Raw genomic sequence first — 57,671 nt, forward strand, 5'->3', positions numbered from 1 at the left:
CAATATGTCACGAAAGTAGGGCACTACTTAGAACCTGAACTGATCCAGTTCATGACGTACGATACCTACCAAGAGAAAGTCAATGCAGCATGGCGTCAAGGTGTCAATTATGAAACCGGCGAAAAATTAGACCCACTCTTAGGCAGTCTCGTCTCTACCTCGCAATACGTTAAAGACGGCTACACATGGATCAACGAATCTGAACTCGGTCAAGCCCTGATGATCTTAGGCTTTACTTATGCGTCTTACAAAGTATTGACGACCACTGGTGTGAAGCATGTAGAGAATGGTAAGATTGAGGAGGTGAGTGTTAGTAACATAACAAATCCTGATATAGAAAATAAGCTTGATTACGTTTTTGGAAAAGCCAAGGGTAATAAACATAATATTCAGAGATCACAAACTATGAAAAATGAACTAAGTAAGATTGGTATTCTTGATACACCTACAAATAGAGATTTTTTAAGTAGCCATCTAAAAGATGTATTAAAAGACTCATCTAATATTTCAAAGACGGAAAGTAGAAGCTATGTAGCAAAAGAGCTGTATGGTAAACCAACGGTAAACTATACAGCTACTGTAAGAGAAAGTTTTTTAAAAGGCCCAAACGGAGGTGTTAAAATTGAGTCGGTTTGGGATGGAGATAGGTTATTAACAATAATTATTAAAGGTGGGAGATAAGTGAGCTCATTTGAAAAAAAAATTTATGAATCAGCAATAGAATTAAAAGATAGTTTAAGAAAAAGATCATTCTTACTTGGTGAAGATATAGCCGAAAGTAACCAATTTATAAAATTTAGTAATAATTTAATTGACGTAGGATTTATATACGATGATTTGGGATTAGAACCTCAGATGAACATATCAACTCGTTCAAATAAAGTGTTTTTAGGAATAAATAGTCTTTCCGCATGTTTAGATTCTGCAAATATGTCGGTGTCTTTTGAAAAGAAATTACCTTCTCTGTTGTATGAAATAATGATAGATCCGAGCTCTAAATACATTATGTTTATTTGTGAGCTGGATATACTCGTTTACGAAAGTAGTGGGTCATTATTATGGCATATGGGATTCAGAAATATTGTTGAAGACTATTACTTAAAAAGGGATGACTCGATCGTTATTGAGTGTGGAGATGGTGATATAACCATGTTTTCTTTAGAGTCAGGGAAAATAAAATGAATAGATCACATCGTCACCCATTTTGTCTTATCTTTTCTGGAGTATGATAAGTATAAATATAGAATTTGACTCTATTCAAAATCTAAAAAGGAAAATTATAGTGAAAGAAAAACGACTAGCAAATATCCTACAATTGTACGACAAACAACAAACATTTAAAATTGCAGACTTCTTAACTTCAGAAATAGATAAAGATAACCTGCAAGATACAATAGATTTCGTAGTTTCTAATAATAGTAACAATAGTAATTTTAAAGATGAGCTGTATGAAGAAGACGAATACGAAGGAATATTTTTAGAAGGCAATCAATATTTATTAGCTAGTTCTGAAGGAGAAGTAACGATAATAGATATGATAAGTGAGGATCATGGTGTTAGTGTAAAAGACACCCGTGTAAAATTTACGGAAGAAAGTTTTATTATTCTAATAACAAATAAAGAAGAAACTCTTGACTGGATAAAAAAATATAGGGCGGATAAATAAAAATAGAAGAACTTTGAAATCAATGTTTTAATTAATGAAATTGTATCTTTTAAAACCACAGGAGATAATACAAGATGAGTAATATAAAAAAGTAAACTGGATAGATGAAGACTCAGGAGAAGCTGATATTTTACTTTCAGATGGCTTATATTCCATTGAATGTTTTTGTAGTGATTGTGATGTATCAGAAGGTGATATGTTCACAGATATAATTTATGGATTTAACATCAAACACATTGTTAAAAGTTTAAATGAAGAATATATAGTAGATAAAAAAACTGATTACTATCATGTTCAGGGAGAGCTTGTAGATTTGAAAAACAAAATTCTTCAAATAGGAGAATTTAAAATAGATTTGTCAGATGGGAATATACCTAAGGATATTAAACAAAATGAGTACGTAGAAGCTGACATTTCAAGGATTGATATTTATTAAATAAGATGAAATGATTGCAAAATAAGAGCTTATCCATTCATCTCCTACATAGATTTTCAGTACCAGCTATGCTAAACTAGCTAGGACAAAAAAAGTGGAGGAATGAATAGATGTTTACAAATGAAATGAAAATCATGTTATATGTAGATGACGTTGAAAAAAATGCAGATTTCTGGCAGCAGATCGGTTTTGTGGAGTTGGATCGTCAAGAAATGGATGGTACATTGATTATTGAGATTGCCCAATCAAAAGATGCGGGTACTGCGTTTGTTTTATATGATCGTGAATTTATCGAACAGCATTCACCAGGCACAGCTAGTGGGGCACCTTCTTTGATGTTCTATAGTGCGGATATTTTTGATCTATATAAAAAGATGCAACAATTAGAAGTGACATTAGGTGATTTAGTCCATTTAGGTGAAGAATATGTATTCAATTTTGCAGATCCCGATGGCAATTACTTTGCTGTGACAGGAAAATAATTTACTTAGTAAGATTAAGGCAAGAACTCCGACTGATATTTTAGTCGGTTTTTTTGTGTCTATGAATACATAAAATTACAATATTTATATTATGTAAACTACACTTGCGCAAAAATACACAAGCAGAAATATCGTCATTTCATTTATACTTCTTTATACTGTTATGGAATGAATTGAAGGAAGGAAGTAACTAAATGGATTACCAAGTACTACTATATTATAAATATACAACAATTTCTGACCCTGAACTTTTTGCGAAAGAGCATCTGGCTTTTTGTCGATCACTAAATTTAAAAGGTCGTATCCTTGTCGCAGAAGAGGGGATCAATGGAACAGTTTCTGGAACGATTGCGGAGACTGAGGCATACATGGAAGCGATGTTGGCAGATGAGCGTTTTGCCGACACATTTTTCAAAATTGATCCTAGCGAGGGTCATGCGTTTAAAAAAATGTTTGTTCGTGCGCGTCCTGAACTAGTTTCACTAAAACTAGAAGATGACATTGATCCAAAAGAAATGACTGGTGCTTATTTATCGCCTAAAGAATTTAAAGAAGCGATTCTTGATGAAGATACTGTTGTAATCGATGCACGAAATGACTATGAATATGATCTTGGGCATTTTAGAGGAGCAGTTCGCCCCGATATTCGTAGCTTTAGAGAACTGCCACAATGGATTCGTGATCACAAAGAAGAGTTTATGGAAAAGCGAGTCGTGACTTACTGTACTGGTGGGATTCGCTGTGAGAAGTTTTCAGGTTGGTTAGTGAGAGAAGGATTTAAAGACGTCGGTCAATTACATGGTGGTATTGCGACCTATGGCAAAGACCCAGAAGTCCAAGGGGAACTATGGGATGGCAAAATGTACGTTTTTGATGAGCGTATCGCTGTCGACATCAATCATGTAGATAAGCAGATCGTTGGGAAAGACTGGTTTGATGGTACTCCTTGCGAACGTTATATCAACTGTGCAAATCCAGAGTGTAATCGTCAAATGTTAGCATCAGTGGAAAACGAAGAAAAACATTTAGGCTCATGTTCAGTAGCATGTGCCAAACATCCGCATAATCGCTATGTCAAAGAAAGAAATCTATCTACGGAAGACATCGATGCGCATCTAGCAGCATTTGTATAATTTTTCTAACAATCAAAGTAGACGTAGTTAGTGTTTATCAAATAAAATGAGAGTCATGAAAGTTGTTCTACAAATTTTCGTGGCTCTCATTTTAATTTGAAATCAGGAGATTTTTCCTTTAAAGATTCGGAAATTGTTGCTACCTATGATAGTGAAATTACGTTATAATCAAATGAAAAGGTGGTGGTATCATGAATAAACCATTTGTCTACGCAATCGGTGATGTCCATGGAAGTTATGATCTTTTTCAACAGTTATTGACACATTATGATCCCCGTATTCATCAATTAGTCTTGATCGGTGACCTGAATGATCGCGGTCCTAAAACAAAAGATTGTTTTTTACTAGGAATGAAGCTAGTAAAAGAAACTGGTGCGGTCTACTTGCGAGGTAATCATGAAGAGTACTTCTTACAGTTTCTCCAAGAGCCGGAAGACTGGTATCCTTCTTATCTACGAAATGGTGGAAAAGAAACAATGGAAAGTCTCTTGCATCCAGGCGCAGCAGAGGAGTATTCACCCACTGAGATCGCCATGATGATCCGTTCAAGATATCGTGAGTTAGTGGATTTTTTATGCGATTTACCTTTGTATTATGAATGGGAAGACTATCTTTTTGTTCATGCGGGTGTCGATCTAACTAAAAAAGATTGGCATGAAACTAGCTCTAGCGATTTTTTATGGATCAGAGAGCCTTTTCATGTGCGAAAGAATCGGACGGGTAAGACGATCGTATTTGGTCATACGATCACGCCACTACTCCATGGAGATATGCAAACGACTGATTTATGGATAAACGATCAGAAAATCGGGATCGATGGCGGAGCTGTTTTTGGTGGATCGATGCACGGTGTACTTTTTGATCCAACTAGAATCATTCAAGATATCGAGTATCAAAACAATCAAGGACCATGGCAACCGCGTGATTGACCAGCAAAAGCTTTTGATAAACTTATCTAGTTCCGATAAATAAGCCGAGAAACCCGAAATTTGTTGTTCAAATTTTTGGGCTTTTTAGCTTAGTGCTGAAAGTCAGTTTTTTGGAACACCGTTGATTCGGTTAAGGTTAGAAACAAACATGGATTTTATTTTTGGCTCGGACACCGTTTAGTTACATTTAGAAATACCAGAATCTATGCTAAAATAAATCAGTATGATTTTTTTGATTCTTGCTTTTTTAAAGTAGTAATACATAGCAAGTATCGATTTCGACTTAGAAAAGAGGCTATTTAATGACAGACAAAGTGAATCCCACGATCCTAGACCTTGTAAAAAAAGAATTGGCAGATTATCAAGCAAAGCAGCTAACGACTGTATTGAATTTATTAGCAGAAGGTAACACGGTGCCTTTTATTGCTCGTTACCGTAAAGAAATGACCGGAAGCTTGGACGAAGTGCAAATTCGTGAAATCGAAGAGCGCTATGCTTATTTAGAAAATTTGGAAAAACGTAAAACTGAAGTCTTACGTTTGATTGATGAACAAGGAAAATTGACGCCAGAATTACAACAAAGTATTACGCAATCGGTGAAGATGCAACAAGTGGAAGACTTGTATCGTCCGTATAAACAAAAACGGAGAACGAAAGCGACGATCGCAAAAGAAAAAGGGTTAGAACCTTTAGCGACTTGGTTATTGACCTTTACGTCTGAGGATGTTTTGAGCGAAGCAGCTAAATACGTCACTGAAGAAGTTCCAACGCCTGAAGAAGCCTTACAAGGTGCCCATGAGATCATTGCGGAGCAAGTAAGTGACAACGCAAAATTCAGAACCTGGGTCCGTTCCTATACGTACAACAAGGGCCTGTATGAAAGTACGGTCAAGAACAAAGAGAATGATGAAAAAGGCGTATATGAAATGTATTATGAGTTCTCTGAACCGATTCATAAAATCGTTTCTCATCGAATCTTAGCGACCAATCGTGGAGAAAAAGAAGAAGTATTGAAAGTCAATTTAACGGTTGATGAAGCAGCGATTTTGACTTACTTGGAAAGACAACTGATTTCTGATACGAATTCGCCTTCTGCTACTTATGTTCGTTTAGCGATCCACGATAGTTACAAACGATTCATTCAACCTGCGATCGAACGGGAAGTCCGTAATGAGTTGACCGAAAAAGCGGATGAGCAAGCAATCGCTATATTTGGCGAGAATCTGCGTAACTTGTTATTGCAACCACCTTTGAAAGGGAAAGTCGTTTTAGGCTTTGACCCGGCTTATCGTACCGGCTGTAAATTAGCAGTGGTTGATGCGACAGGTAAGGTTTTAGCGATTGAAGTGATCTACCCGCACAAACCGGCGAATCAAGCAAAAAGAGCCGAAGCAGGTCCTGCATTTGTGAAATTGATTGATCAGTATCAAGTGGACATGGTTGCAATCGGTAATGGGACGGCGAGCCGTGAATCGGAGTTATTTGTGGCAGAACAGTTGAAGTTAGCCAAACATCAAGCGTTTTATGCCATCGTCAATGAAGCCGGAGCTTCTGTCTATTCTGCAAGTGATATTGCCCGTAAAGAATTTCCTGAGTTACAAGTGGAAGAACGGAGTGCAGTTTCGATTGCTAGAAGACTACAAGATCCGTTGGCTGAATTAGTGAAGATCGATCCGAAGGCTGTTGGCGTGGGTCAGTATCAACATGATGTTTCACAAAAACGATTAGCAGAACAGTTGGATTTTGTTGTTGAAACGGCAGTGAACCAAGTAGGGGTCGATGTCAATACAGCGAGTCCTCAGTTGTTGCAACATATTTCAGGTCTGAACAAGACGACTGCTCAAAACATCGTGACTTATCGTGAGGAGAATGGGGCATTTGCTTCTCGTACACAGTTGAAGAAGGTCCCACGCTTAGGACCAAAAGCCTATGAACAAGCGATCGGTTTCCTACGCGTGCCTGGTGGGAAACATGTACTTGATAATACTGCGATCCATCCAGAGAGTTATGCAGTAGCAAAAGAGATTTTACAGGCAAACCAATTATCTGAAAAAGACTTAGGAACAAAAGACGCAATCGAAAAATTAAGTCAACTTTCTCCGCAACATTTGGCGCAACAGGTGCCAGTAGGTGAAGAAACATTGAAAGATATTCTTGAAGGGTTGACCCAACCAGGACGAGACATGCGAGATGAAATGCCTGCACCACTTTTGCGTTCAGATGTACTAAGTATGGAAGACTTGAAACATGGCATGGAATTAAAAGGAACAGTCCGAAACGTGATCGATTTTGGGGCATTCGTCGATATTGGTGTGAAACAAGATGGTTTAGTCCATATCTCAAAATTAAGCAATAAATTCGTCAAACATCCAACTGACGTTGTTTCCGTTGGGGATGTCGTCACTGTTTGGATTGAACAAGTGGATACGAACAAAGGGCGCATCAGTCTAACGATGCTTTCGCCTTACGAGGAAAAAGCGTGACACAAGAAGAATTGCAACAGTTAGTCGAAGAGGTTTCTTTGATAAGCTTCCAGCGTCCGTTCAGCCACCAAGCAATGTTCAATAAGCGTTTGAAAACAACAGGTGGTAGGTATCATTTGAATGATCACCACTTAGATTTTAATCCGACGATGTTTGCGGTTGCCGACCGAGAAACGATTATTGGGATCATCAAGCATGAGTTGTGTCATTACCATCTTCACTTGACCGGAAAAGGCTACCGTCACCGGGACAAGGACTTCAAAAATTTATTGACTAAGACAGGTGGATTACGGTATGCACCAGTTACTCCCTCAAATCGAAACCGAAAAATCGAAGGGTATCAATGCCAACAATGTGCTGGATGGATTTATCGTAAAAGAAAAATCAATACAGATCGCTATTTATGTGGGCGGTGTAGAGGACGATTGGTTTGGAAAGAAACTACGTACTTGGATGTTGAGTAATTGTATGAGGAGAGAAACAAAATGACAGATGAACGATCGAAAAATGCGGACTGGAATTGCTTATTGGATTTTTTAGCAGAAGCTGACCCACAGGAGTGTTCGGAACTAAAAGCACCAATATTGATTTTAGCTGGGAATTGTTTGCCTGTTTTAGTAGATGAGGCAGCAAAAGCTTACTTGAATCAACAGGTCGAGCAAATCGTTTTAGTCGGTGGGATCGGGCATGCGACGAAATATCTCTACAAAAACTTCGAAAAACAAGGATTTTTATTTGAAGAAGGATTAAGTGAAAGTGAGATTTGTGCCCGCTATTTGGTTGAAAAATATGGTTTACCTGAACAGGCGCTATTGTTAGAAACAGAGTCAACCAATTGTGGTGAGAATGCTTCATTTTCATACACCTTATTAAAAGAGGATGGACCATTACCTGAAAGGGTTCTTTTGATGAATGATCCGACGTTACAACGACGCACAAAGGCGACTTTTGAGAAGGAATGGGGCAATGAGTCTGTCCATTTTTATAATTATGTACCGATACTTCCACAAGTGACTGAAAGTACCAAGGGATTCAAGTTCTCTGATCAAAGACTAAATGACTTGTGGCCTTCTGATTATTTCCAGGCCTTAGTATTTGGAGAAATGGTTCGTTTGAAAGATGATGCCCAAGGTTACGGACCTAATGGAACGGGATTTATTGATCATGTCGACATCCCAGATGAAGTGTGGTCTGCTTATTTACGTCTCTTAGCGATGAATGAAAAAGTTTCGCTAAAAAGGTAGTCAGAACGCTAATATTTAAGGAACTGGAGATCATCCGAATAAATTTGGTTGAAATTTTTTATCGTTTATAAGATAATGGGTTTCGTGTTGAATGTATGAATAAAATAATGGATGATAGTTAAGAGAAGAGGATTCAAATGAAAAATCAAGAAAATTTGTACCACTTTGTTGGTATTAAAGGCTCAGGCATGAGCTCTTTGGCACTTGTATTACATGAAAAAGGATTAAACGTCCAAGGATCAGATATCGAAAAATATTTCTTTACCCAAAGAGATTTAGAAAAAGCCAATATCCCGATCTTGCCGTTTGATGCAGAAAACGTCAAACCAGGAATGATCGTGATCGCCGGTAATGCTTTTCCAGATTCACACGAAGAGATCCAACGTGCAAAAGAGCTTGGATTAGAAGTGATCCGTTACCATGATTTTATTGCAGATTTTATCCAAAATTATACGAGTATCGCTGTCACTGGTTCCCATGGGAAAACAAGTACGACAGGATTATTATCACATGTATTGACAGGGATTCGTCCGACAAGTTACTTGATTGGTGACGGCACTGGTCATGGTGATCCAGAGGCAGAATTCTTTGCTTTTGAAGCATGTGAATATCGTCGTCACTTTTTAGCTTACTCTCCTGATTATGTGATCATGACGAATATCGATTTTGATCATCCTGATTATTATACAAGTATCGATGATGTTTTCTCTGCTTTTCAAACGATGGCAAAACAAGTCAAAAAAGCAATCTTTGCTTACGGAGATGACGATTATTTAAGAAAATTAGAAGCAGATGTGCCAATCTATTATTACGGTATGAATGAGGATGACGATATCCAAGCACGTAATATTGAACGTACCACAACTGGCTCAGCTTTTGATGTCTTCCATGGAGATGAATTTGTTGGACACTTTACAGTTCCGGCATTTGGCAAACACAATATTCTGAATGCACTTGGTGTTATCGCAGTTGCTTACTTCGAGAAGCTAGATGTCAAAGAAGTTGCTGACGAAATGTTGACATTCCCTGGTGTGAAACGCCGTTTTAGCGAGAAAATCGTGGCTGATATGACAGTCGTTGATGACTATGCTCACCATCCAGCTGAAATCAAAGCTACTATTGATGGCGCGCGTCAGAAATATCCAGATAAAGAAATCATTGCGGTCTTCCAACCTCATACATTTACTCGTACGATTGCCTTGATGGATGAATTTGCCGAAGCCTTAGATTTAGCTGACCGCGTGTATCTATGTGATATTTTTGGTTCTGCCCGTGAAGAACAAGGGGACGTTAAAATCGAAGACCTAGGGGCAAAAATCAAAAAAGGTGGTCAAGTAATCAAAGAAGATAATGTTTCGCCGTTATTAGACTACCACGAAGCAGTGATTATTTTCATGGGTGCTGGTGATGTTCAAAAATTTGAACAAGCGTATGAAAAATTATTGAGTAGTACAACGAAAAACGTTCTTTGATCAGTTAAGTGAATAAAAGAAGTTAGCGTCAAAAGGGGTTGTCATGTGATAGCCCCTTTTGGCTTTTTTTGTGTTTATTTTTTTCTCTACCAATGTCTATTGCCTTAATGATCCTATGTGTTCGATCGAATTAAGAAATTTTAAAGTATCCAGACAAAATACGCTCGGTTTTTATTCAAATATGCTATAGTCTTCAATAAATAACGCAGAATCAAAAAAAGACCGAACTTACATAAGCGAAAGATGAATGCATGTTCTGTAACTTGCGTTTTTTGTATGATTTGGTACAATTGGTACGAATGAATAAATAAACTGGAGGGTTTAAACTTGAACATAAGTAAACCGCGTAAATTAGGAAAAACAATCAATGAAATCGAGGAAGGTGACTCGTTATCTTTAACAGAATCAATTGAAGATAATCAGTTATTATTGTATTTAGGATTAACAAACGATGCCAACCCTTTATATATCCAACATGATTTTGCACAGAAAACGGAATATCATCAACCAATTGTTCCAACTGTGATGCTGATGGGAATCATTACAAGTGCAGTGTCCAAACACTTGCCTGGTCCAGGTTCTCATGTGGTGAATTTTTCAGCTAATTTTGTCGAGCCGGTTTTTCATTATGAAACATTGACGTTTCAGTTTGAAGTCATTCGAGTGGATAAGATGAAAAATGTTGTGACTATTTCAGTGGAGGCCACGAATACACAAGACAATCGTGTGTTAGACGCAGTAGTCATGGTACAGCCACCAGAATTAGAACAAGAATTAACTCTTGAAAGTGAAGGTGAATAAGATGAACAATCAAATCATATCAAATAGTATCAACCGCTTTTATGCGAAAGTCTACGGATTCTTAGGGATCGGTTTAGCGCTAAGTGCGATCACTTCCTATTTAGCGATCCAAGTCTTTCCTTATCAAGTAGCAAGTTTTATCAATAATTTTCCATTAGGTTTTATGGGATTGTGGATCGTCCAAATCATTTTGGTTTTAGTTTTAGGAGCGAAAGCACAAAAAAATCCAAGCTTAGCAATCGGTGGATTTATCGCATATTCCTTGTTGAACGGCGTAGTTTTAGCTGTTACATTAGCTTTTTATGATATCGGAACGATCACAACTGCTTTTATTTCAGCAACTGGAATGTTCATCGGGATGTCAGCAATCGGGATGTTCACTAAAAAAGATCTAACAGGTGTGGGTCGTGCCGGAATGGCAGCTTTGATCGGCGTGATCATTGCGATGGTCTTGAATGTATTTATCTTAAGAAGTAGTGCAGTTGAACTGTTCATCTCATTATTACTTGTCGTGATTTTTGCAGGGATCACCGCTTATGATAACCAAAAGATCGGAAATGTTTATGTCCAATCAAATGGGCAAGCAAATAGTGGGGTCGCCGTATTCTTAGCACTTCAACTATATCTTGATTTCATCAACTTGTTCTTAGCATTCTTGCGAATCTTTGGACGTAATAACTAAGCAATAAACGAAGAGCAAGATAAAAATATCTCTCACATGAAAAGATAGAATCCACAGAATTTGATCGTCAAATTCTAGTGGGTTCTTTTTTTGGTGTCATCGATATCATTTGAAACTGTTTTTGAATTTTATCCTACTGCTCAAGCTAGATTACTTTGTTCGCAATCTAGGATAAACGATGTTCAAGAAGTAATATTTCTGCCTTACGTCTTAGTACGGACCGCTTTTCCCACAACCTTTTACTTATCCGTTTTTTCTTTTCGCATTCTTTGTCATTCTTTGTTAGAATGAGAAAGAACTTTATAGTGAGGAGTTAAGCGGATGACTAAAAATAAATTATTGCTCGTTGACGGAAATAGTGTGGCCTTTCGTGCATTCTTTGCGTTGCACAATTCGTTGGAACGTTTTAAAAATCGTAATGGGTTGCATACAAACGCGATCTATGCGTTTCATAATATGTTTGAGAATGTCATGCAAAAAGAACAACCAACGCATGTTTTGGTTGCTTTTGATGCGGGAAAAACAACATTCCGAACAGAAATGTACGCAGAATACAAAGGTGGCCGTTCAAAGACACCGGGAGAATTCAAAGAACAAATGCCTTATATCCGTGAGCTTCTAACCGGTCTAGGTGTGAAGTATTACGAGTTACCAAACTACGAGGCAGACGATATCATCGGTACTTTAGCAGAAAAAGTGGATAAAGAAACATTCGATGTAGTTGTCTTGTCCGGTGACCGAGATTTAACACAGTTGGCATCAAAAGAAATCAAAGTCGATATCACTGTGAAAGGTGTAAGCGATATTGAAAGTTATACGCCAGAACATGTGGCGGAAAAATATGATGGCCTTACACCGAAACAAATCATCGATATGAAGGGATTAGCAGGGGATGCTTCAGATAACATTCCTGGCGTAACTAAGATCGGTGAGAAAACAGCGATCAAACTGTTGAATCAATATGGCTCTGTCGAAGGGATCTATGAACATATCGACGAAATGAAACAAAGTAAAATGAAAGAAAATCTGATCAATGACAAAGAGCAAGCTTTCTTGTCTAAAAAATTAGCAACGATCGATACAGATGCGCCAGTAGAAGTTGATATTGATTCTCTTGAATATCAAGGGAAAGACTTAGATAAATTGGTACCTTTCTTCAAGGAAATGGATTTCAAACAATTCCTTGCTAATTTAGATGTGGTCGAAGAACAAGTGGAAATGAAAGATATTTTGTTTGAAGTGGTCCATGAATATGATGAAAGCATGTTCCAGACAAATATGGCGTTATATGTCGAGATGATGGGAGACAACTATCATACAGAAGACATCGTTGGTGTGGCTTGGGGAACATCAGAAAAAATCTATGTGACAGACGATTTAGCGATTTTTGAAAATGAAGCCTTTCTTTCATGGATCAGGGACAAGACTCGGCTGAAAAATGTATATGATGCTAAGCGTACGTATGTGGCATTGAACCGCTATGCAACGAAATTACAAGGGATCGACTTTGATGTCTTACTAGGTGCCTATTTATTGGATACAAACGAGAAAAGTGAGGACATCGAAGGGATAGCTACACATTATGGGTATCACGATATCCAATCGGATGAATCCATCTACGGAAAAGGCGCGAAGAAAGGTCTACCAGAAGATGAGGAGGTTTTCTTTGCCCACCTAGCACGAAAAGTTTCAGCAATCAATGGCTTGACGCCTAAACTAAGTCAAGAATTAGCAGAAAAAAATCAAGAAGACCTTTTCCGAAAAATGGAATTACCTTTGTCGATCATCTTGGCTGAAATGGAAATCAGTGGGATCAAAGTGGATGCGACTCGTCTTCAAGAAATGAAAATCGAATTTTCGGATCGTTTGAGAGAGATCGAACGAAAAATCTATGAAGAGGCTGGAGAAGAATTCAATCTAAACTCACCCAAACAATTAGGTGTGATCCTTTTTGAAAAGATGGGTCTTCCAGTGATCAAAAAAACCAAAACAGGGTATTCGACTGCTGTTGATGTCTTAGAACAATTGCGTGAGCAAGCACCGATCGTTGATGATATTTTGATTTATCGCCAAATCGCTAAAATCCAATCGACCTATGTCGAAGGCTTATTGAAAGTGATCCAATCGGATGGAAAAGTCCATACTCGCTATGTTCAGACATTGACACAGACAGGTCGTTTAAGCTCGGTTGATCCGAACTTACAAAATATTCCGATCCGCTTAGATGAAGGTCGTAAGATCCGTCAAGCATTCGTTCCTAGAAATAAAGATTGGTTGATCTATTCTTCTGACTATTCTCAAATCGAATTGCGTGTATTGGCGCATATCTCAGATGATGAGCATTTGAAAGCTGCCTTTTTAGAAGGACAAGATATCCATTCAAGTACAGCAATGCGTGTATTCGGCATTGAAAAAGCCGAAGATGTCACACCTAATATGCGTCGTCAAGCGAAAGCAGTCAATTTCGGGATCGTCTATGGGATTTCTGATTATGGGTTATCACAAAACTTAGGGATTACTCGTAAAGCGGCACAACAATATATCGATACGTACTTTGAAAAATATCCAGGTGTCAAAGAATACATGGAGCGTATTGTTCGTGAAGCGAAAGATCAAGGCTTTGTAGAAACGCTCTATCATCGTCGTCGCTATTTACCAGATATCAATTCAAGAAACTACAACATTCGTTCATTTGCCGAACGAACAGCGATCAATACACCGATCCAAGGAAGCGCGGCGGATATTTTGAAAATCGCCATGATCGAATTAGACAAACGCTTGAAAGAATCAGACTTGCAAGCGACGATGTTGCTTCAAGTGCACGATGAATTAGTGTTTGAAGTGCCAGAAAGTGAATTAGAGATGTTAGATAAATTAGTCAGTGAAGTAATGGAACAAGCGGTTTCCTTGCACGTCCCATTGATCACAGATAGCAGCTGGGGCAAAACTTGGTATGAAGCTAAATAATTTTTTACTTTTATACCGATAGATAGACATCGAGGGAAGCTCTTGGATCGAGTTCGTTCGATCCAGGAGGAGGTTGTGACAGCAGTGTCCAACTCCGAGAAATAAGAAGAGAAACCCGAAAATTGTTTTTCAAATTTTTGGGTTTCTTGGCTTATTTCTGAAGGATTGCTTAGGGAACACCGTTTATTCAGTTTTTAAGTAAGAAATAAAAATGAATTTTATTTTTCCCCAGCTAAGTTCGATTCAAATCAAATAAGTTAAAATTGTAGGTGAAAAAAGGATGCCCGAATTACCAGAAGTTGAAACTGTCCGCAAAGGATTAGAAAAATTAGTGAAAAACAAAAAAATCAAAAACGTCCAAGTATTGTGGCCAAGAATCATTGAACAACCGGAGGTCCCGATATTTGAAGCAACGTTAATTGGTGAAACCATCGAATCGATTGGTCGTAGAGGGAAGTTTTTGATTTTTCACTTGAGTCATTATGAAATGATCTCCCATTTACGGATGGAAGGAAAATATCGATATTTTGAAAAAGAAGAACCAATCGATAAGCACACACATGTGATTTTTTCTTTTGAAGATGGCAGCCAATTACGGTACCACGATGTACGAAAATTCGGTCGTATGACGATCGTTGAAAAAGGAGCGAGCAATACCTATAAAGGAATCTTGAAATTAGGTCCAGAGCCGTTACCAGATCTATTCTTATTAAAAGACTTTACCTTAGGACTACAAAAGTCACACAAAGCCATCAAACCTTTGCTGCTTGATCAAAAGTTAGTCACAGGACTAGGGAATATCTACGTAGATGAAGCGTTATGGGAAGCGAAGATCCATCCAGAGCAACCAGCTGATTCTTTACGCCCGAAAGAAATCAAGTTACTCCGTCAAGCAATCATCGATGTGTTATCACGAGCAATTGAAGCAGGGGGAACAACGATCCGAAGTTATCTCAATGCGTTAGGCGAGTCAGGGAGTTTCCAAGTGGCTTTACATGTCTACGGACAGACAGGGCAAGCATGTGTTCGTTGTCAAACACCAATCGTGAAAACGAAAGTTGCGCAAAGGGGGACGCACTATTGTCCAACATGTCAGAAATTAAGAATACCCAAGTAGGATTTGTTTTAGGTTTGACAGGGGGGATTGCGACAGGTAAGAGTACGGCTGCTGCTGTTTTCCAACAATGTGGCTTTCCAGTGATCGATGCCGATATAGTGGCAAGAGAGGTCGTTGAACCTGATACGCCAGGACTTCAAGCGTTGGTTCAAGCATTCGGCAAAGAGATCATCCAACAGGATGGTCAGTTGGATCGGGCAAAGCTTGGACAATTGATTTTCGGTTCTGAAACTGCACGTGAGCAATTGAATCTAGTGTTAGATCCATTTATCCGCGGGAAAATCACTGAAGAAATCATAGAGAAGAAAGCAAAATATCCGCTGATCGTCGTCGATATTCCTTTATTATTTGAAGGGCATTATGATACACAAATGGATGCCGTCGCAGTGGTCTATATCCCAGAATCCCAACAAATCGAACGTTTGATGGTACGCAATCAATTATCGAAACAAGAAGCAGAACAACGGGTCAAAAGCCAATTGTCGATTGAGGAAAAGAAACGACGGGCGGATATCGTATTCGATAATCGTCAAAGCAAAGAATATTTATCCGCTGAAATCAAAAAATGGTTGTCATTTAATCGCTTTCTTTGAGTAAATTGCAACATTTTGCTATGCTATTTATATAAAGAAAGAGGGGGAGATGATACGATGGGTACATTCAAAAACCAAAAAGACAAAGTTGTAGGTTCTGCGAAAGAAAAAATTGGTGAGATTTTCCATAAAGAAGATTTACAGGAAAAGGGCCAGATCCAAGCAGAAGAAGGTAAGATCCGTGAAGATGAATACCGTGCGAGAATCGCTGAGTTAGAAGATCAACATGTCGAAAAAGAATCTAAGCGACAAGACTTGACAAAAGAACGTAAAGATCCCGAAACAAGTCCTGATGAAAACCAAGACCCCCAATTTGATCATCGTTCAACAGAACAAAAAATCGAAGAAGAACGTATGAAACGCTACACAGGAATCGAAGATAAGTTATAGGGATTTTCCCAACGTTTAGTAAAGCAGAATATCAAAAATGAAACAGACTGGTGGTTGACGCCAGTCTGTTTTCGTTCGTTGACATCAAAACACTACAAATCTTTCATTCTAAGCGATTTTTTAACTGGGACAGTCGCATTGCTTAATTGTTTCATGTTATACTAAAGTTAGTAATAAGAAAACGTTTATTACGATCCACTTGAACGAGTCCTATAGAAATCAGTGGAGAAAAAATTCATAAACAATAAGCAGTGAAGTTGCGAAAAATACTGTGAACTGAGCAGTTAGATAAAAATTGAAAAAATCCTTTTCATATTTTATAATTTTTAAGCTTAGTGTTGAAAACCAGCTTTTTGGGCACCAAAATGCTATGTTTGGTGTAAGAGTCAACTGATGGAACAACTTCATTTGGTACATTCAAATAAGCGATCAAACTACACCAAGAGAGGTGAAAATTACGATGAGATGTCCTAGATGTCAACATAACAACTCAAGAGTGATCGATAGTCGTCAAGCTGACGATGGTCGAGCAATAAGAAGACGCCGGGAGTGCGAAAAATGTTCCTTCCGTTTTACGACCTTTGAACGAATCGAAGCAGCACCGTTATTAGTGATCAAGAAAAATGGCGAACGTGAAGAATTCAATCGTGACAAAATTTTACGAGGCTTGATCCGTTCTGCCGAAAAACGACCAGTAGCGATGGAACAAATGGAACAGATCGTCAACCATGTTGAAAATCGTGTGAGAAGTCTCGGCGAAAATGAAGTTTCAACTAATCTGATCGGCGAATACGTCATGGAAGATTTAGTGAACTTAGATGAAATCGCCTATATTCGTTTTGCAAGTGTCTATCGTCAATTCAAAGATATGTCTGTCTTTTTGAAAGAATTACAAGACATTGTTGATAAAGCCAAAGATACGAGTAAAAGTGAAAATGATGCGTAAATAATAAAGGAGGGAGCATTCCTTGGAAAATGCGTGGAAAGAATTACAACCGAAAAATATTTACCAAGGAAGAAAGAGCAGTCCTTTAAAAGAAGAAGGAAAATCTGCCTTGTTGTCCCTTTACCAACCATTGATCGGGGGAGAAGCGTTGAGTCTTTACTTGACGTTGTATTCGGAGATCTCGTTAGAAACTGGCGTAGGTCCTGAAGGATTACACGCCGATTTATTGAGTAGTTTAAGTTGTGGATTACCGCAATTTTATGAGGCACGAAAAAAATTAGAAGGAATCGGTCTTTTAGAAGTCTATTTCAAGAAGGATGAAAGTTTGGGCAATTGTTTTCTTTATGAGTTGTTGGAACCGATGGACGTTACTGCGTTTTTCAATGATACGTTACTTTCTTTTTTACTTCTAGAAAAAGTTGGCGAACGTCGATTCAATCAATTGACAGAGTTATTCAAGCCTAAAGATCTTTCGTATGATGGCTACCAAAAAGTCACTAAGAAGTTTCTCGATGTCTATCGGTTCAACGAAACAGTCTATGCTGCCAATCAGGAGCAAGTGGAAGCGATCCAACAAAAATTCACACCGGTTGAACCCAAATCACTGATGGAAGATTCTAGCTCCTTCGACTGGGTGTTTTTAACCGACTGGTTGAAGAAACAACACATCAACCAGCTGACAGAAGCAGTCCTTCAGCAAGTGAAAATATACCAACAGCTCTATGGCTTCGATGAACTGACTTTAGGAGAGTTGATTTTACAGTCGTTTGATTTTACGACGGAAGAAGTATCTTTAAAAGAGCTCCAGCGGATCGTCTTGATACGGCAGCAACAGCAGAATGTCTCGCGGCAATCAAGTAACACTCCAGATACCGATCAGCCTGCTGAAACTAGTGTGCCTGTCAATCAAACTTTACCAAGTGCTGCGCAACAATTGATCCAAGTCGCACGACAAACGCCACCGATGCGCTATCTCGAAGCGATAAAAAAAGAAAAAGGCGGATATGTCTCTAAACAAGAAAATTGGTTACTACAAGATTTGGTCACACAATCCGGTTTAGCTAGCAGTGTCATCAACATTTTGATCAACTATGTGTTAGTCATAAAAAATCATGCAAGCTTAAACGCTAGCTTTGTGAATACGATCGCCAATGAGTGGGCACAAAAAAAAATCAGTACACCAGAAGAAGCGATTGAGCATCTCCATACTTTGAGTACCAAAGCAAAACAACCGAAAGCAACGAAACAAAACAATTCGTCAAATTATCGACGCAATGTAAGACGAGAAAAATTGCCTGATTGGGTCAATCAACCAAAAGACGAAACACAAATCAGTACAGAGAAAAAAGCCGAGATCGATCGTCGCTTTAAAGAGTATCTGGCTAAAAAGGAAGGTGAGAGCTAATGGAAGATGTGGGAAAAGAACTGAAGAAAATCATCAGTAAACGCAACTACCAAGAAAAGTATTCTGAGATGATTGCTGAAGTTTTGAATGATGCGGATGTTCAAGCCTTTCTGTCAGCCCATCAAGACCGATTGACGCAAGCAGATATCGAAAAGAGTTATGCCAAACTCTATGAGTATGTCCAAGAAAAAAGAAAATATCAAACGAACGATCCAACCATGATCGCTCCAGGATATGAACCAAAATTGACATTGAATTTCCACTATGTCGATGTGACTTACGTGCCGACAGAAGCACTCTTAGCTCGTCAAAAACAAGAAGAGATCAAGAGTCGTGTGAAAGCAATGGATATGCCAAAAGATATCCAGTCTGCCTCTTTCGAAAATTTCGAACGAACAGATGGACGTGGTTATGCAAGTTTAGAAGCATTAGACTTCGTCGAACAATATTCGGCTGATCCTAAAAGCTTCCACAAAGGGTTATACTTGGTCGGAAGTTTTGGTATCGGCAAAACCTATCTGTTAGGAGCAACAGCAAAAGAACTGGCAATCAAAGGATTCACGACAACGTTGGTCCATTTCCCAACATTTGCTGTTGAAATGAAGCAAGCCATCGGCAAAGACCAAGTGGCTGAAAAGTTAGATGCGGTGAAGAAATCGCCGATCTTGATGATCGATGATATTGGAGCGGATGCGATGAGTAGTTGGATCCGTGACGAAGTATTTGGCGTCATCTTACAATATCGAATGCAAGAACAATTGCCGACGTTCTTTTCATCAAACTTCACGATGAACGAATTAGAACAGCATTTGACGGTAACACAACGCGGCGATGAGGAACCGTTGAAAGCCAAACGGATCATGGAGCGAATCCGCTACTTGACAAAAGAAATCGAGATGACAGGCCGAAATCGCCGAAATGGCTGATGCCATCAATTGATTTTTACAGAAACAGGTTGGAGTATCTACTCGACTGTCACTGTTTTTCACCTTTTCAATAAAGATTCATAAAAAATGAACAAAGTTAAGATGAAACGAATCCATGGACTTGAAGAAATAACCGGATGGAATCATCAAAGCAGTAACGCAAGAAATTACACGGAGGATGTATGATGAAAGCTATTTTAACTGGTCTAGTTGCTGCCGGTCTCTTGTTTGCATTGACAGGCTGTGGCAACGAAGAAGGAAGTACAGGTTCAATCGATTCGATCAATGCAGAATCGACAGTGGAAACAGATAGTTCTACCGAACAAAAACAAAGTGTGTTTACAGGTACGATCGAAAGCTTCGGTGAAGCGGAAGGTGACGTTTACCAAATCACCGTCAAGGATGTAGAAGAAATAGAAGATCCAGCAAATATCGGTACGTCATTCAGCAATGACGGAGTGATCTTGAATGCTTCAGTTGATCAAATCACTGGTGGTGTCGATTCCTTGAAAGAAGGAGAAAAGATCGAATTTAAATTGGTAGAAATGGCGGTCATGACAATGTCGATCCCTCCACAAGTTCCTGGGAATTCGATCATTGAGATCACTGTCCAATAAAAACAAAAGAAATTAATCGAACTTTTTTGATGACTTGTTGAAAAAAGACTGGGACATTTTCCCAGTTCTTTTTTCTATTGAACATAAACAAATGTTATGATAGGAACAAGAATAATAGTTATCAGAAAAGCGTAAATAAGTAGGATAACTTTTATAAGTAAGTGTTTGTCCAAAGTCATGACAAAATGGATGGCATCCAAACATTCAGTAGTTAAGGAGTGGAAAAATGAATCACACAGATTTATCGAAGCGTCTTGAAGCAGTTGGACGTTTTGTACCAGAAGCTGCTCGTTTAGCAGATATCGGTTCAGATCATGCGTACTTACCCGTCGCATTGATGCTAAAAGGAAAAATCGACTTTGCAGTAGCTGGGGAAGTGGTTAAAGGTCCTTTTGAATCAGCGAAGAGGCAAGTGAGTAAGAACGGGTTATCTGAGCGAATCGAGGTACGTTTGGCTAATGGATTAGATGCAATCGAAAAGCAAGACCAAATCAACGCGATCACGATTGCTGGTATGGGGGGCTCATTGATTCGCGATATCTTAGAATCTGGTCGGCAAAATCAACGTCTATCAGGAAAAGAACGCTTGATTTTACAACCCAACATCGGCGAGAAAACGCTAAGAACGTGGCTCAAGGAAAACAACTATCAGATCATTGCAGAAGAAATCCTCGAAGAAAATAAAAAAATCTATGAGATCATTGTAGGCGAAAAGAAAGAGCAGCCAATCAAATACTCTGAAAAAGAGCTGATGTTTGGCCCACACTTACTCGCAGAGAAAAATGCGATATTTTTGGCAAAATGGCAACGTGAGCTAAAACAACGTGAAGTGATCTTAGAGCAATTAAAAAATGCGAGTGAACAAAACAGACATGAGACAATCCAACAAGAGGTGGAATGGATCAAGGAGGTTTTATGACATGACGATAAAAGCGCAAGACTTCATCAAAAAATTTGAAAGCTATTGTCCCCAGTGGCTAGCAGAAGAAGGCGATCCTGTGGGTTTGCATATTGGCACCTTGGATAAACCGATCCAACGTGTGATGATGACTTTAGACGTCCGTCCAGAAGTGGTGGCAGAAGCCATTGAGAAAAAGATCGATCTATTGATTGCGAAACATCCGCCAATTTTTAGACCAGTCAAACGCCTGATCACTGATTCTCCACAGGAAAAAATGTACGCTGATTTGTTGAAACATGATATTGCGGTCTATGCCGCACATACGAACATGGATATCATTGAAGACGGCTTAAACGATTGGTTTTGTGAGCAATTAGGAATTGACGTCACAGGTTATCTCGTTAAAACGCATGAACGAGGTTACAAAAAATTGATTAGTTATCTTCCGGTGGCGGATGCCCCGCGTTTGAGAACTGCTTTGGCAAAAGCGGGAGCTGGAGAGCAAGGAGATTATGACAGTACAAGTTTCACCTCTGTTGGGCAAGGACGATTCCGTCCGAAAACAGGGGCACATCCAGCAATTGGAGAAATTGGGCGTGCTGAACAAGTCCAAGAAGCCAAAGTCGAAGTGATCTTCCCAGAAAATCTGGAAGAGAAAGTCTTACAAGCGATGTATGCCGCACATCCTTACGAAGAACCGGCATTTGATTTGTTTCCGATCGAGGCACCAGTCAAAACTTGGGGATTAGGTCGTATTGGAGAACTAGCGAAAGAACAGAGTTTGGATGATTTTGCCGCGCATGTGAAAGAAGTCTTTCAATTGGAAGGGTTACGTGTGGTTCGCCCCACGACAAATCCACAAAAAATAATCAAACGTGTCGCTATCTGTGGCGGGAGTGGTGAGAAGTTTTATCCTGCAGCCTTGGCGCAAGGAGCAGATGTCTATATCACTGGCGACATTTATTTCCATACAGCACAAGATATGCAAAGCGCAGGATTAGCTGCGATCGATCCGGGACACTATATCGAATCATTATGCAAAGAAAAATTTGTAGAGAAGTTCGAAATCTGGAAAGAGGAAGAGAATTGGTCGGTTGACTTTTTTGTTTCAGAAACATCAACCAATCCATTTGAATTTAAATAAAAGGAGAGTCATTTATGTACGAGAATCTATTACCACGTTTTTTAAGATACGTCAAAACGGAAACACAATCCGATCCAACAAGTCATACTACACCGTCTACGCAAACACAAGTAGAGTTTGCAAAAGTATTGAAAAAAGAGTTAGAAGATCTAGGATTATCTGATGTGACTTACAATACAGAAAATGGTTTTGTGATTGCGACATTGCCAAGCAATGTTGATCATGACGTACGTTCGATCGGTTTTATTGCACACATGGATACAGCGGATTTCAATGCAGTAGGCGTGAGTCCTCAAATCATTGAAAACTATGACGGGGAATCAACGATCGTTCTAGATAAAGAAGGACGCTTCACGTTGAATGTCAAAGATTTCCCTAATTTAAAAAATTATGGTGGCCATACGTTGATCACAACAGATGGTACCACATTACTAGGTGCAGATGACAAAGCGGGTATTGCAGAAATCATGACAGCTATGGAAATCTTGCTAAAAAATCCTTCGATCCCTCACGGTGAGATCAAAGTCGCTTTTGGTCCAGATGAAGAAATCGGTGTTGGTGCTGATAAGTTTGATGTAGAACAGTTCAACGTTGATTTTGCTTACACGATCGACGGCGGTCCTTTAGGAGAGTTGCAATACGAAACCTTTAGTGCAGCGCAAGCCAACATCACGATCCAAGGGAAAAATGTCCATCCTGGGACAGCGAAGGATACAATGATCAATGCCCTACAATTAGCGATCGACTTCCATAATGCATTACCAGCAGATGAAGTTCCTGAAAAAACTGAGGGTTACGAAGGGTTCTTCCATTTGATGGCATTGACCGGTAGTCCTGAAGAGGCGAAGATGAGTTATATCATTCGTGACCATAAACGTGATTCATTTGAAGCGAGAAAAGCAATGATCACAAGCATTCAAGAAAAAATGAACCAGCAATTTGACCAAGAACGTATCCAAGTGGAAATGTATGATCAATATTATAATATGCGTGAGATCATCGAAAAGGACATGAGTATTGTCGATCTAGCTGAAAAAGCAATGATCGAATTAGAGATCAAGCCAGTGATCGAACCGGTACGTGGTGGGACAGATGGTTCAAAAATCTCTTATCTAGGAATACCGACACCAAATTTATTTGCTGGTGGCGAAAACATGCACGGCCGTTTTGAATTTGTGTCACTACAAGTGATGGAAAAAGCGACGGATGTCATTGTTAAAATCGCGGAACTGAATACACAGGCATAATCGATCCGTTTCACTAGATCGTAAAAGATTAAAATTCAACCAATAATGTGGGATTGTTGGTTGATTGCTACACTGCGTTGGCATATGATTGATTCGAGGCTATTTTAGTCAGCGCTCGAATCAATGTTCATGGGGGAGGGTGAGCGTTTATTTCGCATCCATCCCCTTTGTTTTTTGCAGGAAAGTAGGAGGAATATGGTTTATGAAGAAGTTACTTGTATTTTATAACAAAAGTTCAGGAAAGGACGAAGGAGAACAGTTAGCAGAGTGGTTCAAAGAGTATGTCGCAAAACACCGACCAGAACTAGAAGTCTATTTGACTGAAACTGGTCCGTCGATCAAAGATGAAACGCTGAGAGAAAAAGCGAAAGAACATGAGGTAGATACATTAGTTATCATTGGTGGAGATGGGACCATCCATCACATCATCCAAGCGTTCCAAGATGAATTAGATCATTATCACGTTGGGTTATTACCAGGTGGAACAATCAATAATTTAGCGAAAGTGCTAGGGATTCCTTTTGAGAAAGAAGAAGCCGCAGCGATGATGTTAGAAGAATCGATCCGCAAAATCGACTACGGGAAAGTGAACAATAAAGTAGTTATTTCTACTTTGACTATTGGGATATTAGCAGACACAGCGGTCTGGATCAGTCAAAAAGAAAAACAAAAATATGGTTCATGGATCTTTATCAAGCGTTTCGTGAAATTATTGATGAAAAAGAAAAAATATCATTTGGATATCAAAACTGAAGATGTTCATTGGCAAGGAAAAGCACAGTTGTTGACGATCACGATGTCTAACTCAGTAGGTGGCTTTACTGGTTTCGATGATTCTGCTGCACCAGATGATGGTAAGTTCCATATCACTATCGTTCCTTCATTAGATTTTTTCCGGTTTGCTTTTTATCTCCCACGTATGATCAAAGGAAAAATCTATTCTGTTCCTGGCATCAAATATCTGACAGCTAGTCAAGTCAATATCCAGGCAAGAGAAAAGAAAGTGACGACTCGGACAGATGGTGACACTACCGATGACTTGCCGATCGAATTGAAAGTCATTCCAAAAGGTATAGCGATCTACGTACCAAAAGAAAAAGATCAATAAATGGAGGAAGTCGATGGAAGTATTGATGCATAATCCCTTGTGGTTTTACTTGTTCATTGTAAATGTTTATCTATTTGGCTTGATGGGTTATGATAAACGTCAGGCAAAAAAAGCCGCTTGGCGCGTACCAGAAAGTAATTTATTGTTTGTTAGCTTGTTAGGCGGTGGTTTGGGCGGGTTGCTCGCACAACGCGTATTCCGTCACAAAACCAAAAAAAAGAAGTTCACGATCGTTTTCATGTTAGGAATCATGATTGATCTCGTCTTGATCTATTTTTTCCATTAAGGAGTCGTACATGTCTACTAAAGGAACAAAATCAAAAATTATCATTAACCTATTATTGTTGACCATTATTCTCGCTATTATTTATTATTTGATCAATCAATCTTTTGCAGATATTTTCAAAGAGTTGCTTTCAACAAGTATCCAAGTACTTCTAGCGATGTTTTTTTTCGGTACACTTTATCAGGTTGTAGAAGGTCGCTCGATCAAAGAGATCGCCAAACCATTTTCAAAATCTTTCAGTACAAGTGATGGGTTTTGGACATCTTGTTACATTGCCTTTTATCGGATCGTCTCATTTGGAACTGGCACACTCATCTCAGAAATTTATTTTTACAATAAAAAAGGGTTGAAATTTTCTCAAGGAGCAGGAGTCACTGCCTTGCATATGATCATGTATAAATTAGCGGTGATCACTTATGCGGTCATTGGCTTGATCGTTCAATTTTCTTTGTTTTACGAAAATGCGCCAAATATGATCTGGTTCATCATTGCCGGTATCATCTTAACAGCTTTGATCATTTTATTTCTTGTGACAATATCTGTCAGTTTGAATCTACAAGTGTTTTTTGTCAAAGTCTCCAATCGTTTATTCAAAAGTGACCGTTTACGCAACTGGGTGGATACGTGTAACAGTCAGATCTATTCATTGAGAGAAACGGTGCAAACGATCATTCAAGACCGTACCGCCTTGATCAGGATCTATTGTTGGAACTTATTGAAATTACTGTGTTGGTATGTAATGCCTTATCTTTTTCTAGTGGAAAATCATCCAAATCTTGATTTTCTTTTGACATTCTCATTTATTAGTTTTGCTGTGGTTTTGTCAGGCGTGTTACCAACTCCCGCAGGTATTGGTTCGTTTGAGTTTGTTTATCTATTGCTCTTTCGACCTGTAGTTGGAACGGTGGATGCTGTTTCTTCCTTACTGCTTTACCGCTTTGGCTCGTTCATCTTGCCATTTATTTATGGCTTTTTCTATGTGATCGCAGAAAGACGGAATATCTTACGTCAAGAGATCCATGAAGTAAAGGCAGAGAAAAAACGCACGAAGGGGAAAATCTAATTGTTTTGAAAAGCTTCGTGGGTAAGTTCAACTATATACAACTTGATAGAGAATCAGTCTGAGCTGAAAATGGCTTAGATTGATTCTTTTTTTGTTTATAACAAGCTAGATTCAAATACCACGTATCCACCAAGACAGTCTCAATTACGTAGGGAAAGATAGATCAAACAAAGCCGATTCTTTTTAAAAGCCAAATAACCGTTTTTATTGATGAAAGTCTATACTTAATGGTATATACTTTATGTTGAATAAACATAAGACTCGGATTTCATTAAGCGGGTTTTTTTCTCATCATACGAATAGGGTGAAAAGCTTTAGAAGTAAAATTTTTATTTTTGACAGTTAAGCTTTTAGACGTTTGGCTTCTTAAGTCAGAAACGAATCGACCGTATGATGAATGATACGTAGTTAGAAAGTAGGTAATGAAGTGAAAAAACAAGCGGTTTTCCAAGATATAGCTGATAAAATTGCACAACGGGTCAATGATGGAATCTATGTAACTAGTCAAAAGTTGCCTTCTGATTATGATTTAGCTGAAGAATTTCAATGCAGTCGACTGACGGTGCGCAAAGCAATTGACCTTTTGATTACTCAAAACATCTTAGTGAAAGAAAGAGGAAAAGGGACTTATGTCATGAAGCAACCGAAGATCCAAAGCGGCTCTGGTGGTTTACAAAGTTTCACTGAAACTGCCAAGGCACAAGGGAAAAAGACCAGAACCGAAGTCTTGCAGGTTGAAATCGTAAAAGAAGTGCCGATGAAGATTCGTCAGATGTTCGCTGATTATGGAAATGAAGTAATGGTTTATCTGTCTCGTTTGCGTTACTTTGATAATGAACCGATGACGGTTGAAAACCTCTATATACTAAAACGTTATTTGCAAAATGAAAGTGGTGAGATTCCTCAAGATCAGCTGGCGTCTTCATTGTATGAAATAATTGAAACAAACATTGAGATTGGCTACGCGCATCAAGAAGTCGAAGCAGTCAAAAGTCCACCGGATATTGCCAAGTTATTGCATGTATCAGAAGATGATCCAATGCTTCTCGTCCATTCAATGACTTATTCTCCATCTGCTAAACCGATATTGTTCGACACGTCTTTTTATCGTGCAGATCAATATACGTTTAAGAATACATTGATACGTCAAAAATAAGAGGTGAAAAATGGATCAAATCAATACAGCAATCGAAGAGAATTGGCTGGATTTTCTGGATTTACTCAAACAAGTGATGCAAGTTCCTAGTGTCAAATCAGAGGCGAGACCAGGAGCTCCTTTTGGTAAAGAAGTACGCTCGGTTCTTTCTTTAGTTATGAAAAAAAGTGCAGGATATGGTTTCCAAACAAAAGTAATTGATGATGCGATCGGTTATGCCCAGTGGGGGGATGAAGGAAGTGATCATATCGGGGTCCTTGGACATCTCGATGTTGTCCCTGCTGGTCAAGGATGGGAGTTTCCGCCGTTTGATCTCAGTGAGAAAAAGGATCGTTTTTATGGTCGAGGAATATTAGACAATAAAGGGCCCATCATGTGTTGTCTGTATGGCATGAAACTATTAAAGGAACTAGGACATCAGCCAAAAAAGAATCTTCGGATCATCTTTGGTACGGATGAAGAAAGTGGCATGTCAGATATTCCTCACTACTTAGCTGAGGAAAGTCCTCCGTCATTTGGTTTCACACCCGATTGTAAATATCCCGTGGTCTATGGCGAACGTGGTATCGTAAATGTTGTCCTCCACTTTACTTTACCCGAAGAGGAACGTCAACAAATCAGTCGATTCGAAGGAGACCAGTTCCGTGATCATGTTCCAGATCAACTGCACGTGAGAATTGCCAAACAAGAAGTAAGCGCCAGTGGGAAACACGCTCCCAGTAACGCACCTGAGCTAGGAGAAAATGCCATCACGATCTTGGCGACAAAACTGGCGGAAGGACAAAGGATCCCACCAATCGCCCAGAACTATTTCCGCTGGATTAGTCAAAGTCTTCATCAAAAGCATTTCGGAGAAGGAGTTGATTTAGCACTTGAAGACGAAGATTCAGGCAAGTTGATTTTAACTCCTGTTGTGTTACAAAAGTCTCCAGAAGGCATGCTATTAGAAATTGCTTTTCGCTACCCGGTGACCGTCTCAGAAAAACAAGTAGTGTCACGGCTGAAAAGTCAATTGCCTCTAGGTGTTGATTTGGAAGTCATTCGCAGTATTCCTGGATTTTGTCGTACAGAAGAGTCAAAAAAAATCGCCACACTGTCAACGATCTATCATCAAGTAACCGGTAATGATCCTAAACCGGTAACGACGACAGGCGCCACCTATGCGCGTAAAATGCCGAATATCTTAGCATTTGGCCCTTCATTTCCAGGACAAAAAGGGATTGCCCACACCGCAAATGAATACATGGATGTCGCAGACTTACGAACAAATTTAGAAATCTACATGCGCAGCCTCCAAGCATTAACAGAATAAAACATGACGATAAAACCAATAATTGAAAAATAAATTTCATGTAAAACGAGTTTCTAATAAAACGATGAGTTTTAAAGAGAAACTCGTTTTTAGTATAGACATAATAGTATATACCATATAGAATATACTTGAAAGCGCTACAAATACGAAGCGATGGAGGGAAAAAAATGTGGGGAATGATTGCAACTTGGCGCATGGCACATGAAGGTGTCTTAGCGGCTAAACAACAATTAGAAGCACAGTTTTCATGTAAAGATGCTGTGGAAACGGCGATCAAAGCAGTAGAAGATTATCCATTTTATAAATCCGTCGGTTATGGTGGATTACCAAATGAAAAAGGAATCGTGGAAATGGATGCTGCTTTTATGGATGGGGAAACATTTAAGATTGGTGCAGTAGCCGGAATTACTGATGTGGCCAATCCGATTTCTGTTGCTCGGCAGTTGAGTGATGAAAAATTCAATAGTTTTCGGGTAGGACAAGGAGCAACAGAGTATGCGATGCTCTCTGGTTTTGAACGAAAGAATATGTTGACCCCACGTGCAAAGAAAATCTGGGAACAGCGAGTAAAAGAAATCGCAACGTTGAATTTAGATCCCTACGATGGCCATGATACGGTTGGGGTCGTCGCACTTGATACGCAACAACAGATGGCAGTAGGAACATCTAGTTCCGGTTTATTTATGAAAAAACATGGACGTGTAGGGGATTCGCCATTATCTGGTTCGGGGTTTTATGTGGATAGTACGATTGGCGGTGCAGCAGCTACAGGCTTAGGGGAGGATCTTATGAAAGGTTGCCTCTCATATGAAATCGTTCGATTGATGGGGAATGGATGTACGCCACAAGCAGCTTGTGATCGAGCTGTTTATGGATTTGATGAGCGATTGCGCAAACGTTATGGCAAAGCGGGCGCGTTCTCGTTAATAGCATTAGATAAATATGGTGAATGGGGGGTAGCGACGAACGTTGAATTTACATTTAGTGTGGCAACGATGACCCAAGAACCAGCAATTTTCATGGCAAACCCTGGTCCGGATCAGTCGACAGTGATCACACCAATCACGCAAGAATGGCTTGATGCCTATGAAGCACGTATAAAAGCACCCATCTAAAGGTGCAATCGAACAAACGGTTAACAAGAATAAACTGGAGGAATAGATATGGCAACTAAAAAAATTTATTTATTTTGTGAAGCAGGAATGTCAACCAGTATTATGGTCAATAAAATGATGGAAGTCGTCAGAAAACACAAGATGCCCTTAGAAATTGCAGCTTTTCCTGCGATCCATGCGGAAGAAAAAGTAGCACAAGAAAAACCTGTGGCTATTTTGCTAGGACCTCAAGTCCGTCATTTAGCGAGTAAAATGAAAGAAACATTTGAACCAATGGGCATTCCTGTTGGCACGATTGCTCCAGAAACATATGGCATGATGGACGGGGAAAAAGCGTTAAAAGAAGTCTTAGGTTTGATCAAAAAATCAAAAGCGACAAAGTAGAGTGACAAAATGAGATTTTCGATCGAAGAATTGTGTCCTCAAACAAAAATAAAACAGATGGATGGGAGGAAGAAACATGCAAAAATTTTTGGATTGGTTAGAACGCGTGTTAACACCAATGGCGAAAACAATCGGTGAAAATAAGTATTTGATTGCGATTCGTGATGGTTTTTTACTATCAACACCTTTACTAATCGTAGGATCGCTCTTTTTAGTTTTGACTAATTTTCCAATTCCAAATTGGAATGAAACGATGAGCAGTATTCTCGGAGATAACTGGGCAACGATGTTGAATATGCCTGCCACGGCAAGTTTTGATATTATGACGATTCTAGCAGTTGGAGGAATCGGATATAGTTTGGCAAAACAATTTAAAGTAGATGCCATGCAAGCGGCAATTATTTCATTAGTCGCTTTTTTTATCGTGACCCCTTTTACAACCTTATTTACACCAGAAGGTTCCACTGAAGTCTATGAAGTAGGAAGCTTGCCATTACGTTGGATGGGCTCTAGTGGCCTGTTCTTAGGGATGGTCGTGGCTTTGGTTGCGACCCGATTGTTTGTCGCTTTATTACGTAAAGGTTGGACGATCAAAATGCCTGAGGGTGTGCCACCAACCGTCGTGCAATCCTTTGAAGCGTTGATCCCAAGTTTTGTGATCGTCACACTTTTTATGATTGTCAATTGGTTAGCGAATCTAACCTCATATGGTAATTTACAAGAAATACTGTTTAAGTTCCTACAAACTCCTTTACTTAGCTTAGGAAATACTCTAGGCGCAATGATCATTGCCTACTTATTCTTACACTTTTTTTGGTTTTTTGGTATCAACGGTTCGAGTGTGGTTGGTGCAGTATTCAATCCGATTTTACGAGCACTGTCCGTTGAAAATTTAGATGCCTTCAAAAATGGCGCAGATATACCAAATATCATCACAGGTCAATTTCAAGATATGTTTGCTACTTTTGGTGGTGGGGGATCTACGCTTTCATTGATTCTAGTCATGATTCTAGTATGCAAAAGCCAACGAGTGAAAAAATTGTCGCAATTGTCATTAGTACCAGGGATTTTTGGAATCAATGAACCGATTATTTTTGGTTTACCAATTGTTTTAAATCCAGTCTTACTGATTCCATTTGCACTCGTACCTACGATCAATATCATCATTTCCTATTTTTGTATGGAATTAGGATTAGTAAACTATACAAATGGTATTCAATTGCCGTGGACAACACCACCGATCATCTCTGGCTTCTTAGTTAGTGGTTGGCAGGCATCTATTTTGCAAGCCCTCTTGATCGTACTAGGGATGGCTATTTATTATCCTTTTATCAAAGTGCTAGATAATCAGTACTTAAAAGAAGAAGCAGAGGCGGTACAGGAAGAAGAAGAAATCGATTTTGACGAATTCGACTTTGATGATTTATAGGAAAAGAGGCCGTAGAAATGAAAAAAATAGTCTTGATTCTCAATCATTTGACTGCTGGCATGGGCAGTGATGAAAATGCCCAGTTACCACCAAGTGGCAAAAAAACAGCTCTTGGACCAGGGCGTACCTTAAATCCACTTTTTCAAGAACATGATACGGAAATCGTTGCTACATTGTATTGTGGTGATCAGTATTATCTTGATCACCAAGAAGAGGTGAATAAAAAATTTGTAGGATTTGCTAAAAAATTTAGTGCAGATGCTGTTCTTTGTGGACCCGCGATGCATTATGCTAATTTTGGAATGATGGCAGCCCAATTAGCCTTGGCATTCAGCGAACAAGGAATTCCCAGTGTAGCAGCGATGTCTGAAGAAAATCCTGCCTTTGCCATTTACACTGAAAAGATCAACATAATCAAAATGCCTAAAAAAGGCGGAATCGGTTTAAATGATTCATATAAAAATATCAGCCACTTTATTTCAGCCCTCGCTCATCAAAATCAATCATCATGACCTGATTTCGATGAATCAACTAGTTTGTGCTAAGCAATAATCAAAAAAAATACCTCAAGGTCGAAATAGAAGCAGCCTCTATAATCAAGGGCAACAACCACGAAAATGTTCTGCAAATGTTTGTGGTTGTTACCCTTATTTTTGTAGAGTTTTCTTCTGTTTCTGTCGTTTATTTGGTTTTGAGTGACAGATAAAATTGAGTGTAACTTCTGTCTCAAATTTTTTTTGATGATTGTGAGTATTATCTTTGACCAAAACTGACCAAATGAGTATAATAATCATGTAAAGGTTAAAGAAACGAGACTTTAGACGGATGTTTCAGACGTCAGAGAAAGATATAGTTGTCTTTGACCAAACAACTTCTACCATAGGAGGGAAATACATGAATAGCGAAAAAATGACAACTACGCTCCAAGAAGCGATTGCAGAAGCACAACAAGTAGCGATGACAAGAACGCATCAAGAAATCGACATTGTCCATTTATGGAAGATCTTTTTACAACCGAATCATTTTGGGCGTAATCTCTATACAGATGCAGGAATCGACGCAGATGCGTTTGAACAAGAGATTGATCGAGTGTTAGATGAGTATCCAACAGTCTCAGGCAGCAATGTTCAATATGGACAAAATCTTAGTCAAAATCTTTTTCATTTATTGAATGAAGCGGATCAACTGAGAGAAAGTTTTGGCGATGAATTCTTATCTACTGAGATCGTGCTACTAGCATTAATGAAATTAAAAAATTATCCACTGACTGTTTATTTGACAAAACAGGGGCTGAATGAAAAAGAATTGCGTAAAAATATCGAAGACATGAGGGGAGGAGAGCGTGTGACCTCTAAAAATCAAGAAGAACAATATAAAGCGTTAGAAAAATATGGTGTCGATCTTGTCCAACAAGTCCGTAGTGGCAAAATGGACCCGATCATTGGACGTGACGAAGAGATTCGTGATGTGATCCGGATCTTATCGCGTAAAACTAAAAACAACCCTGTGTTGATCGGGGAACCTGGCGTTGGTAAAACAGCGATCGTTGAAGGATTAGCTCAACGTATCGTTCGCAAAGACGTACCAGAAAACTTAAAAGATAAAACCATTTTTTCTTTAGATATGGGTGCCTTGATTGCCGGAGCGAAATTCCGTGGAGAATTTGAAGAACGCTTGAAAGCAGTCTTGAAAGAAGTGAAGAAAAGCGATGGACGGATCATCTTGTTCATTGATGAGATCCATAACATCGTCGGTGCAGGAAAAACGGAAGGTAGTATGGATGCCGGTAACTTGCTTAAACCGATGTTAGCACGTGGTGAACTTCATTTGATCGGTGCAACTACTTTAGATGAATACCGCCAATACATGGAAAAGGACAAAGCGTTAGAGCGCCGTTTCCAAAAAGTATTAGTGAAGGAACCAACTGTTGAAGATACGATTAGTATTCTTCGAGGATTGAAAGAGCGTTTTGAGATCCACCATAGCGTCAATATCCATGACAATGCTTTGGTTGCGGCAGCTACATTATCAGATCGCTATATCACAGATCGCTTTTTACCTGATAAAGCCATTGATTTGATCGATGAAGCAAGTGCTACGATCCGAGTAGAAATGAATTCCATGCCAACGGAATTAGATCAAGTGACTCGTCGCTTGATGCAGTTGGAGATCGAAGAAGCAGCATTGAAGAAAGAATCTGATGATGCAAGTAAAAAACGTTTGAAGAACTTACAAGAAGAACTAGCCGATCTTCGAGAAGAAGCCAATGCGATGAAGATGCAGTGGGAAACTGAAAAAGAAGAAGTAAATACCGTTTCTTCTAAACGTGCAGAAATCGATAAGGCAAAACATGAATTAGAAGACGCAGAAAACAATTATGACCTTGAGCGTGCCGCTGTTTTACGTCATGGAACGATTCCACAATTAGAGAAAGAATTAGCAGAACTAGAAGCAAAAACAAAAGACAGTGATATCAAGATGGTACAAGAATCTGTCACTGAAAATGAGATTGCTCAAGTTGTTGGCCGTTTAACAGGGATTCCAGTAACGAAACTCGTGGAAGGTGAACGAGAAAAACTGATCAAGTTGAATGAAACTCTTCATAAACGTGTCATTGGGCAAGATGAAGCGGTAGACGCAGTGAGTGATGCGGTCATTCGTTCTCGTGCGGGATTACAAGATCCAAATCGACCATTGGGCTCATTCCTATTCTTAGGACCAACAGGTGTCGGTAAAACGGAACTGGCAAAAGCTTTAGCAGAAAACTTGTTTGATTCTGAAGAGCATATGGTGCGGATCGACATGAGTGAATACATGGAAAAACATGCTGTTTCTCGTTTAGTTGGTGCCCCTCCAGGTTACATTGGCTACGAAGAAGGTGGACAGCTAACAGAGGCTGTGCGACGAAACCCATATACGATCGTTTTGCTCGATGAAATTGAAAAGGCACATCCAGATGTCTTCAATATTTTATTACAAGTATTAGACGATGGCCGTTTGACGGATTCAAAAGGTCGTCTCGTTGACTTTAAAAATACGGTGATGATCATGACAAGCAATATCGGTTCTCAATTATTGTTGGAAGGTGTTACCGCGGAAGGTACGATACCAGAAGAAGTCGAAGAACAAGTGAGAACGATCCTTCGTGGCCATTTCAAACCAGAATTTTTGAATCGTATCGATGACACGATTCTATTTACACCATTAAGTCTAAACAATGTCAAAGGGATCGTTGACAAGATGATTTCTCATTTGGCACATCGTTTAGAACATCAAGAAATCATTTTGGAAATCAGTGACGAAGCAAAAACATGGATTGCAGAAAATGCGTATGAGCCTGCATATGGCGCACGCCCATTGAAACGATTCATTACAAAAGAAGTAGAAACGCCATTGGCTAAAGAAATCGTAGCAGGGAAGATCATGCCGAAATCGAAAGTAACGATTACTTTATTTGATCACCACTTGGCATTCGCCACAGAAAGCCTACCCGAAGATGAATAATAGGAAATGCGACGCCAACTCTGATGCATGATTGAGGAAGAAAACATTGCCTGTCAAAGTAAAAGACTATTACTAATAGTCTCTAGCTTTGACAGGTATTTTTTTTCGTCTATACTTAATAAACAATTACTTGGTTCATTGAAGGACCAGAAACCAAAAAATGAATGGTGGTCGTCAAGTTAGCGACTAAACCTATGATTTACTGTATTCAAAACGGTAAAAGTAAGTGTTTTCATAAATCGGTAGACAAGCTAAGATAGGAAATGTAGATGAGGTGATAGTGTGATGATCAAGGAACGGGAAAAAGCAATCATTCAATATATTTTGATGAACGAACATACGACGGTCACAAAAATAGCGAAACACATGAATTTATCGAATAAAACAGTTTCACAATCACTAAAATTGATCGATGAGCTATTTAGCGGAACGACCATCGAACTAATCAGAAAACCACGAGTCGGTGTCTCGATCAACGGTGATCCAAACGAAATATTAAATCAGATCGATACAACGAACATGGTAACAGTTCCGGCTTCTAAAAAAGAACGTATTCAATTCCTCTGTTTTGAACTCTTGAAAAAAAAGACCTATTTCACTCGCCAAGAACTACAAGATACACTATTTATAAGCAAATCGACATTAGAAGGTGATATGAACCAAGTCCATGAGATTTTCCGCCATTTCAACGTTAGCATCGATCGATTGCCTGGTAAAGGTTCGTTTTTAAACTTATCAGAGCAAGAAAAAAGACGCTTAGCCTTTGATCTGATTTACTATTTTTGGGGTAGTAATTGGAAAATCACCAAAAAGAATCAACTATATCTACACTCGATCCAAGGCATTCCTCCTTTTGTCAATGAGTTCATCGACATGAACAATATCACATTAGTTGATACATTGCTGCAAGAATATCTAAAGCATGCACAAATAAGGTTGAATGATACGACCTATCATTCATTATTGCTCCATCTGTTGATCATGATCGATCGCATAAGAGAGGATAATTATTTAGAAAGCGAAGAAGTCTACGGAAAAGTCAGAGAAAATAAACCATTTGATTTATTCATTCTAAAACTAGAAAAAACTTTCTCATTGACGCTACCGTCTTCTGAGGTTCGTTATATTCACTTACATTTAGAAGGTGACACATTACTTGAACAAACCAAGAAAATGAATGAAGTGACGGATAAACGCATTCGGCAATTGATTCACGAAAATGTAACCCTTTACAATGAAAGTATCATTTTAGGAATGGTTACCCACATCAAAGAAGCAGTCTTGCGCATCAAAAAAGGGCTGTTGATCCATAATCCTTTTTTACAAGATGTGAAGAAAAACTTTCCTGTGGCTTTTACAGAAGCAATCCAATTAGCGAACGCCTTAAGCCAAGATTTTGCCATCAACGTCCCAGAAGATGAAGTTGCTTTTCTTGCTGTCCACATCCAAGCAATGAAAGAACAAAAAGAAGAAAAACATCAAAAGAAGGTCAGCGTCTTACTTGTTTGTAGTAGTGGAAAAGGCACCTCGCAACTCTTGGCTGCCCGACTTCGTAGAAATTATGAGAAGATCGAGATTTCTAGGATACTTTCAATCCAAGAGTTGATGCAGACATCGATCGATGAAGATCTGGTGATATCGACTGTCAACTTGAACCTAGAGACGATACCAACGATCAATGTTTCACCGGTTCTCAACAAATTAGAACGTCAGAAAATCGAACAATTTTTAAAAAATGCCCAAAATAAACCAATCAAATCAACGAATCACTTTGGAAAGTTGATCAAAGATGACTTGATCTTTTTGGATCATTCATTCACAGCCTATCAAGAAGTGATCCAATTCGTTGGACAGCAATTGATTGATAATGGATATGCGGAAGAAGAAATCATTTCTTCTTCTTTAGAAAGAGAACAGCTTTCTTTTACCTCTTTTGGAAAATTTGCGACACCACACGGGGCCCCTAAATACGTCAAAAAATCAGCCATCGTCTTTTTGCGTTTAGCCAATGAATTGATGTGGGGAGAAACGAAAGTCAAATATTTATTTTTCATCTGTATCAAAGATGAAACAGCGCAAGAGCTGGAAGAAGTCTATGATATCATGCTAGAGATCATCGAATCTGGTGAAAAAAAATATTTGTTAAAAGGAACTAAAAATGAGATCAAAAACTATTTGAAAGAGGAATTTTAATATGAGCATTGCAACTTTACTACCTTCTAATCATATTTTTTTAGATATGGAAAGTACAACGAAAGAAGAAACGATCCGTCAATTAGCAGAAGTTTTAACGAATAACGGAATAGTCAACGACAAAGAAGCGTATATCCAGTCTGTGTTAGAAAGAGAAGAACATTCGACGACAGGCATTGGTAACAATATTGCCATTCCCCATGGGAAAAGTGAAGCAGTCAGTGAGCCAGCAATTGTTTTTGCAAGATTGAAACAACCAATCGATTGGCAATCATTAGATGAAGAGCCAGTTTTTGTGGTCATATTATTAGCGATCCCAGAGTCACAAAAAGGGGATACTCATCTAAGGATCTTATCTGAAATTGCGATGAAATTAATGGATGATGACATTACGGCACAACTAAAAACTGAGACAGATAAACAACAAATCGCGAAACTATTAAGCGAATAAACAAACGAAAAGAGGAAAAAGAAATGAAAAGAAAAATTATCGCAGTTACAGCCTGTGCTACAGGGGTCGCTCATACGTATATGGCAGCCCAAGCACTTAAGAAAGCAGCAGCAAAACGTGGAGATTTGATCAAAGTGGAAACACAAGGAGCAACAGGTATCGAAAATGAATTGACTGAAAAAGATTGCAACATTGGCGAAGTCGTTATTTTTGCAGTGGATACAAAAGTGAGAAATGAAGAACGTTTCAAAGGCAAAACAATCTTAAAAGTACCAGTCGCAGCACCAATCAAGAATGCAGAAAAAGTAATCGAAGAAGCTTTAGGAATGATCGACTAATCAATTAATCAGTGGGGGAGAAAGTAAATGAAAAAAATAGCAAGTGAAATCAAAAACCATGTTTTAACAGGAATTTCTTATATGATACCTTTGGTGATCGCTGGAGCGGTCATCATGGCCATCTCTCGTGTGGGTGGTTCATTTTACGGGATTGTTGATATTTGGGACGGTTCTCATGGAGAGAGTGGTAATGCAATCATTCGTTTATTGCATAGTTTAGATGGCTTCGGTGGCACAGCCCTTGGTTTGATGTTCCCAGTGATTTCCGCATTTATTGCCTATTCCATCTCAGACAAATTAGGGATTGCTCCTGGTTTAGTTGGTGGGATGTTAGTGAAAGATATCAATGCAGGCTTTTTAGGCGCAATCGTTTCTGGTTTGATTGCGGGTTATGCGTGCTTGTTGATCAAAAACAAAATCAAATTGCCAAAATCAATGGCATCCGTTGTACCAGTATTTCTAGTACCAGTATTAGGCACATTGATCACCGTTCTATTAGTCAATTATGTGATCGGTACACCATTTGCAGCATTGAACGTTGGTTTAGAATCATGGTTGAACGGTTTAAGTGGTGGAAATGCAATCGTTATGGCAGCAGTCGTTGGCGCAATGGTTGGATTTGACTTAGGTGGACCAGTCAATAAAGCGGCAGTGACAACAGCAATGGCACTATTGACTAGTAATGTTTATGCACCAAATACAGCGGCACAAGTGGCGATCATCATTCCACCAATCGGGTTAGGATTAGCCACGATCTTTGCGAAAAACAAATACAACAATGAATTAAAAGAAGCTGGAAAATCAGCTGTGATCATGGGACTTGTCGGTATTTCTGAAGGAGCGATCCCGTTTGCCGTTGAAAATCCATTGAAAGTGATCCCGATCAATATGATTGGTTCTGCATTAGGTTCAGCGATGGCAGTTGGTTTAGGGGCAGTGAACACTGCACCGATCTCAGGATTCTATGGCTGGTTCACCGTAGAAAAATGGCCGATCTATGTACTTTCGATCGCTACAGGTGCATTGTTCATCGCGATCTTAACTAGCGTGCTACGTTCAAAAGATGCTGGACAAGAAGTAGAATCAGCAGTTGAAGAATTTGATGAAGCTGCTTGGGAAGAACAATGGGAAGCGTAACTATGACAAATATACACATTGTAAATCACACACATTGGGATAGAGAATGGTACTTTACTTCAATGGATTGCATCGTTTTAAGTGATCAGTTGTTTACAGATGTTTTGGAAGAGTTGAAAAGACAACCTAATGCTACTTTTGTTTTAGATGGACAGCTTTCGATCTTAGATGATTACTTAGAACTATATCCAGAAAAATTATCAGAGATCAAAGAATTAGTTGCGAAGGGTCAATTATTTATTGGCCCTTGGTTTACACAAACTGATGCGTTTTTTGCCTCGGGTGAGTCTATTTTAAGAAATGCAATGGTGGGCGTCTTTGAAAGTAAAAAATATGGGGAGTATCTACCTATTGGTTATCTTCCAGATACATTTGGATTCAACGCACAAATGCCGACGATTTTAAACGAAGCTGGGTTTGACAATATCATTTTTTGGCGTGGGATCGACTTAGGTGAACATGTCCACTCGCCATATTTCAAATGGAAAAGTTTGAGTGGAGAGAATGAATTGTATGCGGTGAACTTTCCTCAAGGCTATGGTGCGCAACAACAACTAGAACCAACGAAGAGTTATGTGGAAGGACGATTAGACAAAGGTATTGATTTCATCAAGAGCTACGCAGATGAAACAGAAATTTTGATCCCAACAGGAAACGATCAATTAGGGATCATCTCGTCTTTAGAAGAGAAAATCGATAAAATCAATCAAATCGGTAAATATAACTATCAAACAAGCACGTATCAAGCGTTCATGGATTTGATCCGTCAAAAGGATCTGGAAGAGTATCAAGGAGAGTTTCGCGCACCTGTTTTTGCCCGTGTGCATAAGACGATCGGTTCTGTCCGTATGGATCTAAAACGTGAGATTTTCAGATTAGAGAATAAACTGACACTTGAAATCGAACCAATGGTCGTGATTGCGAAGGAGCTAGGCATCGTTTTGAGCAATCGCTTAGTCATGAAGGCATGGAAAAAATTATTTGAGTGCCAAGCACATGACAGTTTAGCCGGCTGTGTGTCAGATAGTGTCGCGCAAGACATCGCCCATCGTTTGAAAGAAGTATCAGAAATCTGTGACAGTATCGAAAACTTGGTATTGAAAAGAATTTCTGAAGGACTACAGCTGACAGATCAACAATTCTTGATTTTGAATACTTCAGTTACACCTTTCAAAGGAAAAAAAGTGGTAAAACTTATCTCAAAAGTCAATCAAATCGAAGTATTGGGCCATGATTCTGCCGTCATCTCGATGGATTATGTGCCTAGCCGCCAAAATATCATGGAAGAAACACCTGCTGGCAATCGTTTTATCGAAGAACCAGGGTACTATATTTTACAAGTAGCAGTTGATTGTTCCTTTGATGGACTAGGTTATCAAGTCTTCGATTTCGTTGAACACACTACAGCTGATCTACCTGATATGACGCCACGAACGATGATCTCAAAAGGTAACTATTCTTTGACTTTTGAAGAGGGACAACTTGTCTTTTCAGATGGTAATCAAACGATCAGAGACTTCTTGACGATCGTGGATGATAGCAATGCCGGCGATACTTACGATTATTCGCCTATACCTAATGATCACCCATTCTCTTTGACATTTGATTCATGTAAAGGCAACGAAGAAAACTTGATCTTGGAAGGAAAACTAGAGCTTCCTTATACATTGGCAGAACGTATCGCCGGTCAAACAACGAAAGTCTTCGCTTACCAGCTGACATTGAAGTTAACGAATCAGGGAGAGGTCCAAGGTTGTCTTTCTTTTAGAAATTCTGTGTTAAATCACCGTATCCGTATCAAAACAAAGTTGAATCAATCAATTGAAAAAGTTGTTTCTGCGATCCAATTTGGTTACTTAGAAAAAACAAACCAGTCAATGAACGATTGGGAACAAAAATACTCTGAGATGCCAGTAAATATCGAACCATTTGAAAAACAAGTGATCGCGTATAGCGCTGAAGAGGCATTAGTGTTTTACACCGAACAAAGTAAAGAATACGAATATATCAATGACTCCTTATATGTCACAGTATTAGCCACGACGGATTCGTTAGGGAAACCAGATTTGATGTATCGTCCAGGACGAGCTTCAGGAGATACGACGAAAAAAGGGCATATCATGATGGAGACACCACTTGCTCAAATGGAAAATCAACTGATCGAATTTGATTTTTCGGTGCGCATGGCGCCAACTGATATTTCAGAACACACATTAGTGACATGGAAATCAGAAAAAGAACAACCGTCGATTTCGTATCAATTGCAAGATTTGAATTACTTCGTTTATCGAATCGACAATAAGATCCAAAGTAGAATCCACCCACTTAGTTTGAGTGAAAATACGTATACGCAGATCTCGTTAGATTTGGAAGAAGGATTGGCTGTCAGTGCGATCCATAATGCTTATTACTCAGAAGGTGTAGTGATTCGATTAGTCAATGGAACCTCAGAAAAGCGTTACCTTGAGCCAGAGAAGCTTTTTGCAGGGTTTAAATACACACGTATCAATGCCTTGGAAGAAGAAGTGACAGAGACAAAAACGATCAGCGGCTATGGCTTAGCCACTTATTTATTAACAAAATAAAAAAACGTTGAGGCACAAGTTGATTCTCAAGGAGTTGCATCTGGAACACCGTTTAGCGGGTTTTAGGAACAGCAAGTTGACTACTTGTGCCTCCCTTTAGTTGTGAAATTGAAAGAGGAGAAATTATGTCGATACACCTTTTATTTTTAGCTTTGATCCCAGCATTAGGGTGGGGAATGATGCCGATATTATCTAAGATCATGGGAGGAAAGTCAGAAGAACAGTTGATCGGCACCACCATTGCTGCCTTACTATTTGGCTTGATATTTAGTTTGTCTCAGCAAGTAACGTACCAAACGGTTTCATTCATTATTTGTTTTTTATCTGGAGTATTCTGGGCGGTGGGACAATACTTTCAGTTCCGTGCGCTAGAAAAGGCCGAAGTGTCAAAAGCCATGCCCATATCTGTTGGGACACAATTAGCATTTGTCACGCTTGTTTCAGGTATTTTTCTTTTAGAATGGACAAGTGTTTTTGTAGCTATCATGTCGATCGTGGCTTTAACTGTTATCTTAGTTGGTATATTATTAGTGACAAAAACAAGCAACGGAAATGGCGCAGTTGCCAAACAAGTCATTGTCTTTTTGTGCATTTCATCTGGGTTTTTGATGCTATATGTAACGATCACTAGTTATTTTGATATTCATGGACCGCAAGTGTTTCTACCTCAATCCATCGGCATGTTTGTTGGAGGAATGATCATCTCAATGAAGAAGATCAGACAATTGAAACTCAATGCCATTGCTCGAAATATCGTCACCGGTTGTTCTTGGGTGATTGCTAATACGACGTTATTTGCTGTATCTGCGTCTTTAGGTGTGGGTATTACTTATTCCTTTTCGCAAATGAGTTTGCTTGTCGCGACCTATGGAAGTATCATTCTTTTGAGAGAGAAGAAGACGTCATTAGAAAAACGCTCAGTCTATTTGGGTACATTGGTGTATGTAGTCGGTGTGGTTGGAATGAGTCTTTTAAAATAAAGAATTGAAAAAAATTGGCAAGGGATTTTGTTTAATCCCTTGCCAATTTTTTTATTTATTTATCATACTTGCTACGATTGATCAGTGATCTAATTTTTGTAGTCGGTAGCTCTCAAAATGTGCTGGATCTTTTTTCACTTGCACCCACGCATAAATTCCCATGATAAAGGCGCCGACTGTATTAGTTAGTAAGTCACCCATTGTATCCATCAATGCTTCGCGTCCGACGAAAAGCGTACCATCAGAAGCAGCAAACCGTTGCAAATTCATTCCTAAGAATTGGTCGCATAAAAACTCCCAGAATTCCCAAAAAACACCGCACAATCCAGCAAAAGCAAATCCGAATAAGAGAAATAACCAAGGACTTGTTTTTTCGATTGGCGCATCTTTCAGCAAGAAACCGATCAAACCGTAACCTAAGGCAGTCAGAACCATCGGGCTAACGGCGTGTAAGATTTTATCCCAAAATGAAATAATACTGATCAAGTGCATACCTGTTCCTAAAAAGACAGAAATGAACAAGAAAAACCAATAAAATAAAACAATTGCATCAGGAACATGGATCTTGAATAATCGGCGAACGATCTGTGGCAAATAAATCAATAGGATACCTGCCAGTGATTCTACGATAAAGGTGATTCCTTGTGTAGTCGAATATTTGTTTGTTACAAATTCGAAAATGTTATAACCAACAACAAATAGACCGAAAATCGTTAATGCAATCTGAACTTTTTTTACTGTCTTACTCACTAATATTTCCCCCAGCTAGATATGATTTCAATGCTTCGAATAGTGCTTCTTCAGAAGACACGATCGTTCCGTTCAACTTGATCAAGCCGACCGTATAAAGATTTAAATAATGGAACTGATTTTCACCAGCCTGTTGCAAGGCAGCGACTTTTTTTGGATGAGTCGCTCCTTGTTGGCGGCTGTCTGTATATAAACCAATGATCGGGATGCCTTTAGCATAGGCGACACCGATCTCAGAAGCAACTCCGGCATCGATGGTCAAGCCGTCTAAAAGTGCGATCATCAAGTCACTTTCTAGCACTTTTTCCGTATCAGCCAAGGCAATCATTTTACTATCTGCATACGCAGTCTTGTCATTGATTGCTTCGTTTTCTTGTGGCAGATAGATCGACAAATCAGAAGAAATCTCTCTGATTTTTTTGACAAGAGATTCGTTATAAAGCAAATCTCCTTTTGCAAAGAGTGGCGCTGCAAAATAAATATTCATTCGTTTCAACATCCTTTGTATTAGAAATAGTCACTAAAGTAAGCTTCCATGTTTGGAATGATCCGCTCTAATGTCTTGACCATGTCCTCATCCGTCGTTAAGCGTTCGATCCGAGCAAGGTAAGAAGCACGACGATAATTCATCATTAGACATGTCAAGGTTTGGATATCTAAGCGAACCATTTTTCCAAGGGGCTCGTTGACGATCGACAAACGACCATCTCGCCACGTCAAGCCAAATACCCCATTGTTCCAAGGCGCCACGGAATCTTCCACGATGAAATGGAAATCCTCTGCTGTACCAGAAAAAGGGAAGCGCTGGATAAATTCTTTGACGTCAACGATCCTTGCCATAAAGTAAGGTTCGATCTGTTCTTTGATTTGGCTATCTTCTAATAAGAAAGCAAGGGGTTCATTTTTGTAGATATCACCATGTACCCAGTAAACCATTGAAAAGTGTGCAGAGATGAAATTCCACAATCCGTTACGCGCCTCTTGATTCAAATAAAACATCTCTTTGACATGGAAGACTTCTTCGGCGACCCAATAAAAAAGTACGCCTGTTGGTTCATTGTCGCTATTGTAATAAATCGCCGCAGTCCGTTCTTCTTCATTTTCAAAACGCCAGTATTCTTCCCAGTGAAAGGCACTACGAAACAGTGCACCATGATTCTTTCCCGCAAACTGTTGATAGACACGGAAAACATCTTCGTGATCGACAGGCAGTCGTTCCACGATACCAGAAACAGGTACTTGTTTAGGTAGTTGCGTATCACGTATTTTAAAGGATAACTTATCTGACATGATTTCCCAACCTTTACGCCTGTAATAAGGGATATTGTAAGGATAAAGATAAGAGATCCACTGTTTGTTTTTGCGCATGTTGTCTAATGCGACGATGATCAAGTCTTGCATCAATCCATGATTGGCATATTCGGGATAGGTTCCAACGCCAGTTACACCGCCCATTTGGTACCGTGTACCATGGATATTGACCTCACAAGGATAGATCGCGATTTGAGAAATCAATTTTTCTTTATGAAACCAGCCGAATACATTTGATAATTCTAGGATCGGTCGCTTGGAACGTACAAATTCCCGTTTGTTTTCGAATCCACTTTCTTCAATATCAGAGTCAGTGACTTGAAAAACATAGGAAAGTAACTCATTGAACTGGTCAACATGTTCCTCCGTGACAGGCTTCAACTCAAAATTTTCTCTAAAATCTGTTTGGTCCATTTTTTCAACTCCAATTTAGTTACTTGTTCACAGTATAACAAAAGTTTCTAAAAAAAACTTCTAAAGTCCTTAGAAGGAAAAAGTCTTTAAATTCCTCCTTTTCGTTGGTATAATGAAAAGTGCTGATTATATGAAAAGAGGAGACGCTATGGATATAAAGAAAATGAAACAACGCCAAGAGCAAATTCGAAATTTTTCGATTATTGCTCATATCGACCATGGGAAATCAACTTTGGCCGATCGGATTTTGGAAAAGACGAACACTGTGACGTCTCGCGAAATGCAAGATCAGTTATTAGACTCCATGGATCTAGAACGTGAACGTGGGATCACGATCAAATTAAATGCCGTAGAATTGAACTATACGGCTAAAAATGGAGAGACATACATCTTCCATTTGATCGATACCCCAGGGCACGTCGATTTTACCTATGAAGTATCTCGAAGTTTAGCTGCCTGTGAAGGAGCAGTCTTAGTCGTGGATGCCGCTCAAGGGATTGAAGCACAAACATTAGCCAATGTTTATTTGGCATTAGATAATGACCTAGAGATTTTACCAGTCATCAATAAGATCGATTTACCAGCCGCAGATCCAGAGCGTGTGCGTAATGAAATCGAAGAAGTGATCGGCATCGATGCCAGTGAAGCGGTGTTAGCAAGTGCGAAGTCTGGGATTGGTATCGAAGAAATACTAGAACAAGTAGTGGAATATGTCCCAGCACCTTCAGGCGATATCGAAGCTCCTTTGAAAGCATTGATTTTTGATTCGATCTATGACAGTTACCGCGGAGTTATTTTAAATGTACGTATCACCGATGGTGTTGTCAAAGCAGGGGATAAAATCAAATTGATGAGTAACGGTAAGACCTTCGATGTGACCGAAGTCGGCGTTTTCTCACCAAAAACGATTGCGCGTGACTTTCTGATGGTCGGTGATGTCGGTTATATCACCGCAAGCATCAAGACAGTTCAAGATACAAGTGTTGGGGATACAGTGACACTTGCGGATAATCCAGCTACAGAAGCATTACCAGGCTATCGCAAAATGAATCCAATGGTCTATTGTGGCTTATACCCGATCGACACATCACGATATAATGATCTACGTGAAGCATTGGAAAAACTTCAACTGAATGATGCTGCTTTGCAGTTTGAACCAGAAACATCACAAGCACTCGGCTTTGGTTTCCGTTGTGGCTTCTTAGGATTACTTCACATGGATGTCGTCCAAGAACGTTTAGAGCGTGAGTTCAATCTTGAATTGATCACGACAGCACCTTCTGTAATCTATCATGTCAACAAAACAGACGGTTCGATGGTCGTTGTTGATAATCCTGCTGATTTTCCTGAACCAGTCACGATCCAAGATGTCGAAGAACCCTTTGTAAAAGCACAGATCATGGTACCTAATGAATACGTCGGTGCAGTCATGGAGCTTTCGCAACGTAAACGTGGCGATTTTATTACGATGGACTATTTAGATGACTATCGTGTCAATGTTGTATATAATCTTCCATTGTCCGAGATCGTCTTTGATTTCTTTGACAAACTAAAATCAAGCACGAAAGGCTACGCTTCACTTGACTACGAAATGTCAGGTTATCAAAAGAGCAAGCTAGTGAAAATGGATATCTTGCTGAATGCTGAAAAAGTCGATGCATTAAGCTTCATCGTTCACCGTGATTTTGCCTATGAACGCGGAAAAGCCATCGTTGAAAAACTGAAAAAACTGATCCCTCGTCAACAATTCGAGGTACCGATCCAAGCAGCGATCGGTCAAAAAATCGTCGCTCGTTCAGACATCAAAGCCTTACGTAAAAACGTCTTGGCTAAATGTTACGGTGGTGACGTTTCCCGTAAACGTAAACTTCTTGAAAAACAAAAAGAAGGTAAGAAACGAATGAAACAAATCGGTAACGTCGAAGTCCCTCAAGAAGCCTTCATGGCCGTTCTGAAAATGGATGAAGAAGAAAGTAAGAAGTAGCAAGGTTTGTTTGAAAACAGTGTAAAAAATAAACCATGTTTACATGGATTTGCCACCGGTTTGCCACCGGTGGTTTTTTTCGGTGGCAAAACTTACGAATTCTTTCTAAGATTTTCCATGATATCGACCGTTTCATTTCTCATCTTATCTGTTACATGCGAGTAAGTATCCATCGTAATTGAAATTCTGCTGTGGCCCAATCGTTCAGAGATTTCTTTCATTTTTGCGCCATTTTCGAGAAGAAGTGTAGCATGAGTATGTCTGAGAGAATGGAAGTTAAAAGAGAGGGAGAGTGCATTCGATATCCTTCTTGTGTTCCATTTCACCACACTTGGCGTAACTAGCTCACCCTCTTCCTTCGTACATACTGCATTTGAATCAATGTAGAGCTTTCCATACTTCATTCGATTTTCTAATTGTTGTTTCTTATGTTTTTTCAGAATTGCTAGCAAGGTTTGTCCAATAAAAATCGTTCGATTGGAACTGCTTGTCTTTGGCGTACCATATACCCATGCGCCGTCATTCTTTACCATTTGTTTCTCTACAGTAATTGTTCCATTTGAAAAATCGACATCATCCCACGTCAGACCACAAACTTCGCCAACGCGCATTCCCGTATAAAATCCAATATTCAAAGGAATATAGAAAGGATGTCCTTCAGGAGTAATTTCTAGCATATGATCAAAGTCCTCAAGAGAAATGATTTTTAGATCTTTTTTAGTCGTTGGTCGTTCTTCGTATTTTGGTATCTTTACATACAGCATAGGATTTTGCTTGATTAACCCCCAAGGATAAACCGCCATATTCAGCGCATTCTTAAGGACAGAGTGAGTAATAGTCATTGTTTTCTTCGAGTAACCCTTTTTAAATTCATCATTGATGAAATTTTGCAAAAGAGCAGGGGAGAGATCCGTAAGTTTTTTCTTTCCTAAATAACCGTTTATATGATTTTTGATGGTAAATCGGTAGTTTTCATAGGTATTGTATTTTAGATTTAGTTTAACGTATTCCTCCATCCAAAAATCAAGGTATTGTTTTACTCGAGTATCCGTACCTAAAAAGTACTGTCCTGTTTCGTCAATATCTGATAAAACTTTTCGTAAAGCAGCTTCGGCCTCTGGTCGGGTGTCTCCACCAACTTTCTCCACTTTTTTTCTTGAGCCATCATCATTGATATCTTCAAAATAATAATACCAACGTTTTCCACGTTTTCTCACACCGCCACGCATGTTATCAATCCTTTCGTAGATGATTTGTAATAGTAAGAAATTTTATAATATTTATTTTTAATCTGATAGGGGATGGAGCAAAAATCGTATTCATAAATAAAACATACGAACTTATGTTCTTTGGTGCTTAAAAAGAAAAGCCCGAAGGCTGTTCTTTTGATCTATTAGTTTAAAGAAATATCAACTGTTTCATCATTCCAAATAGATGTAGCATATTGAAGCTTTAACTTGGCATTTGTATCAGCTTGGCCAACCAAATCACCAGTAACTGAAGCACCATCATCCAAATCGCCACTATTTAATTGGTTAATATTATCTAATGTAGTGATTTCATCCATATCAGTGGCATTACCATCTGCATTTAGCTTGAAGTCATAAGGGTTATAGGACTGCTTTTTACCAGAATTATTAGTAATTGTAATGTTTGCGATAACATGTTGTTTTCCATTATCAGGAGTATCGAACTCACTACCGCTACTGTATTGCACATTATTAACTTTAATTTCATAGCCCTCGTAGCTCACAGTATCTCCAACAGCAAAGTCCTGATTCAAAGGATCACTAGAACTCTGTGTATCTTTCTCAGCAGAATCGTTGCTACTTACTTTTTCTGTTTTAGCAGAAGTAGTTTCTTTTTTATCATCGCCACCGCCTAGCGCACCACCAACGATGAACACAACGATTACCACTAGAATCCAAAACCAAACTCTCTTATAGAATGGTTTTTTCTCTTTCATAACATATGTTTTACCATCTTCTCCTGTAACCTTTTTCTTTGCCATTATTTCTCCTCCAAAAAAATATTATTACTCCCACTTAAGGCAGGCAGTGATAGTCGCCTCCAAATCAAAGAACTATACCGTTCACGCTTTCCCCACAAAGCAAAAGCACAATTCATGATTAACTAAATTAAGAATCTATAAGCCGAAACTGGAAGACCATATAAACGAGATAAATCTTCAATTTTTCTCGGATACATTTGTGTGTCTTCTTTATATAAGTCGGCTATAAGATTAGCAGCAAAGCAATTCGCTTCGCTTTCTGATTTGCTTCTAGAATTTCTTGTAGAGACGTAATAACTTGATAATCCTTTGTGGAAAATGGCATGACCAAGCTCATGGGCGCAAATATAAAAACGCTCTTCTGATTCTTTCAATTCGTGGCTTAAGAGAATGACGGATCTCCCTAATAACTCTTGAAATTGTCCTTTCGGGTTATTCATAAATGGCACGTACTTAATTTGAATGCCCATTTGTTCACAAATGATAAAAGGATTAGCAGAATTATATTTCTGCTTTAATTTACCAGCTAGATTTATTACGTCTCTCTCCATAAAAATCACTTCTCTTTGCTTTTATCTTCTTTTCTAAATTCCCAGAACAAACCAGTTAAAATATCTTTAACACGCTGTCTCTCTTCATCTGTTAAAGTTTCACCGCCATAAGCCATATCTACGTTTGAATCAAGTATTTTATCGAGTTCAATCAAATCATCTTTATCTGCACAATCCGGAGTTTGATTTCGACCTAATAAATAATCAGTTGTGACATTAAAATAATCAGCAAGTGCTGTTAGAGTTTCTCTGTCGGGGCTTCGTTCCCCACGTTCATAACCAGAAATTGAAACTTTAGATACATGGATAATATCACCTAATTGTTGTTGGGTTAATTTCTTACTTTTTCTTAATTCTTTTAGTCTGGTTCCAAAGTCCATGTTAACACCTCGTTTCTATTATGATTTTATCGTTAACAAACGGTTAACACAAGGGATACAAAAAAAGTTAACTAATTGTGTAATTTTTTATTGACAATTAACAAATAGTTAATTAAAATATAGTTAACCTGAAGTTAACAAAGGGAGGAACTTAAATGGTGCTAAAAAATCTAGAGAAAATTAGAAAGGAAAACGGCAAAACATTTCAAGATGTAGCTGATAAAGCTGGTCTAACTAAAGAATTTTACTGGATGATCGAGAAAGGAAAAAGAAAACTTTCCTATGAAAATGCAGTCAAAATCGCTATGGTGTTTAATAAAGAACCAGACGATATTTTTTTAGAGACAGAGTTAACTAAAACGGAACTAAACTAAATGATGAGGAGATGATTCTAATGACACGACAAGAAAAAATAAAAAATCTGCTAAAACTCTCAATACAACCTAAAGTTGAAAACCCAACAATTTCACCAAATTATGAAATTAAATTAAATGATTGGACATTAGGACGTGGAGTAACAAATATTGAACTATTTATGCCAGCATCAGGCAAGCCAAAACTAAAAATCGAATGTTTTATAGATGAAGTTGATATAAAAGATGTTTTGGTAGGACCAGAAATTCTCCCTTTGAGTAAATACTTCAAAAATTCAAAAGGAGAATAACTAAAAATTATTTATTAATTACAATTGGAACAAGCTCACTATAATAACTTTCTGTTTCTAAAATATTGTCGGGATATTTTAGATGAAGAGAGTTCACAGTATCGATTACATCTTTTTGATTGAAACCTTCTAAATAGTGGGTACTTGTCCCTTTAGGAGCTATTTCAACGATTTCGATTATCTTTTTAACGATAGATTCTTTATAAGCCATAATCTCACCACCTTCCATAGTGAGATTATATCAAATAAATAAGTAGGTGATTTTTATGACACGACAAGAAAAAATAAACATCGTACTTGATGCTAGACCTAGACTAGTCCACATCATCAAATGTGCAAATGATGATCAACTCGATCGTCTAGTTGAAGAAGTCCAAAAAGAGCTTGAACGTGAACTAGACGAAGCAGCTTTCGTTTGATTCTTTAAATTAATAGTATAAAAAAATTGCTCGTATTGATATACGGGCGAATAAGAATATGAGGTGTTTAAACTGTTAAAAAAGTCAAGTGTTATTCGAGAATCGTTAGTCGAAGTAATTAATAAGAGTGGTGAAACCAAAAAGGAAATAGCAAGACAAATCAACGTCTCTCAACAGTCATTAAGCGATTGGACAACATTGCTTAACACGAAGCCCGTGACGTTGGAAAATGCTCAGGCGTTAACGGATCATTTTAGAGATTCTGATTTTACGCTTCAAGTGATCCATGAATTTTTCGGTTTATTCAAATCAATTGATGGAGACGTTTATAGAAGAGATCCATCTTCATTAGACAAGTTGCAAATGATTGAATCAGATGAGCGGAAACAGAAGAAGCAAGAAGTAGAAAAAATTCTTCTTAAACAAGTAAATTACTTAACTGTTGATGATCGTCAACAAATCATTGCATATGCTTATGAATTTTTAGACGAGATCATGGTTGAAGTCACACTAATAAGTGCATTATGCGAAATACTTGGAATCGATATTCGCAAGCTTAGTGAGGAACGGCTGTCGTACTGGGTAGTACAAGGATATATGAAAGGATGATGGAAATGGAAACATTGGAAAATATTTTTCCAAAAAAAGTTGTCTTGAAGCGCAACAGTAAGAGAAACGTCGAAAAACTAACTTACTCAGTTACTGAAGCGGCATTAGCTATAACAACAAATCCACAAAACGTAAAAGCTTTGATCGATATGGGGTACTTGGGTTGCTTAAAGATTGGAGAGATACGGATACCCAAAGCTGAAGTTAACCGTTTTTTAAACAATTATATGAACCGAGATTTGGCTAGTGAAATTGCTAAATATAGAGAGGAGAGAAAGAAATGAAAACTGTATTTAAAATGACTGTCAAGAGCGCTTTGCTTATGAGCCTAGTAGCAATCGTACTGGCAAGTATTAATCCAGCATATGCACTTATTTATTGGGGAACCTTAGTAGCGATTACTGCTGTAAGAGAAAGTTTCAAAATGCCAACACAAAAAAGACCGACCAGCGACGGTAATCGCTAATCGGCAACATAACAAAATATCTTATCTGTATTTTAGCATGAAAGGAAGGCTAAAACAATGAATGATTTTGGACAAGCGCTCGATCAGTATTTGACGACTCCCGAATGGGGCACGGCACATAAAGAGGAGGAAGACGATGAGTAAATCTACTTTAGAAATGAGCCGTCAAGAATGGCTTGAAGACCGCAAGAAAGGCATCGGAGGTTCTGATGTCGGAACGATTTTAGGATTGAATAAGTGGAAATCACCTTATCAACTCTGGCTAGAAAAAACAGGACAAGTCGTACTTGAAGAAATAGCAAGCGAGCCAGCTTATTGGGGCAATATCTTAGAAGAAGTTGTTGCTAAAGAGTTTCAAGAACGGACAGGTAAAAAGGTTCGCAGAAGAAATCAAGTCTTTGAACATCCACTGCATCCGTTTCTAAGAGCGAATATTGATCGTGATGTAGTGGGAGAAAATGCCATTCTGGAATGCAAAACAGCCAATCAATTTCTCGGCAAAGAGTGGGAAGGTGAAGAAGTACCACTCAGTTATCTCTGCCAAGTTCAACATTACATGAACGTTCTAAACAAAGACTATTGTTACATCGCTGTCTTAATCGGTGGTCAAAAATTTATCTGGAAACAGATTGAACGAGATCAAGAGCTGATCGATACAATCACTGAACAATTAGTAGAGTTTTGGGAAACGAACGTTCTTGGAGGTATCGAGCCAATTATTGATGGTAGTCAAGCAACTGCAGATTTCTTGAAAGAAAAGTATGCAGATGTTGAAGACGTTCAAACGACGTTACCAATTCATTTCGATGAACTAGTTGAACAGAAAAATGAACTCAAGCGAACCAAGAAAGAAATTGAATCGGCTATTCGACAGGTGGACAACGAGTTCATCAGTGAATTAGGCAAACGTGAAGCTAGTATCGGTATCACACAAAGAAACATTATCAGTTGGAAACTTGTTCGTACTAAACGCATTAACACGAAGAAACTAGCAGAGAAATATCCAGATGTCGCAAATGATGAAGAGATTTATAACGTTACTGAATCAAGAAGGCTAACCGAAAAGGAGATTAAATAATATGGCAACAAATGAATCGTTAAAAAATCAATTGGCAGAAAAGCCACAGAAACAAGTTGCACCAGGACAGTTAGGGCTTAAAGCTCTAATGAATACACCAACAATGAGAAAGAAATTTGAAGAAGTACTTCATGACAATGCTAATGCTTTTATGTCGAATGTTATGACTCTTGTATCTAATGACAGTTATCTTGCAGATAGTGAACCGATGTCTATCATGAGTGGTGCGTTAACTGCTGCAACATTAAATCTTGGACTAGATAAGAATCTTGGCTATGCCTATCTCGTTCCATTCAATAGTAAAAACAAGCAAACAGGAAAATGGGAAAAGAAAGCTCAATTTATGCTTGGCTATAAAGGATATATCCAATTAGCCCAACGATCAGGTAAATACAAAGCATTAAATGTGATTGAAGTTTACGAAGGAGAACTAAAAAGCTGGAACCGACTGACAGAAGAGTTCGAGTTTGATCCAAATGGTAGAACATCTGATGAAGTCATTGGATATGTTGGCTATTTTGAATTACTGAATGGATTCAAGAAAACTGTCTATTGGACCAAACAAGAAATTGAAGCTCATCGAATTGCTAACAATAAAGATCGAGATAAGACAAAGTTAAGTGGTGTGTGGGCATCTGATTACAATGCAATGGCACGAAAAACTGTTTTGAGAAATCTTCTTTCTAAATGGGGGATCTTATCCATTGAAATGCAAGAAGCTACTACATCGGATGAGAGAGTCCAAAGAGTTCAAGAAGATGGCAGCATTATTGCTGAAACAGAAGTTGAAGAAGATATTCCTGAAAGAAAAGAAGTAGAGGTTATTTCTGAAGAAAATGAAGATGTACAAACTGGATTATTTGATGCATCAAATCCACCATTAAACAAATAGCGAGGGAGTTATCTCCCTCTTAACATCAAAACGAAAGGAGGAACACAATTGGATTACATCGGACAGCTTAATGCTTTTGACAATTGGCTTGAATATAACGAGCTTGGCGCTGGTCCCCAACTGCTTTGGTATAAGCTAATGGCTATAGCAAACAAAAGTGGATGGCAGAGCGAATTATCGATTGCCAATACAAGGCTACAAGCAATGACTAAAACGTCTGAAAAAACATTGATTAACAATCGTAATCAATTGATCCAAAACGGACTCCTTCAATATAAAAAGAGAGGTCGTACAAAAGCTGGAGTTTATATTCTTTCTGATCTAACTGGAAATTTTACAGTAAAAACTACAGTAGATAATACGGTAGAAAACTCCGCTACTGGAAATATTCCAGTAGATAGTAAAGTAAATACGAAAGTAAATAGGGAAGTAAATCCTTCAGTAGATTCTACAGTAATTCCTTCAGCTTATATAAACAATACAAAACAAAACAAGACAAATAAAGAAGATGATATAGGCGTGTATGAGTTCATCCAAAAAAACTGGGGGAAAGCACCTACTGGACTTTTGCAAGGAGCATTAGGACCGATGATTAAAACTTGGGGAGCAGATATGATTCTCTTTGCTTTTAAATTAGCTTTCGAAAACAACGTTGAGATGCCAGGATTGAAAAAATACGTTGAAGCGATATTAAATTCATGGAGTAATCAAGGAATTAAGACAATGGAATCAGCAGAAAAAGCTCAAGAAGCTTTTAAGAACAAGAAAAAACAAAACTATCTTCCTAAACGTCAAAAAAACGTCCGTCGTGAAAAACTCCCTGATTGGGTAAACAAACCTCAAGAAGAAAAGACGCTAGATCCTGATAAAAAAGCAGAATTAGAAGCCCGTTTTGCTGCTTATCAGGCTAAGAAGGAGGCGCTTCTTGAGAATGAATAAATATCGTAATCGAAAAACTATCCATCGAGGTATCAAGTTCGATTCAAAGGCAGAAGCAGAGTACTACGATCTAGCTTTGTGGCAAGCGGAAGCGAACGGCTGGAAAGTAAAACTTCAGGAAAGATTTGAGCTGATGCCGAAATTTGAACTAGACGGAAAGAAGTATCGCAAGATCGAGTATATTCCCGACTTCACATTTTATAAAAACGGCAAACTTGTCAAAGTCGTAGATGTCAAAGGAATGCAGACAAAAGACTTTAAGATCAAGGCGAAATTGTTTTGTCATCAATATCAAGTGCCGTTGATATTAGCTAAAAAATATCGGAATACGTTCAAGGAAGAGCGTTTTTAACGAGGTGGTCCATCATGACAACAGAAGAAGTGATTCAAATGCGTATTCGAAGCATTCAACGTGAAATTGACGATCTGGAACGAACAAAGGCAGTGATGGTCAATGAAACGGCTAGGAAGGCAATCGATTTGCACATAGAGAATTTAAGAAGGGAAATTCGTAGATTGGAGGAATGAGCGTGGATAAGAAAGCGGCAATGAAACGAATTGCTGAATTAACCAAGTCAGAATCTTGGCAAGAAGACAAAGAAATAGTTGCAGAAGTTCAAAAGCTTGGTAAATCAATGTGGACTGAAAAAACCAAACGGAGAACGCCGAGAAAAATTGCAATCTGGCATGGTGATCGAATTCTAGTGACAGGAACAGCTGAACAGTTATCTGAAATTACTGGATTAAGCAAAAACATTATCTGGGATAGAGCTAGGAGCTTATGGATTGATTCAAAAGGACGACAGTTTAGGTATGTGGAGGAGAAATAATGGATCTCATTACACAATACAGTGATATCATCCTCAAGAAAATCATGATGAAGATTCAGAAAGACAAAAAATCAAAAGAACGAGCGGAATTAGTTAAGTTAGAAATGGCTGAAACAGGAGCAGGAGTGCGAAGTAGCAGGCATTGGAAAGCAGCAGCAAACATTGAATTTTATTACAACGAAATTCAAAAAGGGTTCGATCAGATGCGTGAGCTGGATCGGCAAACAAATTGGAGCAAGAAACTTCATCAAGATCGTTTCAAATTTGTAGAAAAGCATAGAGAGATACTAGACGAATACTTGGAGGAACAGCGATGAATAAACAGGAAATAATCAAAAAGTTAGAAAGTATTAAAGCGATAGGAAATGATGCAATAGCTGCTTGCTATAACGAGAGTATAAATGCAGGTATTACGTTAATGAAAAAAATAGACGAACCGCAGAAGCCAGTGGTGCCGAAGTTTGTGGCGGAATGGATAGAATACGCTAAAAAGAAAGGCGATAGTCTAGCTATTTCATTCAAGCCGTGGAACCTCTACGGTGTTGAGTATAGCAAGGCTGATAGATGGATTGAAGATAATCAAGAAACGTTTGCTCGTGCTTGGATAGACGGCTACGAGGTTGAGAAAGAGCCGTTGTATACAGTTACTCTTAGCCTTGACCTTAAATATTATCTAGTCATTGATGAGTACGAATGTGACGGAATAAGTCCAACTTTAACAACTAGCTCTGATGTATTAGGGTATCGCTACTTTTTAACAGAAAAAGAAATAAAATCAGCAGATGAGAACCTGTGGTTGATTGCTGTGCCGGTGGAAGAGGTGGCGGAAGGATGAGCGATTACTTAACAGCAGAACAATATGAATATGCTAGAAAAACAGGAGATTGGGAATCGGGTAAAGTTCTCAATCATCGACAAGCACTCAACGACAACCAGAAAATCGTGTTGGAGTGGTTGAAAGAACAAGTTTCAATCGGGAGTGGCCTCCAATATGTTTTGTGGGAATTCACTGATAATGTTTATGAGGATCCTGCGGAATATAGTGTTTCTGAGCAAACAAAAGCGTGGCTAGAATTGACAGAGCAAGAACAATTTCAAGTCCTATCAGCATTCGCTCAATGGGGATTAGAACAGGAGGAAGCGGAATGAATGTTCAAAATAGCATTTTATCTGTTCGATTACAAAGATGGTTCGTTTAAGAAAGTTTATTTCCATCACTGGAATGATAGCAAGCCAGTTTTTACAAAAAACAAGAAGAGAGCAAAGAAGTATTTTGATAAAGGGTCAGCAAACAAAGATATAGCGCAGTTAAGAAAAGCAGAATCACCATCTGCGAAAACATTGTCAATTCGATTGGAGGAAAAAGAATGAAACTAAAAGACGGATTTTACGCTAGTAGTCATGGTATCGGCGGTTTAATGCTAGATATGCCGACAAAGAACCCTAAAACACATAAGAAACCAAAATTCAAAGTCGGTGACATGGTTCGCTGCGAAGCAGAGGAGTTCGTTTATCCCTTCAGAGGATACGTTAAAAAGATACTGTCAAACTCAGCAATCATTCGTATTGAAAACACGATGAAATGTGACAAGTGGTTAGCGAAAAGTAAAGAGAATTTAGCAGTGGCGAGATTGGTGGATATGGAGATTATAAAAACAGAATTATAAGTTATATAAGGAGAAATCAATATGAATGACAAATTTATCAATAAAAATGACTTAGACTCATTGTTAGTTGGATATGTGCCTAAA

The 57,671-nt window shown here is 38.6% G+C and carries 66 protein-coding genes and 1 pseudogene (1 of these 67 running past the window's edge); 59 read left to right on the plus strand and 8 right to left on the minus strand.

Going from position 1 to position 57,671, the window contains the following annotated elements:
* The 40 genes and pseudogenes from CUS89_RS16275 to CUS89_RS03065 all read left to right on the plus strand — a co-directional run.
* Window positions 1-681, plus strand: a pseudogene (locus CUS89_RS16275) (hypothetical protein); the annotation flags it as partial.
* The gene (locus CUS89_RS02875) at window positions 682-1,182 is read left to right on the plus strand and encodes a hypothetical protein (RefSeq protein WP_104870972.1); all 501 of its coding nucleotides are present in this window, start codon (window positions 682-684) and stop codon (window positions 1,180-1,182) included.
* A 100-nt stretch (window positions 1,183-1,282) separates the two neighbouring features.
* Window positions 1,283-1,666 carry a hypothetical protein gene (locus tag CUS89_RS02880; protein WP_104871069.1) on the plus strand — a complete coding sequence of 128 codons (384 nt, stop codon included), beginning with the start codon at window positions 1,283-1,285 and terminating at the stop codon, window positions 1,664-1,666.
* A 196-nt stretch (window positions 1,667-1,862) separates the two neighbouring features.
* Window positions 1,863-2,102, plus strand: a complete 240-nt coding sequence (locus CUS89_RS02885) for a hypothetical protein (RefSeq protein WP_258082368.1) — start codon at window positions 1,863-1,865, stop codon at window positions 2,100-2,102.
* A gap of 110 nt (window positions 2,103-2,212) precedes the next feature.
* A complete protein-coding gene (locus CUS89_RS02890) occupies window positions 2,213-2,584 on the plus strand; it encodes a VOC family protein (RefSeq protein ID WP_104870974.1) in 372 nt (123 codons plus the stop codon).
* A 194-nt stretch (window positions 2,585-2,778) separates the two neighbouring features.
* Window positions 2,779-3,717, plus strand: coding sequence for an oxygen-dependent tRNA uridine(34) hydroxylase TrhO (trhO, locus tag CUS89_RS02895; protein ID WP_104870975.1), 939 nt, complete (start codon window positions 2,779-2,781; stop codon window positions 3,715-3,717).
* A gap of 191 nt (window positions 3,718-3,908) precedes the next feature.
* Complete coding sequence (locus tag CUS89_RS02900) at window positions 3,909-4,646, plus strand: metallophosphoesterase family protein (protein WP_104870976.1); 738 nt, start codon at window positions 3,909-3,911, stop codon at window positions 4,644-4,646.
* Between the two features lie 302 nt (window positions 4,647-4,948).
* Entirely contained in the window at window positions 4,949-7,129 is a 2,181-nt protein-coding gene (locus CUS89_RS02905) for a Tex family protein (protein ID WP_104870977.1), read from the plus strand.
* A complete protein-coding gene (locus tag CUS89_RS02910) occupies window positions 7,126-7,593 on the plus strand; it encodes a SprT family protein (protein ID WP_104870978.1) in 468 nt (155 codons plus the stop codon). The genes CUS89_RS02905 and CUS89_RS02910 overlap by 4 nt, the downstream gene beginning before the upstream one ends.
* A gap of 21 nt (window positions 7,594-7,614) precedes the next feature.
* Window positions 7,615-8,373: a YdcF family protein gene (locus tag CUS89_RS02915; protein WP_104870979.1), complete on the plus strand. Its 759-nt coding sequence runs from the start codon at window positions 7,615-7,617 to the stop codon at window positions 8,371-8,373.
* A 137-nt stretch (window positions 8,374-8,510) separates the two neighbouring features.
* Window positions 8,511-9,845, plus strand: a complete 1,335-nt coding sequence (gene murC, locus CUS89_RS02920) for a UDP-N-acetylmuramate--L-alanine ligase (RefSeq protein WP_104870980.1) — start codon at window positions 8,511-8,513, stop codon at window positions 9,843-9,845.
* 327 nt (window positions 9,846-10,172) lie between these two features.
* Window positions 10,173-10,646: a MaoC/PaaZ C-terminal domain-containing protein gene (locus CUS89_RS02925; protein ID WP_019722649.1), complete on the plus strand. Its 474-nt coding sequence runs from the start codon at window positions 10,173-10,175 to the stop codon at window positions 10,644-10,646.
* Window position 10,647: 1 nt separating this feature from the next.
* On the plus strand, window positions 10,648-11,328 hold the full coding sequence (locus CUS89_RS02930; protein ID WP_104870981.1) for a Bax inhibitor-1/YccA family protein: 681 nt from the start codon (window positions 10,648-10,650) through the stop codon (window positions 11,326-11,328).
* A gap of 321 nt (window positions 11,329-11,649) precedes the next feature.
* Complete coding sequence (polA, locus tag CUS89_RS02935; protein WP_104870982.1) at window positions 11,650-14,295, plus strand: DNA polymerase I; 2,646 nt, start codon at window positions 11,650-11,652, stop codon at window positions 14,293-14,295.
* Between the two features lie 280 nt (window positions 14,296-14,575).
* Window positions 14,576-15,412, plus strand: a complete 837-nt coding sequence (gene mutM, locus CUS89_RS02940; RefSeq protein WP_104870983.1) for a DNA-formamidopyrimidine glycosylase — start codon at window positions 14,576-14,578, stop codon at window positions 15,410-15,412.
* Window positions 15,385-16,005 (plus strand): dephospho-CoA kinase, encoded by a 621-nt coding sequence (gene coaE / locus CUS89_RS02945; RefSeq protein WP_104870984.1) that lies wholly within the window; start codon window positions 15,385-15,387, stop codon window positions 16,003-16,005. The genes mutM and coaE overlap by 28 nt, the downstream gene beginning before the upstream one ends.
* 57 nt (window positions 16,006-16,062) lie before the next feature.
* On the plus strand, window positions 16,063-16,395 hold the full coding sequence (locus CUS89_RS02950) for a CsbD family protein (RefSeq protein ID WP_104870985.1): 333 nt from the start codon (window positions 16,063-16,065) through the stop codon (window positions 16,393-16,395).
* Window positions 16,396-16,855: 460 nt separating this feature from the next.
* Window positions 16,856-17,341, plus strand: a complete 486-nt coding sequence (nrdR, locus tag CUS89_RS02955) for a transcriptional regulator NrdR (RefSeq protein ID WP_104870986.1) — start codon at window positions 16,856-16,858, stop codon at window positions 17,339-17,341.
* 22 nt (window positions 17,342-17,363) lie between these two features.
* A complete protein-coding gene (locus CUS89_RS02960; protein ID WP_104870987.1) occupies window positions 17,364-18,746 on the plus strand; it encodes a replication initiation and membrane attachment family protein in 1,383 nt (460 codons plus the stop codon).
* Window positions 18,746-19,672, plus strand: coding sequence for a primosomal protein DnaI (dnaI, locus tag CUS89_RS02965; RefSeq protein ID WP_010735315.1), 927 nt, complete (start codon window positions 18,746-18,748; stop codon window positions 19,670-19,672). The genes CUS89_RS02960 and dnaI overlap by 1 nt, the downstream gene beginning before the upstream one ends.
* Before the next feature lie 185 nt (window positions 19,673-19,857).
* Window positions 19,858-20,289, plus strand: coding sequence for a hypothetical protein (locus CUS89_RS02970; RefSeq protein WP_104870988.1), 432 nt, complete (start codon window positions 19,858-19,860; stop codon window positions 20,287-20,289).
* Window positions 20,290-20,515: 226 nt separating this feature from the next.
* Window positions 20,516-21,208 (plus strand): tRNA (adenine(22)-N(1))-methyltransferase, encoded by a 693-nt coding sequence (locus CUS89_RS02975; protein WP_104870989.1) that lies wholly within the window; start codon window positions 20,516-20,518, stop codon window positions 21,206-21,208.
* A 1-nt stretch (window position 21,209) separates the two neighbouring features.
* On the plus strand, window positions 21,210-22,334 hold the full coding sequence (locus CUS89_RS02980) for a Nif3-like dinuclear metal center hexameric protein (RefSeq protein ID WP_104870990.1): 1,125 nt from the start codon (window positions 21,210-21,212) through the stop codon (window positions 22,332-22,334).
* A 14-nt stretch (window positions 22,335-22,348) separates the two neighbouring features.
* Complete coding sequence (gene pepT, locus CUS89_RS02985; RefSeq protein ID WP_104870991.1) at window positions 22,349-23,581, plus strand: peptidase T; 1,233 nt, start codon at window positions 22,349-22,351, stop codon at window positions 23,579-23,581.
* Window positions 23,582-23,783: 202 nt separating this feature from the next.
* Complete coding sequence (locus CUS89_RS02990) at window positions 23,784-24,689, plus strand: diacylglycerol/lipid kinase family protein (protein ID WP_104870992.1); 906 nt, start codon at window positions 23,784-23,786, stop codon at window positions 24,687-24,689.
* Between the two features lie 13 nt (window positions 24,690-24,702).
* Window positions 24,703-24,975, plus strand: coding sequence for a DUF1294 domain-containing protein (locus CUS89_RS02995; RefSeq protein WP_104870993.1), 273 nt, complete (start codon window positions 24,703-24,705; stop codon window positions 24,973-24,975).
* Between the two features lie 10 nt (window positions 24,976-24,985).
* On the plus strand, window positions 24,986-26,038 hold the full coding sequence (locus CUS89_RS03000) for a lysylphosphatidylglycerol synthase transmembrane domain-containing protein (protein ID WP_104870994.1): 1,053 nt from the start codon (window positions 24,986-24,988) through the stop codon (window positions 26,036-26,038).
* 427 nt (window positions 26,039-26,465) lie between these two features.
* Window positions 26,466-27,194 (plus strand): GntR family transcriptional regulator, LSA1692 subfamily, encoded by a 729-nt coding sequence (locus CUS89_RS03005; RefSeq protein WP_104870995.1) that lies wholly within the window; start codon window positions 26,466-26,468, stop codon window positions 27,192-27,194.
* Window positions 27,195-27,204: 10 nt separating this feature from the next.
* Window positions 27,205-28,506, plus strand: coding sequence for a Sapep family Mn(2+)-dependent dipeptidase (locus CUS89_RS03010; protein WP_104870996.1), 1,302 nt, complete (start codon window positions 27,205-27,207; stop codon window positions 28,504-28,506).
* A 167-nt stretch (window positions 28,507-28,673) separates the two neighbouring features.
* Window positions 28,674-29,621, plus strand: a complete 948-nt coding sequence (locus CUS89_RS03015; protein ID WP_104870997.1) for a N(4)-(beta-N-acetylglucosaminyl)-L-asparaginase — start codon at window positions 28,674-28,676, stop codon at window positions 29,619-29,621.
* A gap of 48 nt (window positions 29,622-29,669) precedes the next feature.
* Window positions 29,670-30,005 carry a PTS sugar transporter subunit IIB gene (locus CUS89_RS03020; protein WP_104870998.1) on the plus strand — a complete coding sequence of 112 codons (336 nt, stop codon included), beginning with the start codon at window positions 29,670-29,672 and terminating at the stop codon, window positions 30,003-30,005.
* Window positions 30,006-30,081: 76 nt separating this feature from the next.
* On the plus strand, window positions 30,082-31,434 hold the full coding sequence (gene celB / locus CUS89_RS03025) for a PTS cellobiose transporter subunit IIC (protein ID WP_104870999.1): 1,353 nt from the start codon (window positions 30,082-30,084) through the stop codon (window positions 31,432-31,434).
* A 17-nt stretch (window positions 31,435-31,451) separates the two neighbouring features.
* Entirely contained in the window at window positions 31,452-31,946 is a 495-nt protein-coding gene (locus CUS89_RS03030; protein WP_104871000.1) for a GrdB-related putative oxidoreductase, read from the plus strand.
* Between the two features lie 382 nt (window positions 31,947-32,328).
* Window positions 32,329-34,938, plus strand: a complete 2,610-nt coding sequence (gene clpB, locus CUS89_RS03035) for an ATP-dependent chaperone ClpB (RefSeq protein WP_104871001.1) — start codon at window positions 32,329-32,331, stop codon at window positions 34,936-34,938.
* 285 nt (window positions 34,939-35,223) lie between these two features.
* A complete protein-coding gene (locus CUS89_RS03040; protein WP_104871002.1) occupies window positions 35,224-37,131 on the plus strand; it encodes a BglG family transcription antiterminator in 1,908 nt (635 codons plus the stop codon).
* A 1-nt stretch (window position 37,132) separates the two neighbouring features.
* Window positions 37,133-37,582 (plus strand): PTS sugar transporter subunit IIA, encoded by a 450-nt coding sequence (locus CUS89_RS03045; RefSeq protein WP_104871003.1) that lies wholly within the window; start codon window positions 37,133-37,135, stop codon window positions 37,580-37,582.
* 23 nt (window positions 37,583-37,605) lie between these two features.
* The gene (locus CUS89_RS03050; protein WP_010735334.1) at window positions 37,606-37,920 is read left to right on the plus strand and encodes a PTS fructose transporter subunit IIB; all 315 of its coding nucleotides are present in this window, start codon (window positions 37,606-37,608) and stop codon (window positions 37,918-37,920) included.
* 27 nt (window positions 37,921-37,947) lie between these two features.
* Window positions 37,948-39,057, plus strand: a complete 1,110-nt coding sequence (locus tag CUS89_RS03055) for a PTS fructose transporter subunit IIC (RefSeq protein ID WP_019723575.1) — start codon at window positions 37,948-37,950, stop codon at window positions 39,055-39,057.
* 2 nt (window positions 39,058-39,059) lie between these two features.
* Window positions 39,060-41,642 carry a glycoside hydrolase family 38 N-terminal domain-containing protein gene (locus CUS89_RS03060; protein WP_104871004.1) on the plus strand — a complete coding sequence of 861 codons (2,583 nt, stop codon included), beginning with the start codon at window positions 39,060-39,062 and terminating at the stop codon, window positions 41,640-41,642.
* A 125-nt stretch (window positions 41,643-41,767) separates the two neighbouring features.
* A complete protein-coding gene (locus CUS89_RS03065; protein ID WP_104871005.1) occupies window positions 41,768-42,622 on the plus strand; it encodes a GRP family sugar transporter in 855 nt (284 codons plus the stop codon).
* An 81-nt stretch (window positions 42,623-42,703) separates the two neighbouring features.
* On the opposite strand, the gene CUS89_RS03070 is transcribed toward CUS89_RS03065, so the two are convergent.
* Genes CUS89_RS03070 through CUS89_RS03080 form a run of 3 tightly spaced genes read right to left on the minus strand, consistent with a single transcriptional unit; the run spans window position 42,704 to window position 45,097 of the window.
* The gene (locus CUS89_RS03070; protein ID WP_104871006.1) at window positions 42,704-43,372 is read right to left on the minus strand and encodes a hypothetical protein; all 669 of its coding nucleotides are present in this window, start codon (window positions 43,370-43,372) and stop codon (window positions 42,704-42,706) included.
* Complete coding sequence (locus CUS89_RS03075; protein WP_071867692.1) at window positions 43,365-43,859, minus strand: nucleoside 2-deoxyribosyltransferase; 495 nt, start codon at window positions 43,857-43,859, stop codon at window positions 43,365-43,367. The genes CUS89_RS03070 and CUS89_RS03075 overlap by 8 nt, the downstream gene beginning before the upstream one ends.
* A 20-nt stretch (window positions 43,860-43,879) precedes the next feature.
* Entirely contained in the window at window positions 43,880-45,097 is a 1,218-nt protein-coding gene (locus tag CUS89_RS03080; protein WP_104871007.1) for a GNAT family N-acetyltransferase, read from the minus strand.
* Window positions 45,098-45,245: 148 nt separating this feature from the next.
* Between CUS89_RS03080 and lepA the strand changes: the two genes are divergently transcribed.
* Window positions 45,246-47,081 (plus strand): translation elongation factor 4, encoded by a 1,836-nt coding sequence (gene lepA / locus CUS89_RS03085; RefSeq protein ID WP_104871008.1) that lies wholly within the window; start codon window positions 45,246-45,248, stop codon window positions 47,079-47,081.
* A gap of 92 nt (window positions 47,082-47,173) precedes the next feature.
* On the opposite strand, the gene CUS89_RS03090 is transcribed toward lepA, so the two are convergent.
* From CUS89_RS03090 to CUS89_RS03105, 4 genes are all read right to left on the minus strand, one after another.
* Window positions 47,174-48,310: a site-specific integrase gene (locus tag CUS89_RS03090; protein WP_104871009.1), complete on the minus strand. Its 1,137-nt coding sequence runs from the start codon at window positions 48,308-48,310 to the stop codon at window positions 47,174-47,176.
* Between the two features lie 164 nt (window positions 48,311-48,474).
* Window positions 48,475-49,092, minus strand: coding sequence for a DUF4352 domain-containing protein (locus CUS89_RS03095; protein WP_104871010.1), 618 nt, complete (start codon window positions 49,090-49,092; stop codon window positions 48,475-48,477).
* A gap of 122 nt (window positions 49,093-49,214) precedes the next feature.
* Complete coding sequence (locus CUS89_RS03100; RefSeq protein ID WP_104760062.1) at window positions 49,215-49,643, minus strand: ImmA/IrrE family metallo-endopeptidase; 429 nt, start codon at window positions 49,641-49,643, stop codon at window positions 49,215-49,217.
* 5 nt (window positions 49,644-49,648) lie between these two features.
* Window positions 49,649-50,023, minus strand: coding sequence for a helix-turn-helix domain-containing protein (locus CUS89_RS03105; protein WP_104871011.1), 375 nt, complete (start codon window positions 50,021-50,023; stop codon window positions 49,649-49,651).
* A gap of 155 nt (window positions 50,024-50,178) precedes the next feature.
* On the opposite strand from CUS89_RS03105, the gene CUS89_RS03110 reads away from it, so the two are divergent.
* Both CUS89_RS03110 and CUS89_RS03115 read left to right on the plus strand, forming a co-directional pair.
* Window positions 50,179-50,397 carry a helix-turn-helix transcriptional regulator gene (locus CUS89_RS03110; protein ID WP_002337216.1) on the plus strand — a complete coding sequence of 73 codons (219 nt, stop codon included), beginning with the start codon at window positions 50,179-50,181 and terminating at the stop codon, window positions 50,395-50,397.
* 20 nt (window positions 50,398-50,417) lie between these two features.
* Window positions 50,418-50,687 carry a hypothetical protein gene (locus tag CUS89_RS03115; RefSeq protein WP_002301567.1) on the plus strand — a complete coding sequence of 90 codons (270 nt, stop codon included), beginning with the start codon at window positions 50,418-50,420 and terminating at the stop codon, window positions 50,685-50,687.
* Window positions 50,688-50,694: 7 nt separating this feature from the next.
* Here CUS89_RS03115 and CUS89_RS03120 read toward each other — a convergent pair whose 3' ends face one another.
* Complete coding sequence (locus CUS89_RS03120; RefSeq protein WP_002301568.1) at window positions 50,695-50,898, minus strand: hypothetical protein; 204 nt, start codon at window positions 50,896-50,898, stop codon at window positions 50,695-50,697.
* Between the two features lie 55 nt (window positions 50,899-50,953).
* Here CUS89_RS03120 and CUS89_RS16020 point away from each other — a divergent pair, with 55 nt between their 5' ends.
* From CUS89_RS16020 to CUS89_RS03190, 16 genes are all read left to right on the plus strand, one after another.
* The gene (locus CUS89_RS16020; protein ID WP_002301569.1) at window positions 50,954-51,106 is read left to right on the plus strand and encodes a hypothetical protein; all 153 of its coding nucleotides are present in this window, start codon (window positions 50,954-50,956) and stop codon (window positions 51,104-51,106) included.
* 63 nt (window positions 51,107-51,169) lie between these two features.
* Window positions 51,170-51,715 carry a hypothetical protein gene (locus tag CUS89_RS03125; protein ID WP_002319161.1) on the plus strand — a complete coding sequence of 182 codons (546 nt, stop codon included), beginning with the start codon at window positions 51,170-51,172 and terminating at the stop codon, window positions 51,713-51,715.
* Complete coding sequence (locus CUS89_RS03130) at window positions 51,712-51,999, plus strand: hypothetical protein (protein WP_016627808.1); 288 nt, start codon at window positions 51,712-51,714, stop codon at window positions 51,997-51,999. Before CUS89_RS03125 ends, CUS89_RS03130 begins: the two co-directional genes overlap by 4 nt.
* On the plus strand, window positions 51,996-52,181 hold the full coding sequence (locus CUS89_RS03135) for a hypothetical protein (RefSeq protein WP_010728696.1): 186 nt from the start codon (window positions 51,996-51,998) through the stop codon (window positions 52,179-52,181). Before CUS89_RS03130 ends, CUS89_RS03135 begins: the two co-directional genes overlap by 4 nt.
* A gap of 136 nt (window positions 52,182-52,317) precedes the next feature.
* Complete coding sequence (locus CUS89_RS03140; RefSeq protein WP_104871012.1) at window positions 52,318-53,259, plus strand: YqaJ viral recombinase family nuclease; 942 nt, start codon at window positions 52,318-52,320, stop codon at window positions 53,257-53,259.
* A 1-nt stretch (window position 53,260) separates the two neighbouring features.
* Window positions 53,261-54,151 carry a recombinase RecT gene (locus CUS89_RS03145; protein ID WP_010728698.1) on the plus strand — a complete coding sequence of 297 codons (891 nt, stop codon included), beginning with the start codon at window positions 53,261-53,263 and terminating at the stop codon, window positions 54,149-54,151.
* A 48-nt stretch (window positions 54,152-54,199) separates the two neighbouring features.
* Entirely contained in the window at window positions 54,200-55,090 is an 891-nt protein-coding gene (locus CUS89_RS03150) for a DnaD domain-containing protein (RefSeq protein WP_104871013.1), read from the plus strand.
* Window positions 55,083-55,442: a DUF1064 domain-containing protein gene (locus CUS89_RS03155; RefSeq protein WP_104871014.1), complete on the plus strand. Its 360-nt coding sequence runs from the start codon at window positions 55,083-55,085 to the stop codon at window positions 55,440-55,442. Before CUS89_RS03150 ends, CUS89_RS03155 begins: the two co-directional genes overlap by 8 nt.
* A 14-nt stretch (window positions 55,443-55,456) precedes the next feature.
* A complete protein-coding gene (locus tag CUS89_RS03160; RefSeq protein ID WP_002301517.1) occupies window positions 55,457-55,618 on the plus strand; it encodes a hypothetical protein in 162 nt (53 codons plus the stop codon).
* Complete coding sequence (locus CUS89_RS03165; protein WP_104871015.1) at window positions 55,615-55,920, plus strand: hypothetical protein; 306 nt, start codon at window positions 55,615-55,617, stop codon at window positions 55,918-55,920. The genes CUS89_RS03160 and CUS89_RS03165 overlap by 4 nt, the downstream gene beginning before the upstream one ends.
* Window positions 55,920-56,237: a DUF1140 family protein gene (locus CUS89_RS03170; RefSeq protein ID WP_104871016.1), complete on the plus strand. Its 318-nt coding sequence runs from the start codon at window positions 55,920-55,922 to the stop codon at window positions 56,235-56,237. Before CUS89_RS03165 ends, CUS89_RS03170 begins: the two co-directional genes overlap by 1 nt.
* A complete protein-coding gene (locus CUS89_RS03175; protein ID WP_104871017.1) occupies window positions 56,234-56,755 on the plus strand; it encodes a DUF1642 domain-containing protein in 522 nt (173 codons plus the stop codon). Before CUS89_RS03170 ends, CUS89_RS03175 begins: the two co-directional genes overlap by 4 nt.
* The gene (locus CUS89_RS16025; protein ID WP_181055294.1) at window positions 56,752-57,069 is read left to right on the plus strand and encodes a hypothetical protein; all 318 of its coding nucleotides are present in this window, start codon (window positions 56,752-56,754) and stop codon (window positions 57,067-57,069) included. The genes CUS89_RS03175 and CUS89_RS16025 overlap by 4 nt, the downstream gene beginning before the upstream one ends.
* The gene (locus CUS89_RS03180) at window positions 57,070-57,291 is read left to right on the plus strand and encodes a hypothetical protein (protein ID WP_104871018.1); all 222 of its coding nucleotides are present in this window, start codon (window positions 57,070-57,072) and stop codon (window positions 57,289-57,291) included.
* Window positions 57,288-57,587: a hypothetical protein gene (locus tag CUS89_RS03185; RefSeq protein WP_104871019.1), complete on the plus strand. Its 300-nt coding sequence runs from the start codon at window positions 57,288-57,290 to the stop codon at window positions 57,585-57,587. The genes CUS89_RS03180 and CUS89_RS03185 overlap by 4 nt, the downstream gene beginning before the upstream one ends.
* 21 nt (window positions 57,588-57,608) lie before the next feature.
* Window positions 57,609-57,671, plus strand: partial view of a helix-turn-helix transcriptional regulator gene (locus tag CUS89_RS03190; RefSeq protein ID WP_002314901.1) — the start only. 165 nt of this gene lie beyond the right edge of the window; 63 of the gene's 228 nt are visible here — the first part of the coding sequence; the start codon lies at window positions 57,609-57,611; its stop codon lies off the right edge, out of view.

It is taken from the genome of Enterococcus mundtii (assembly GCF_002947535.1).
Lineage (GTDB): Bacteria > Bacillota > Bacilli > Lactobacillales > Enterococcaceae > Enterococcus_B > Enterococcus_B mundtii_B.

Coding starts and splice junctions, on each gene's coding strand:
- CUS89_RS02900 (WP_104870976.1), top strand. CDS start 3,909: ATGAATAAACCATTTGTCTACGCAATCGGTGATGTCCATGGAAGTTAT.
- CUS89_RS03075 (WP_071867692.1), bottom strand. CDS start 43,859: ATGAATATTTATTTTGCAGCGCCACTCTTTGCAAAAGGAGATTTGCTT.
- CUS89_RS03155 (WP_104871014.1), top strand. CDS start 55,083: ATGAATAAATATCGTAATCGAAAAACTATCCATCGAGGTATCAAGTTC.
- mutM (WP_104870983.1), top strand. CDS start 14,576: ATGCCCGAATTACCAGAAGTTGAAACTGTCCGCAAAGGATTAGAAAAA.
- nrdR (WP_104870986.1), top strand. CDS start 16,856: ATGAGATGTCCTAGATGTCAACATAACAACTCAAGAGTGATCGATAGT.
- CUS89_RS03120 (WP_002301568.1), bottom strand. CDS start 50,898: ATGGCTTATAAAGAATCTATCGTTAAAAAGATAATCGAAATCGTTGAA.
- clpB (WP_104871001.1), top strand. CDS start 32,329: ATGAATAGCGAAAAAATGACAACTACGCTCCAAGAAGCGATTGCAGAA.
- CUS89_RS03135 (WP_010728696.1), top strand. CDS start 51,996: ATGAAAACTGTATTTAAAATGACTGTCAAGAGCGCTTTGCTTATGAGC.
- dnaI (WP_010735315.1), top strand. CDS start 18,746: ATGGAAGATGTGGGAAAAGAACTGAAGAAAATCATCAGTAAACGCAAC.
- celB (WP_104870999.1), top strand. CDS start 30,082: ATGCAAAAATTTTTGGATTGGTTAGAACGCGTGTTAACACCAATGGCG.
- CUS89_RS03160 (WP_002301517.1), top strand. CDS start 55,457: ATGACAACAGAAGAAGTGATTCAAATGCGTATTCGAAGCATTCAACGT.
- CUS89_RS03095 (WP_104871010.1), bottom strand. CDS start 49,092: ATGGCAAAGAAAAAGGTTACAGGAGAAGATGGTAAAACATATGTTATG.
- CUS89_RS03110 (WP_002337216.1), top strand. CDS start 50,179: ATGGTGCTAAAAAATCTAGAGAAAATTAGAAAGGAAAACGGCAAAACA.
- CUS89_RS02980 (WP_104870990.1), top strand. CDS start 21,210: ATGACGATAAAAGCGCAAGACTTCATCAAAAAATTTGAAAGCTATTGT.
- CUS89_RS02975 (WP_104870989.1), top strand. CDS start 20,516: ATGAATCACACAGATTTATCGAAGCGTCTTGAAGCAGTTGGACGTTTT.
- CUS89_RS03180 (WP_104871018.1), top strand. CDS start 57,070: ATGTTCAAAATAGCATTTTATCTGTTCGATTACAAAGATGGTTCGTTT.
- CUS89_RS03060 (WP_104871004.1), top strand. CDS start 39,060: ATGACAAATATACACATTGTAAATCACACACATTGGGATAGAGAATGG.
- CUS89_RS03055 (WP_019723575.1), top strand. CDS start 37,948: ATGAAAAAAATAGCAAGTGAAATCAAAAACCATGTTTTAACAGGAATT.
- CUS89_RS03105 (WP_104871011.1), bottom strand. CDS start 50,023: ATGGACTTTGGAACCAGACTAAAAGAATTAAGAAAAAGTAAGAAATTA.
- CUS89_RS02885 (WP_258082368.1), top strand. CDS start 1,863: ATGTTCACAGATATAATTTATGGATTTAACATCAAACACATTGTTAAA.
- CUS89_RS03000 (WP_104870994.1), top strand. CDS start 24,986: ATGTCTACTAAAGGAACAAAATCAAAAATTATCATTAACCTATTATTG.
- polA (WP_104870982.1), top strand. CDS start 11,650: ATGACTAAAAATAAATTATTGCTCGTTGACGGAAATAGTGTGGCCTTT.
- CUS89_RS16020 (WP_002301569.1), top strand. CDS start 50,954: ATGACACGACAAGAAAAAATAAACATCGTACTTGATGCTAGACCTAGA.
- CUS89_RS03100 (WP_104760062.1), bottom strand. CDS start 49,643: ATGGAGAGAGACGTAATAAATCTAGCTGGTAAATTAAAGCAGAAATAT.
- CUS89_RS03170 (WP_104871016.1), top strand. CDS start 55,920: ATGGATCTCATTACACAATACAGTGATATCATCCTCAAGAAAATCATG.
- murC (WP_104870980.1), top strand. CDS start 8,511: ATGAAAAATCAAGAAAATTTGTACCACTTTGTTGGTATTAAAGGCTCA.
- CUS89_RS16025 (WP_181055294.1), top strand. CDS start 56,752: ATGAGCGATTACTTAACAGCAGAACAATATGAATATGCTAGAAAAACA.
- CUS89_RS02990 (WP_104870992.1), top strand. CDS start 23,784: ATGAAGAAGTTACTTGTATTTTATAACAAAAGTTCAGGAAAGGACGAA.
- CUS89_RS03045 (WP_104871003.1), top strand. CDS start 37,133: ATGAGCATTGCAACTTTACTACCTTCTAATCATATTTTTTTAGATATG.
- CUS89_RS03040 (WP_104871002.1), top strand. CDS start 35,224: ATGATCAAGGAACGGGAAAAAGCAATCATTCAATATATTTTGATGAAC.
- CUS89_RS02950 (WP_104870985.1), top strand. CDS start 16,063: ATGGGTACATTCAAAAACCAAAAAGACAAAGTTGTAGGTTCTGCGAAA.
- CUS89_RS03165 (WP_104871015.1), top strand. CDS start 55,615: ATGAGCGTGGATAAGAAAGCGGCAATGAAACGAATTGCTGAATTAACC.
- CUS89_RS03010 (WP_104870996.1), top strand. CDS start 27,205: ATGGATCAAATCAATACAGCAATCGAAGAGAATTGGCTGGATTTTCTG.
- CUS89_RS03030 (WP_104871000.1), top strand. CDS start 31,452: ATGAAAAAAATAGTCTTGATTCTCAATCATTTGACTGCTGGCATGGGC.
- CUS89_RS03080 (WP_104871007.1), bottom strand. CDS start 45,097: ATGGACCAAACAGATTTTAGAGAAAATTTTGAGTTGAAGCCTGTCACG.
- CUS89_RS03115 (WP_002301567.1), top strand. CDS start 50,418: ATGACACGACAAGAAAAAATAAAAAATCTGCTAAAACTCTCAATACAA.
- CUS89_RS03065 (WP_104871005.1), top strand. CDS start 41,768: ATGTCGATACACCTTTTATTTTTAGCTTTGATCCCAGCATTAGGGTGG.
- lepA (WP_104871008.1), top strand. CDS start 45,246: ATGGATATAAAGAAAATGAAACAACGCCAAGAGCAAATTCGAAATTTT.
- CUS89_RS03140 (WP_104871012.1), top strand. CDS start 52,318: ATGAGTAAATCTACTTTAGAAATGAGCCGTCAAGAATGGCTTGAAGAC.
- CUS89_RS02915 (WP_104870979.1), top strand. CDS start 7,615: ATGACAGATGAACGATCGAAAAATGCGGACTGGAATTGCTTATTGGAT.
- CUS89_RS02905 (WP_104870977.1), top strand. CDS start 4,949: ATGACAGACAAAGTGAATCCCACGATCCTAGACCTTGTAAAAAAAGAA.
- CUS89_RS03015 (WP_104870997.1), top strand. CDS start 28,674: ATGTGGGGAATGATTGCAACTTGGCGCATGGCACATGAAGGTGTCTTA.
- CUS89_RS03145 (WP_010728698.1), top strand. CDS start 53,261: ATGGCAACAAATGAATCGTTAAAAAATCAATTGGCAGAAAAGCCACAG.
- CUS89_RS03175 (WP_104871017.1), top strand. CDS start 56,234: ATGAATAAACAGGAAATAATCAAAAAGTTAGAAAGTATTAAAGCGATA.
- trhO (WP_104870975.1), top strand. CDS start 2,779: ATGGATTACCAAGTACTACTATATTATAAATATACAACAATTTCTGAC.
- CUS89_RS03130 (WP_016627808.1), top strand. CDS start 51,712: ATGATGGAAATGGAAACATTGGAAAATATTTTTCCAAAAAAAGTTGTC.
- CUS89_RS02995 (WP_104870993.1), top strand. CDS start 24,703: ATGGAAGTATTGATGCATAATCCCTTGTGGTTTTACTTGTTCATTGTA.
- CUS89_RS03090 (WP_104871009.1), bottom strand. CDS start 48,310: ATGCGTGGCGGTGTGAGAAAACGTGGAAAACGTTGGTATTATTATTTT.
- CUS89_RS02970 (WP_104870988.1), top strand. CDS start 19,858: ATGAAAGCTATTTTAACTGGTCTAGTTGCTGCCGGTCTCTTGTTTGCA.
- CUS89_RS03050 (WP_010735334.1), top strand. CDS start 37,606: ATGAAAAGAAAAATTATCGCAGTTACAGCCTGTGCTACAGGGGTCGCT.
- pepT (WP_104870991.1), top strand. CDS start 22,349: ATGTACGAGAATCTATTACCACGTTTTTTAAGATACGTCAAAACGGAA.
- coaE (WP_104870984.1), top strand. CDS start 15,385: ATGTCAGAAATTAAGAATACCCAAGTAGGATTTGTTTTAGGTTTGACA.
- CUS89_RS02890 (WP_104870974.1), top strand. CDS start 2,213: ATGTTTACAAATGAAATGAAAATCATGTTATATGTAGATGACGTTGAA.
- CUS89_RS03185 (WP_104871019.1), top strand. CDS start 57,288: ATGAAACTAAAAGACGGATTTTACGCTAGTAGTCATGGTATCGGCGGT.
- CUS89_RS02930 (WP_104870981.1), top strand. CDS start 10,648: ATGAACAATCAAATCATATCAAATAGTATCAACCGCTTTTATGCGAAA.
- CUS89_RS03020 (WP_104870998.1), top strand. CDS start 29,670: ATGGCAACTAAAAAAATTTATTTATTTTGTGAAGCAGGAATGTCAACC.